The sequence below is a fragment of the Collinsella sp. OM07-12 genome, assembly GCF_003438275.1.
GTDB lineage: Bacteria > Actinomycetota > Coriobacteriia > Coriobacteriales > Coriobacteriaceae > Collinsella.
On sequence record NZ_QSTQ01000009.1, the window covers coordinates 1 to 56,791 of the forward strand.

53 protein-coding genes, 3 pseudogenes and 1 riboswitch (1 of these 57 cut by a window edge) are annotated in these 56,791 nt (G+C 59.6%); of the genes and pseudogenes, 25 read left to right on the top strand and 31 right to left on the bottom strand.

Translation table 11 applies throughout. The annotated features are described in order from the left end of the window. A partial coding sequence (locus DXB98_RS04445; RefSeq protein WP_117743291.1) for a hypothetical protein occupies positions 1–732 on the bottom strand: 732 nt, incomplete at its 3' end. Between the two features lie 214 nt (positions 733–946). On the opposite strand from DXB98_RS04445, the gene DXB98_RS04450 reads away from it, so the two are divergent. Continuing rightward, a complete protein-coding gene (locus tag DXB98_RS04450; RefSeq protein ID WP_117734541.1) occupies positions 947–1,357 on the top strand; it encodes a peptide deformylase in 411 nt (136 codons plus the stop codon). Positions 1,358–1,432: 75 nt separating this feature from the next. Here DXB98_RS04450 and DXB98_RS04455 read toward each other — a convergent pair whose 3' ends face one another. Further along, entirely contained in the window at positions 1,433–2,914 is a 1,482-nt protein-coding gene (locus DXB98_RS04455) for an aminotransferase class I/II-fold pyridoxal phosphate-dependent enzyme (RefSeq protein ID WP_117734733.1), read from the bottom strand. Between the two features lie 202 nt (positions 2,915–3,116). Beyond that, the gene (locus tag DXB98_RS04460) at positions 3,117–3,974 is read right to left on the bottom strand and encodes a LysR family transcriptional regulator (protein ID WP_117734542.1); all 858 of its coding nucleotides are present in this window, start codon (positions 3,972–3,974) and stop codon (positions 3,117–3,119) included. 118 nt (positions 3,975–4,092) lie between these two features. Between DXB98_RS04460 and DXB98_RS04465 the strand changes: the two genes are divergently transcribed. Further along, complete coding sequence (locus tag DXB98_RS04465; RefSeq protein ID WP_117734543.1) at positions 4,093–5,004, top strand: DMT family transporter; 912 nt, start codon at positions 4,093–4,095, stop codon at positions 5,002–5,004. A 140-nt stretch (positions 5,005–5,144) separates the two neighbouring features. Further along, positions 5,145–7,394, top strand: a pseudogene (locus DXB98_RS04470) (KUP/HAK/KT family potassium transporter). Between the two features lie 79 nt (positions 7,395–7,473). Here DXB98_RS04470 and bsh read toward each other — a convergent pair. Together bsh and DXB98_RS04480 are read right to left on the bottom strand one after the other, a co-directional pair. Next, complete coding sequence (gene bsh, locus DXB98_RS04475; protein ID WP_117743292.1) at positions 7,474–8,439, bottom strand: choloylglycine hydrolase; 966 nt, start codon at positions 8,437–8,439, stop codon at positions 7,474–7,476. Between the two features lie 243 nt (positions 8,440–8,682). Continuing rightward, on the bottom strand, positions 8,683–9,102 hold the full coding sequence (locus tag DXB98_RS04480) for a peptide deformylase (RefSeq protein ID WP_117734546.1): 420 nt from the start codon (positions 9,100–9,102) through the stop codon (positions 8,683–8,685). 194 nt (positions 9,103–9,296) lie between these two features. Here DXB98_RS04480 and DXB98_RS04485 point away from each other — a divergent pair, with 194 nt between their 5' ends. Together DXB98_RS04485 and DXB98_RS04490 are read left to right on the top strand one after the other, a co-directional pair. Continuing rightward, positions 9,297–10,610: an NCS2 family permease gene (locus tag DXB98_RS04485; RefSeq protein ID WP_117734547.1), complete on the top strand. Its 1,314-nt coding sequence runs from the start codon at positions 9,297–9,299 to the stop codon at positions 10,608–10,610. Positions 10,611–10,747: 137 nt separating this feature from the next. Next, positions 10,748–11,413: an alpha/beta hydrolase gene (locus DXB98_RS04490; RefSeq protein ID WP_147330297.1), complete on the top strand. Its 666-nt coding sequence runs from the start codon at positions 10,748–10,750 to the stop codon at positions 11,411–11,413. Between the two features lie 61 nt (positions 11,414–11,474). Here DXB98_RS04490 and DXB98_RS04495 read toward each other — a convergent pair whose 3' ends face one another. From DXB98_RS04495 to DXB98_RS04510, 4 genes are all read right to left on the bottom strand, one after another. After that, positions 11,475–12,809: a uracil-xanthine permease family protein gene (locus DXB98_RS04495; protein ID WP_117743294.1), complete on the bottom strand. Its 1,335-nt coding sequence runs from the start codon at positions 12,807–12,809 to the stop codon at positions 11,475–11,477. 122 nt (positions 12,810–12,931) lie between these two features. Then, on the bottom strand, positions 12,932–14,065 hold the full coding sequence (locus DXB98_RS04500) for a 5-methyltetrahydropteroyltriglutamate--homocysteine S-methyltransferase (protein WP_117743295.1): 1,134 nt from the start codon (positions 14,063–14,065) through the stop codon (positions 12,932–12,934). Between the two features lie 156 nt (positions 14,066–14,221). Beyond that, positions 14,222–15,118 (bottom strand): LysR family transcriptional regulator, encoded by an 897-nt coding sequence (locus DXB98_RS04505; protein WP_117743296.1) that lies wholly within the window; start codon positions 15,116–15,118, stop codon positions 14,222–14,224. A 10-nt stretch (positions 15,119–15,128) separates the two neighbouring features. Further along, complete coding sequence (locus tag DXB98_RS04510; protein WP_117734552.1) at positions 15,129–16,037, bottom strand: HAD-IIB family hydrolase; 909 nt, start codon at positions 16,035–16,037, stop codon at positions 15,129–15,131. A 61-nt stretch (positions 16,038–16,098) separates the two neighbouring features. Then, positions 16,099–16,209: riboswitch (TPP riboswitch) on the top strand. Between the two features lie 51 nt (positions 16,210–16,260). On the opposite strand from DXB98_RS04510, the gene thiM reads away from it, so the two are divergent. The 3 genes from thiM to DXB98_RS04525 are packed head-to-tail and all read left to right on the top strand — an operon-like array spanning position 16,261 to position 18,137. After that, positions 16,261–17,100: a hydroxyethylthiazole kinase gene (thiM, locus tag DXB98_RS04515; RefSeq protein WP_117743297.1), complete on the top strand. Its 840-nt coding sequence runs from the start codon at positions 16,261–16,263 to the stop codon at positions 17,098–17,100. A gap of 3 nt (positions 17,101–17,103) precedes the next feature. Beyond that, the gene (locus DXB98_RS04520) at positions 17,104–17,445 is read left to right on the top strand and encodes a thiamine-binding protein (protein ID WP_233505090.1); all 342 of its coding nucleotides are present in this window, start codon (positions 17,104–17,106) and stop codon (positions 17,443–17,445) included. Further along, the gene (locus DXB98_RS04525; RefSeq protein ID WP_117743298.1) at positions 17,442–18,137 is read left to right on the top strand and encodes a thiamine phosphate synthase; all 696 of its coding nucleotides are present in this window, start codon (positions 17,442–17,444) and stop codon (positions 18,135–18,137) included. Before DXB98_RS04520 ends, DXB98_RS04525 begins: the two co-directional genes overlap by 4 nt. Positions 18,138–18,237: 100 nt before the next feature. On the opposite strand, the gene DXB98_RS04530 is transcribed toward DXB98_RS04525, so the two are convergent. After that, on the bottom strand, positions 18,238–19,107 hold the full coding sequence (locus DXB98_RS04530) for a patatin family protein (protein WP_117743299.1): 870 nt from the start codon (positions 19,105–19,107) through the stop codon (positions 18,238–18,240). 257 nt (positions 19,108–19,364) lie between these two features. On the opposite strand from DXB98_RS04530, the gene DXB98_RS04535 reads away from it, so the two are divergent. The 4 genes from DXB98_RS04535 (at position 19,365) to DXB98_RS04550 (ending at position 22,265) form a co-directional block, all read left to right on the top strand. Then, positions 19,365–19,988 carry a flavodoxin family protein gene (locus DXB98_RS04535; protein WP_117743300.1) on the top strand — a complete coding sequence of 208 codons (624 nt, stop codon included), beginning with the start codon at positions 19,365–19,367 and terminating at the stop codon, positions 19,986–19,988. Positions 19,989–20,005: 17 nt separating this feature from the next. Then, positions 20,006–20,347: an arsenate reductase family protein gene (locus tag DXB98_RS04540; RefSeq protein WP_055252194.1), complete on the top strand. Its 342-nt coding sequence runs from the start codon at positions 20,006–20,008 to the stop codon at positions 20,345–20,347. Positions 20,348–20,433: 86 nt separating this feature from the next. Beyond that, positions 20,434–21,564 (top strand): GTP-binding protein, encoded by a 1,131-nt coding sequence (locus DXB98_RS04545; protein WP_117743301.1) that lies wholly within the window; start codon positions 20,434–20,436, stop codon positions 21,562–21,564. A gap of 101 nt (positions 21,565–21,665) precedes the next feature. Further along, complete coding sequence (locus tag DXB98_RS04550; protein WP_117743302.1) at positions 21,666–22,265, top strand: tRNA (cytidine(34)-2'-O)-methyltransferase; 600 nt, start codon at positions 21,666–21,668, stop codon at positions 22,263–22,265. Between the two features lie 29 nt (positions 22,266–22,294). Here DXB98_RS04550 and DXB98_RS04555 read toward each other — a convergent pair whose 3' ends face one another. The 4 genes from DXB98_RS04555 to DXB98_RS04570 all read right to left on the bottom strand — a co-directional run bounded on the left by DXB98_RS04555 (position 22,295) and on the right by DXB98_RS04570 (position 28,187). Next, a complete protein-coding gene (locus tag DXB98_RS04555; protein ID WP_117743303.1) occupies positions 22,295–24,787 on the bottom strand; it encodes an excinuclease ABC subunit UvrA in 2,493 nt (830 codons plus the stop codon). Positions 24,788–24,839: 52 nt separating this feature from the next. Continuing rightward, positions 24,840–25,394 carry a GNAT family N-acetyltransferase gene (locus DXB98_RS04560; RefSeq protein WP_117743304.1) on the bottom strand — a complete coding sequence of 185 codons (555 nt, stop codon included), beginning with the start codon at positions 25,392–25,394 and terminating at the stop codon, positions 24,840–24,842. A 46-nt stretch (positions 25,395–25,440) separates the two neighbouring features. Continuing rightward, the gene (locus DXB98_RS04565) at positions 25,441–27,444 is read right to left on the bottom strand and encodes a translation factor GTPase family protein (protein ID WP_117743305.1); all 2,004 of its coding nucleotides are present in this window, start codon (positions 27,442–27,444) and stop codon (positions 25,441–25,443) included. 254 nt (positions 27,445–27,698) lie between these two features. Next, positions 27,699–28,187 (bottom strand): N-acetyltransferase, encoded by a 489-nt coding sequence (locus DXB98_RS04570; RefSeq protein WP_117734562.1) that lies wholly within the window; start codon positions 28,185–28,187, stop codon positions 27,699–27,701. Positions 28,188–28,263: 76 nt separating this feature from the next. Between DXB98_RS04570 and DXB98_RS04575 the strand changes: the two genes are divergently transcribed. Next, positions 28,264–28,560 (top strand): hypothetical protein, encoded by a 297-nt coding sequence (locus DXB98_RS04575; protein WP_117743306.1) that lies wholly within the window; start codon positions 28,264–28,266, stop codon positions 28,558–28,560. A 48-nt stretch (positions 28,561–28,608) separates the two neighbouring features. On the opposite strand, the gene DXB98_RS04580 is transcribed toward DXB98_RS04575, so the two are convergent. Then, positions 28,609–29,313: a class I SAM-dependent methyltransferase gene (locus DXB98_RS04580; protein ID WP_117743307.1), complete on the bottom strand. Its 705-nt coding sequence runs from the start codon at positions 29,311–29,313 to the stop codon at positions 28,609–28,611. 435 nt (positions 29,314–29,748) lie between these two features. Here DXB98_RS04580 and DXB98_RS04585 point away from each other — a divergent pair, with 435 nt between their 5' ends. Next, entirely contained in the window at positions 29,749–30,150 is a 402-nt protein-coding gene (locus tag DXB98_RS04585; RefSeq protein WP_117734564.1) for a hypothetical protein, read from the top strand. A 125-nt stretch (positions 30,151–30,275) separates the two neighbouring features. On the opposite strand, the gene DXB98_RS04590 is transcribed toward DXB98_RS04585, so the two are convergent. Next, entirely contained in the window at positions 30,276–31,091 is an 816-nt protein-coding gene (locus DXB98_RS04590; RefSeq protein WP_117734565.1) for a putative RNA methyltransferase, read from the bottom strand. A 193-nt stretch (positions 31,092–31,284) separates the two neighbouring features. Here DXB98_RS04590 and DXB98_RS04595 point away from each other — a divergent pair, with 193 nt between their 5' ends. Beyond that, complete coding sequence (locus tag DXB98_RS04595; RefSeq protein WP_117743308.1) at positions 31,285–32,667, top strand: MATE family efflux transporter; 1,383 nt, start codon at positions 31,285–31,287, stop codon at positions 32,665–32,667. 29 nt (positions 32,668–32,696) lie between these two features. On the opposite strand, the gene DXB98_RS04600 is transcribed toward DXB98_RS04595, so the two are convergent. Then, positions 32,697–33,563, bottom strand: a complete 867-nt coding sequence (locus DXB98_RS04600; RefSeq protein WP_117743309.1) for a LysR family transcriptional regulator — start codon at positions 33,561–33,563, stop codon at positions 32,697–32,699. A 158-nt stretch (positions 33,564–33,721) separates the two neighbouring features. Here DXB98_RS04600 and DXB98_RS04605 point away from each other — a divergent pair, with 158 nt between their 5' ends. Both DXB98_RS04605 and DXB98_RS04610 read left to right on the top strand, forming a co-directional pair. Then, on the top strand, positions 33,722–34,624 hold the full coding sequence (locus tag DXB98_RS04605) for a DMT family transporter (RefSeq protein WP_117743310.1): 903 nt from the start codon (positions 33,722–33,724) through the stop codon (positions 34,622–34,624). Between the two features lie 87 nt (positions 34,625–34,711). Continuing rightward, a complete protein-coding gene (locus DXB98_RS04610) occupies positions 34,712–35,437 on the top strand; it encodes a uracil-DNA glycosylase (RefSeq protein WP_117743311.1) in 726 nt (241 codons plus the stop codon). A gap of 50 nt (positions 35,438–35,487) precedes the next feature. Here DXB98_RS04610 and DXB98_RS04615 read toward each other — a convergent pair whose 3' ends face one another. From DXB98_RS04615 to DXB98_RS04625, 3 genes are all read right to left on the bottom strand, one after another. Next, complete coding sequence (locus DXB98_RS04615; protein ID WP_117743312.1) at positions 35,488–36,168, bottom strand: SDR family NAD(P)-dependent oxidoreductase; 681 nt, start codon at positions 36,166–36,168, stop codon at positions 35,488–35,490. A 9-nt stretch (positions 36,169–36,177) separates the two neighbouring features. Next, positions 36,178–36,900, bottom strand: a complete 723-nt coding sequence (locus tag DXB98_RS04620; RefSeq protein ID WP_233505091.1) for a VUT family protein — start codon at positions 36,898–36,900, stop codon at positions 36,178–36,180. A 156-nt stretch (positions 36,901–37,056) separates the two neighbouring features. Further along, positions 37,057–38,670, bottom strand: a complete 1,614-nt coding sequence (locus DXB98_RS04625) for a peptide chain release factor 3 (RefSeq protein WP_117743313.1) — start codon at positions 38,668–38,670, stop codon at positions 37,057–37,059. 569 nt (positions 38,671–39,239) lie between these two features. On the opposite strand from DXB98_RS04625, the gene DXB98_RS04630 reads away from it, so the two are divergent. The 5 genes and pseudogenes from DXB98_RS04630 to DXB98_RS10590 form a co-directional block, all read left to right on the top strand. Continuing rightward, complete coding sequence (locus tag DXB98_RS04630) at positions 39,240–39,620, top strand: GntR family transcriptional regulator (protein ID WP_117743314.1); 381 nt, start codon at positions 39,240–39,242, stop codon at positions 39,618–39,620. Between the two features lie 23 nt (positions 39,621–39,643). Further along, positions 39,644–40,525 (top strand): ABC transporter ATP-binding protein, encoded by an 882-nt coding sequence (locus DXB98_RS04635; protein ID WP_117734573.1) that lies wholly within the window; start codon positions 39,644–39,646, stop codon positions 40,523–40,525. Beyond that, entirely contained in the window at positions 40,522–41,220 is a 699-nt protein-coding gene (locus tag DXB98_RS04640; RefSeq protein ID WP_117734574.1) for an ABC-2 transporter permease, read from the top strand. The genes DXB98_RS04635 and DXB98_RS04640 overlap by 4 nt, the downstream gene beginning before the upstream one ends. A gap of 259 nt (positions 41,221–41,479) precedes the next feature. Continuing rightward, positions 41,480–41,893: pseudogene (locus tag DXB98_RS10585) on the top strand (EamA family transporter); the annotation flags it as partial. Between the two features lie 57 nt (positions 41,894–41,950). Then, positions 41,951–42,355: pseudogene (locus DXB98_RS10590) on the top strand (EamA family transporter); the annotation flags it as partial. Positions 42,356–42,449: 94 nt separating this feature from the next. On the opposite strand, the gene DXB98_RS04650 reads toward DXB98_RS10590, so the two are convergent. The 3 genes from DXB98_RS04650 to DXB98_RS04660 form a co-directional block, all read right to left on the bottom strand. Continuing rightward, positions 42,450–43,754, bottom strand: coding sequence for a chloride channel protein (locus tag DXB98_RS04650; RefSeq protein ID WP_117743316.1), 1,305 nt, complete (start codon positions 43,752–43,754; stop codon positions 42,450–42,452). Between the two features lie 125 nt (positions 43,755–43,879). Then, positions 43,880–44,413, bottom strand: a complete 534-nt coding sequence (locus tag DXB98_RS04655) for a TIGR00730 family Rossman fold protein (protein ID WP_117734577.1) — start codon at positions 44,411–44,413, stop codon at positions 43,880–43,882. Between the two features lie 36 nt (positions 44,414–44,449). After that, the gene (locus DXB98_RS04660) at positions 44,450–44,875 is read right to left on the bottom strand and encodes a potassium channel family protein (protein ID WP_158550201.1); all 426 of its coding nucleotides are present in this window, start codon (positions 44,873–44,875) and stop codon (positions 44,450–44,452) included. Positions 44,876–45,129: 254 nt separating this feature from the next. On the opposite strand from DXB98_RS04660, the gene DXB98_RS04665 reads away from it, so the two are divergent. Continuing rightward, positions 45,130–45,609: a pyridoxamine 5'-phosphate oxidase family protein gene (locus tag DXB98_RS04665; RefSeq protein ID WP_117743317.1), complete on the top strand. Its 480-nt coding sequence runs from the start codon at positions 45,130–45,132 to the stop codon at positions 45,607–45,609. A 105-nt stretch (positions 45,610–45,714) separates the two neighbouring features. On the opposite strand, the gene DXB98_RS04670 is transcribed toward DXB98_RS04665, so the two are convergent. Beyond that, complete coding sequence (locus tag DXB98_RS04670; protein ID WP_117734580.1) at positions 45,715–46,926, bottom strand: MalY/PatB family protein; 1,212 nt, start codon at positions 46,924–46,926, stop codon at positions 45,715–45,717. Positions 46,927–47,038: 112 nt separating this feature from the next. Beyond that, a complete protein-coding gene (gene tsaA / locus DXB98_RS04675) occupies positions 47,039–47,776 on the bottom strand; it encodes a tRNA (N6-threonylcarbamoyladenosine(37)-N6)-methyltransferase TrmO (protein WP_233502110.1) in 738 nt (245 codons plus the stop codon). Between the two features lie 141 nt (positions 47,777–47,917). On the opposite strand from tsaA, the gene DXB98_RS10155 reads away from it, so the two are divergent. Both DXB98_RS10155 and DXB98_RS04685 read left to right on the top strand, forming a co-directional pair. Further along, positions 47,918–48,745: a TipAS antibiotic-recognition domain-containing protein gene (locus tag DXB98_RS10155; RefSeq protein WP_117763677.1), complete on the top strand. Its 828-nt coding sequence runs from the start codon at positions 47,918–47,920 to the stop codon at positions 48,743–48,745. A 51-nt stretch (positions 48,746–48,796) separates the two neighbouring features. Continuing rightward, on the top strand, positions 48,797–49,042 hold the full coding sequence (locus DXB98_RS04685) for a glutaredoxin (protein ID WP_117743318.1): 246 nt from the start codon (positions 48,797–48,799) through the stop codon (positions 49,040–49,042). A gap of 159 nt (positions 49,043–49,201) precedes the next feature. Here the strand turns inward: DXB98_RS04685 and DXB98_RS04690 are convergent, their stop codons facing one another. From DXB98_RS04690 to DXB98_RS04715, 6 genes are all read right to left on the bottom strand, one after another. Further along, positions 49,202–50,155 carry a tRNA-dihydrouridine synthase gene (locus tag DXB98_RS04690; protein ID WP_117743319.1) on the bottom strand — a complete coding sequence of 318 codons (954 nt, stop codon included), beginning with the start codon at positions 50,153–50,155 and terminating at the stop codon, positions 49,202–49,204. A 50-nt stretch (positions 50,156–50,205) separates the two neighbouring features. Next, positions 50,206–53,460, bottom strand: a complete 3,255-nt coding sequence (locus DXB98_RS04695) for an ABC transporter ATP-binding protein/permease (protein WP_117743320.1) — start codon at positions 53,458–53,460, stop codon at positions 50,206–50,208. 187 nt (positions 53,461–53,647) lie between these two features. Then, the gene (locus DXB98_RS04700; RefSeq protein ID WP_117743321.1) at positions 53,648–55,339 is read right to left on the bottom strand and encodes an FAD-dependent oxidoreductase; all 1,692 of its coding nucleotides are present in this window, start codon (positions 55,337–55,339) and stop codon (positions 53,648–53,650) included. Continuing rightward, positions 55,336–55,662 carry a rhodanese-like domain-containing protein gene (locus DXB98_RS04705; RefSeq protein ID WP_117734587.1) on the bottom strand — a complete coding sequence of 109 codons (327 nt, stop codon included), beginning with the start codon at positions 55,660–55,662 and terminating at the stop codon, positions 55,336–55,338. The genes DXB98_RS04700 and DXB98_RS04705 overlap by 4 nt, the downstream gene beginning before the upstream one ends. Before the next feature lie 119 nt (positions 55,663–55,781). Further along, a complete protein-coding gene (locus tag DXB98_RS04710; protein WP_158553148.1) occupies positions 55,782–56,441 on the bottom strand; it encodes a Crp/Fnr family transcriptional regulator in 660 nt (219 codons plus the stop codon). A 98-nt stretch (positions 56,442–56,539) separates the two neighbouring features. Beyond that, positions 56,540–56,791, bottom strand: the end of a protein-coding gene (locus DXB98_RS04715) for a redoxin domain-containing protein (protein ID WP_117736508.1). 711 nt of this gene lie beyond the right edge of the window; the window shows 252 of its 963 coding nt (coding positions 712–963); its start codon lies off the right edge, out of view; the stop codon is at positions 56,540–56,542.

The following is a 56,791-nucleotide window of genomic DNA, read 5'->3' on the forward strand; positions in this document are numbered from 1 at the left end:
GCCGCCACGGCCGCCACGATCGCCACCGCGACCGCCACGGTCGCCACCGCGGCCACCGCGATCGCCAAAGCCGCCGCGGCCGCCACGGTCACCGCCACGGCCACCACGATCGTCACGGCCGCCGCGAGGACCGCGGTCCTCATCCAGGCCCATGGCGACGAGCGGAGCGATAACCTTATCGAGAGCGGCCATCAGCTCGGTGGCCTCCTTGTAAGAAAGCTCGGGCAGGAGCTTCTCCTTCTTATTGGCAAGCTCGACCAGGCCCTCAGCGGCATCCTCGGCAGCGAAGACAACGATCTTGCGCATATCGCCCTCGGCGTCGTCGATGCGGCCGACCAGATCGGCAGCCTCGGCCTCGGCCATCAGGCCATCGAGCTCGCGAAGGCGCATGCCCAGCAGATCGGACATTTCCTTCTGCTCCATCTTGGGCTTGAGGTCAAGAAGCTTGATGGCGCGCTCGATGTTCGCCATGCGCTCGGCCTTGGCCTCCTCCTCCTTGGAAATAGCAAAGCGACGGCTACGCAGCAGGCGGGCGGCCTTCTGCATCTTGTCCATCAGCTCTTCGTCATCGTAATCAGCGGCGGCCTCGACAACCTCGGCCTCCTCCTCGGCGGAAACCTCGTCAGCAGCCTCAACCTCGGCAGCTTCGGTCTCCACGGTCTCGACTGCCTCAACCTCGGCAGCCATGGTCTCGTTCTCGGTCTCGTTCATGATCTCTTCGTTCTCGGACATGAGACTCCTTCTTGGCCCTCTCGGGCATCATCGCCCCATTCGCGGGGCCCGTCGCGCACTCTTTGCGCTTTAAACATTCATGCCTCTCGGCAAAACGTCCATTAGTTTATGGTGTCGCCATCCAATCTAGCTGCAGAATCTATGTGCACACATTAATGCGACATGTCGCGGTATCATGGCCCGAACCAAACGCATCCACCTTAAGGAGCCCGCCATGATTAAGCCCATCATGAAATCCGAGTTCTTTTTGCGCCTGCCTTCCGAAGACGCGGGGCCCGACGACGCCGCGACCGGGCAGGATCTTCTGGACACGCTGCACGAACACGAGCACGAGTGCGTGGGCCTTGCCGCCAACATGATCGGCGTACGCAAGCGCATCATCTGCGTAAAGGACGACAACAGGGCGCTGCTCATGTACAACCCTCAAATTCTTGAGAAGGTCAACGCCTACCAGACGAGTGAAGGATGTCTTTCGCTCGTCGGCGAGCGTCCCTGCACTCGTTATCGCCGCATTAAGGTGGAATATCTGGACGAGAGCTTTGTCCACCGCATCAAAAACTTCTCAGGCTACACCGCCGAGATCATCCAACACGAAATCGACCACTGCCAAGGAATCGTTATATAGTTCCGCCAATTCAAGAAGGCTCCCTGCAGCCAAGCAACTGCAGGGAGCTTTTCATAGTGCGGAACTTCTATCCCACTAGCTCTGGCGGTAGTGATCGAAGAAGTCGGCGAGGTCCTCGAGCGACTCCTTTAGTACTTCCATGCGCGGCAGGTACACGATGCGGAAGTGGTCGGGCTCGGCCCAGTTAAAGCCGCCGCCGCGCGTGATCAGGATCTTCTTCTCGTGCAGCAGGTCAAGGGCAAACTGCTCGTCATCGGTGATGTTGAACTTCTTAACATCCATCTTGGGGAAGATGTAGAACGCCGCACGCGGCTTGACCACCGAGATGCCATCAATCTTGTTGAGCGCCTCATACACAAAGTTGCGCTGCTCGTAGACACGGCCGCCGGGACGGATGTAGTCGTTGACGGACTGATGTCCACCGAGTGCCGTCTGAACGATCGATTGAGCCGGCACGTTGGAGCACAGGCGCATGTTGGAGAGCATGTTGATGCCCATGATGAAGTCGCTCATGCAGCGCTGGTTGCCCGAAAGCACCATCCAACCGATGCGATAGCCTGCAATCATGTGCGACTTGGACAGGCCGCTAAACGTAACGCAGGGCAGGTCGGGGGCAAGCGATGCAATGGAGACGTGCTCGTAGCCGTCCATGCACAGACGGTCGTAGATCTCATCAGCAAAGATCATCAGCTGATGCCTGCGTGCAATCTCGACGATGCCCTCGAGCACCTCGCGCGGATAGACGGAACCCGTGGGGTTGTTGGGGTTGATGATCACGAGGGCTTTGGTCGCGCTCGTGATCTTGGACTCCATATCCTCCAGATCGGGATACCAATCCGCCTGCTCGTCGCACAGATAGTGCACGGGATGTCCGCCGGCAAGAGTTGCGCACGCCGTCCACAGCGGGTAATCGGGGCTGGGAATCAGGATCTCGTCGCCGTTATCGAGCAGTGCGTTCATCGAAAGCTGAATGAGCTCGGACACGCCGTTGCCCGTGTAGATGTGCTCCATCTGAACATTGGGCAGGCCCTTGATCTGCGAGTACTGCATGATCGCCTTGCGCGCGGAGAACAGGCCGCGCGAGTTGGAATAGCCTTCGCAGTCGGGCAGCTGCTGGCGCATGTCCTTAATGACCTCGTCGGGCGTGCGAAAACCAAAGGGCGCGGGGTTGCCGATATTGAGCTTGAGAATGCGCTCGCCCTCGTCCTCCATGCGGGCGGCCTCGTCAACGACGGGACCGCGCACGTCATAGAGGACGTTGTCGAGCTTGCTGGATTTAGAAAAAGTACGCATGGTGGCGCTCCTTGCAATTTGAGCCGAGGGGTTGGGTTCGGGTTTGGAAACGTTGCGGGGCGATGATGTCTCGCCTTGATCGGCGTCACTGGCGAGCAGCCAGGTAACATCGACCTCCAAAATACGGGCGAGCAGCTCTGCCACATCGCGCCGCGGAATCGTCTTGCCGCTCACATATTGGCTCATCTGACTCTTGCCGAGTTTTTTGCCGAGCATCTCCGATGCGCGGATCACGTCCGACTGGCGAACGTCGCGATCGGACATAGCCTGTCGCAGGCGATCGCTAAACGTCTCTTGGGCCACTAGAACCTCCTTGCTGGCAAAGTTCAATTTGTAGAACACGAATTGAACCTGAGTTCAATTTAGGCAGCAGTATAACGCCGTGCTATTTCGAAAAGTTCAATTTCAAAAATAAAATGAGCCAAACCTCGAGATTTATCCCAAGGCGATAACGACGTGCGCTCGTTTAGAGGTATTCGAGGAAACGAGCGGCGGCAAGCGAAACATCGGCCGTGCGATATATCGCATTGATCAGCCGATGAGGATGTCCCTCGAGCGGACGCACGGCAACATCGAACTGGCAGCGGCGCAAGATGAGCGCCGGAAGAATGCTCACACCCAGACCGTCCTCGACCATGGCCATAATCGCATAGTCATCCCAGGTTGACAGCTTCGAGCGCACCGCCAGGCCCGCACGACGGAACAGTGGCGTAATCTCATCGTCACTGCCACGTTCCAGCAGAATAAACTGCTCGTTGGCCAAATCAGCAAGAGAAACGGCCTTTGCAGTGGCAAGTGAAGAGTTTGCCGGCACCACCGCCATCAGCTCATCTTGCACCAACGCCCGCGATGTCATGCCGTTTCCTCGGGGCTCACGCGGAATAAAGCCCAGGTCGCAGCGCCCTTCCGCCACCCATTGCTCAATCTCCGAGTAATCGCCCATCAGCAACTCATAATCGACGTCCGGGTGATCGGCACGAAAGCGCGCAATCACCGGCGGCAGCACATGGGTCGCCACACTCGAAAACGTACCGATGCAGATTTTGCCGCGCATGAGCCCACGCATCTCATCCACCCGTCGCTGCAAACGAACAAATTCCTCGCATAACGCCTCGACCGCCGGCATAACTTGCCGCCCATCGGCAGAAAGCACTACGCCCTCGCGGCTTCTATCGAGCACTTTAAAGCCCCAGTCTGCCTCAAGATCGGCCACCATACGGCTCACGCCCGACTGCGAATAGCTCAGCCGCTCGGCGGCGCGCGTAAAACTGCCGGCGCGCACGGTCTCGAGCAGCACCTGCATCTTTTGAATATTCGTTTCCACGGCACCCCTCCACCTTTACATGAGTTTTTGTCATGTTATCCATGCATTATATTCGATTTTCTTCTATAGCCACCTCACCCATAGTGAACATGTTCGGATATAAAGGGGACGGAAGCGCATGAACAACGGACTGTTTACGTACTTAGCAGCATTGCTATTGTTTGGCTCCAACGGCATCATCGCCGCTGCCATCGCGCTGCCGAGCTCCGATATCGTGCTGCTGCGCACCTTTCTGGGAGCCCTCTCGCTTGTCACCATCCTCGTTATCACCCAACGCCATAAGCTGCAGGCGCCATCTCGTCCCCGCGAAGCCGCAGCACTCCTTCTCTCGGGAGCCGCGCTGGGCGCCAGCTGGATTTTTCTGTTCCGCGCCTACCAGACGATCGGCGTCGGCGTATCCTCGCTGCTGTACTACTGCGGCCCCATCATCGTCATGGCCCTCTCGCCGTTTATCTTTGGCGAAAAACTGACCGGCAGCAAAATCGCCGGCTTTATCGCCGTCGCCTGCGGCGCTTTTCTCATTGCAGCGCAAGGTCTCGGCGGCAACATGCCCATTGCGGGCATCGTCTGCGGCATCGCCTCGGCATTTTGCTATGCGCTGATGGTCATCGCTAGCAAGGGTGCGCCACACATCGAGGGTCTCGAGAACTCCGCGCTCCAGTTGAGCGCCGCCTTTGTGACCGCGCTGGTCCTTACGCTCGTCACCCAAGGCGCTCCCTCGTTTTTCTCCCCCGGCATCGCCGCAGGCATCGATTGGCGCGCCGTCGCTATGCTCGGCGTCGTCAACACCGGCATCGGTTGCCTGCTCTACTTTAGCGCCGTCGCCAAGCTGCCCGTGCAGACCGTCGCGGTTGTCGGCTACCTCGAGCCGCTCTCGGCCGTCGTGTTCTCCGCCGTCCTTTTGGGTGAAGTTATAACGCCAGTCCGCCTGATGGGCGCCGCACTTATCATCGGCGGCGCGATTTTTTGCGAACTCGCTGGCAAGCGCGCAAGCGCCAAGGCCGGTATCGCCCAGACAGTACGCGCTTAAAAGCCCCTGTTTTGAAATGCTACCTGCGTACATAAATAATCCCCAGCTGGGGATTATTGTCTAAAAATACCCGATGTGCCAAACTGCTCTTGTATGTATAAAGACGGCATAAAAGTTATCTGCTCAGGACAGATAACCGGATGTCTAAGGGAGTCCACGTGGCACACAACAAGTTGGAGGCAAGCCTCCAAGACCAGCATAGTCAGGGCGGGCATGGCGCCATCCCCCTCTCCGCTGGCATGTTGCTCGTAACGCTCGGCGTCGTCTATGGCGACATCGGCACGAGCCCCATGTACACCATGAAGTCAATCGTCGCCAACAACGGCGGCATCGGAACCGTCAGCGAGGACATGATTCTGGGCGCGCTTTCACTCGTTATCTGGACCATGACACTCGTGACCACGGTCAAGTACGTGCTGATCGCCATGAAGGCCGACAACCATAACGAGGGCGGCATCTTCGCCCTATTCAGCCTAGTACGCAAGGTGGCACCATGGCTGATTCTACCCGCCATGATCGGCGGCGCGGCGCTGCTCGCCGACGGCATCCTCACCCCCGCCGTCACGGTTACCACGGCCATCGAGGGCTTGCGCACCATCGAGTGGGGCCATGCGCTTTTGGGTGACGGCCAGACCAACGTCATCATTATTACCATCATCATTATCTGCGGCCTATTTGCCATGCAGCGCGCTGGCACCTCGTCAATCGGCAAGCTGTTCGGCCCGCTCATGACGCTGTGGTTCCTGTTCTTGGCTGGCGCCGGCCTGTTCAACATGCTCGGAAACCTGTCCATCCTGCGCGCGCTCAACCCCATTCGCGGCATCATGTTCCTGTTCTCGCCCATCAACCATTCGGTCATCATGGTGCTCGGCTTTGTCTTCCTGTCGACAACCGGTGCCGAGGCGCTCTACTCGGACATGGGCCACGTGGGCAAAGCAAACATCTATGCATCCTAGCCGTTTGTTAAGGCGGCCCTTATCCTCAACTATCTGGGTCAAGGCGCTTGGCTACTCGCCAATAACTCCAACCCCCAGATGCTCGCGATGGATATCGTCAACCCGTTCTATATGATGCTTCCCGAGCCCCTGCGTCCCTTTGCCATCGTGCTTTCGGCCGTGGCGGCCATTATCGCCTCGCAGGCGCTCATCACCGGCTCGTTCTCGCTGGTATCCGAGGCAACGCGCCTCAACCTTATGCCGCATCTGCGCATCCACTACCCCAGCGACACCAAGGGCCAGCTCTATATTCCGCTCGTCAACAACATCATGTGGGTCGGCTGCATCTTTATCGTGCTGCTGTTCCAGAACTCCGAGCGCATGGAAAGCGCCTATGGCCTCGCCATCACCGTGACCATGCTCATGACCACGACGCTTTTGACGAGCTATATCGCCGGCATTCTCAAGCACAAGCTGGGTGCCTGCGTCTTCGCCCTGCTCTTCGGTGCCATTGAGCTGTGCTTCTTCGCCTCGTGCCTTACCATGTTCTTTGACGGCGGCTATGTGATGATCTTCCTGGCCTCGCTGCTGTTTGGCCTTATGTATGTGTGGCGCCGCGGCACCGCCATCGAGCGCACGCAGACGATCCTGCTGCCGGTCTCCAAGTACATCGATCAGCTCAACCGCCTGCGCAACGACGAGACCTATCCCGTGCTCGCCGACAACCTGGTGTTCCTCACCAACAGCCCCGATCCGCTCACACTCGACCGCGACGTGCTCTATTCCATCCTGGACAAACATCCCAAGCGCGCCAAGGCATACTGGTTCATTAACGTGCATGTCACCGATGAGCCCTATACGCACGAGTATTCCGTCGAGACCTTTGGCACGGACTTTTTGTTCCGCGTGCGCCTGGACCTGGGCTTTAAGGTCAACCAGCGCGTTAATGCCTACCTGCGCCAGATCGTTGGCGACCTGATGGCATCGGGCGAGCTGCCGCCGCAGCACCACACCTACTCCATCTATGAGACGCGCGGCAACGTGGGCGACTTCCGTTTTTGCATGCTGCGCAAGATGCTCGCCCCCGAAACGGACATCAACCGCAACGACCACCGCGTGATGGCCATCAAGTACGCCGTCCGCCGCGCCTGCGGAAGCCCGGCACGCTGGTACGGTCTTGAGAACTCGGCCATCATCATCGAGTACGTGCCGCTGTTTGCCCGCATGCGCCCGGCCGTTAAGCTCGTGCGCACCCAGGTGCCGCTCGAGGTTCAGATCGAAGAGGCCGAGGAAATGGAAGTCGACATCTTCTCGGACGACTTGGTCAACGGCAACGAGGCCGGTAGGGACATGAACGTCGATCCCACCGAGCTGCTCGAGAGCGTCGCCGATACGCCCGAACAGCAACAGCTCGACGGTCTTGAGAACGAACAACTCAACGACGCCAACTTCTAGCGACGTCACAAATCAACGACAGCGGCCCTGCACCTCACGAGAGACGCAGGGCCGCTTTGCATTGCAGTAAAGCTAACGGCTACGAACGACGCGGCTCGGGAACCACGAGCCTATCGGGGCTCGCGCCCTCGGCATCCATCAGGCTCACGTAGCGAATCGACGGATCCTCATACATCGCATAGTAATAATTGCCCGTGCGCGCGCTAAAGCATCCGGTGTAGATAGTCTTCTCGAACTTGCCATCGCCCATCCTGGACGCCCCCTCAATCATCACCACGCCCTCGAGTGAGCGGAACATGCGGACGACGTTTTCGGCCTCGCTCTCCTTTTGCGGGTAATTGGCATTGAGGTACGCCGCCTTTACAAAACGGCTCGGCGAATAGCAGTCACCGGGAATGCCGCGCATGCCGGCACCCGCGCCATAGGGTTTGAGCTCGGCGCCACGCCATGTCGCCGTCTGCGGAAAATCGCTTGTGGCTGTGATATAGGTGCGCAGGTTTTCCATGTGCCACGGGAAGGTCGGCTGGTTGGCAAGGGTGTCGACCGGATCGTCGTATACATGCAGGCCGTCAGCCATCATCTCGACCACGATGCTGCGCTGGCTGTCGCCGATAATCCAATGGAGCAGCGACACGCCCAGCCCCTCTCCGGCAGATTTGGCGACAATCACCGTGTCGCGCAGCGCGGCCTCGACCTCATCGACCGTCGAGAACGTCGCTGCCACCCACAGGGGAAACTCATAGGCCGCGATATTGGTCTTTCCATCAACCGGGCCCTCGGCATACTCGGCATAGCCGGGAAAGTTAAGCCCCGCCACAGCCAGACCCGCATCGTTACCACAGTCGAAAAACATGGGATAGTTCTTGTAATCGATGCACATGCCGATTACCGCGTGTGCCGCCGACGCATCGTCGATAAACGAATACGGAATGTGAAACCCGCGCGGCATCACACGAACCTGTTGGCCGTAGTCAAAGCTCCAGTCGAGGTTGCGGCCTAGATACATGTGGCCAGAATTATCGGTAAATCGAATGCTCGTGCACATAGCGCCTCCTAGCTCAATGTTCTTACTAAGGTCATTGTCACCAAACAAAGGAGCGCTAAACAAAAAGTCCGGACATGACAACAATGTCATACCCGGACTTTACAAGCAAGATAGACCCAACCAAGTCAACCCCGCAGGTCGTCTAAGGGGTCAAAGTGCCGCAGATTGCCACGAAAGAGGAGCGAAGCGTACTTAAGGTACGCGAGCGACGATTGAGCGGCAAGGTGCGGTGCTTTGGTCCCCTTAGACCAACTTGCCAAGACAGTGATCAATCATGTGTTGGATCATCTGTGCCTCAAAACCTGCGTAGTCGCGGCGGCACTCCTTCATCTTGCCGTCGACGATCTGGTCAAAGGCAACCTTGCACTTGATGTAGCGCGTGGACTTGGTGATCTCGTCGTGCGTCAGGCAGCTCTCCTCCATCTTGCTGGCGCCCAGGCCAAACACCAGACGGGGGTTGTAGAGCACGTGGGGCTCGCCGGCATCGTCCAGATAGACGCAGACCTTCTTGGTGACGCCAATCTGGTTGGCGGCAAGGCAGCCGGCATCCTCGAGCGACTTAATGGTATCGATCAGGTCCTGTGCGACCGACTCGTCCTCGACAGTCGCAACCTCGCAGCGCTGGGACAGGATGACCTCGTCGCGGCAGAGCTCTTTAATCATACGTTCCTCCAAAGAGTTCGTTGTAACCGCTTAAGTATACGGTACCTACACATTTTCATACGAAAAATACCGCACGTCTGCCCCCAAAGCGCCGAACATCAACATGCGAGGAACACTAACTATAAAAAGGCGATATAGTAAGGAAGTTCGTGTCAATCGGCCTAAACTCGGGGCCGAACAAGGAAAGGGTATGCATGGACGAACTTTTTCACGTCAGTGAGCGCAAGTCCACAATCGGGACCGAACTTCGCGCTGGACTGACAACATTCCTGGCGATGGCCTACATCATCGCCGTCAACCCCGCGGTGCTCTCGGGCGCCGGCATCGATGCGGGAGCGCTCGCCTGCGCCACTTGTCTGGGCGCCGGCATCATGACCATCTGCATGGGCATCTTCGCCAACCGCCCGCTCGCCTGCGCGTCGGGTCTGGGCATCAACGCCATGATTGCGGGCATCACCACCACCATGTGCGGCGGTGACTGGCACGTGGCCATGAGCGTTATCTTCCTCGAGGGTGTCGTCATCTTGCTGCTCGTCCTTTGCGGCCTGCGCGAGGCCATTATGGACGCCATCCCCGTGGTCCTGCGCCACGCCATCTCGGTTGGTCTGGGCATGTTCATCGCCATGATCGGCCTGTGCGATGCCGGCATCATCACCGCTGGCGCCGGTACGCTTGTCGGCCTGGGCGACATCACCTCCCCCACCTTTATCGTCGGCATCATCTCCATCGTCGTGACGGTTGCCCTGGCTTCCCGCAACGTGCCGGGCTCGCTGCTCATCGGCATCATCGTCGCCGTTATCGCCGGTATCCCGCTGGGCGTCACCCATGCGCCCGAGGGCCTTATCGCCCCGCTCGACTTCTCGACCTTTGGCGCCCCGTTTGCCAGCACCGCCGACGGCAACATGGCCATCGTGAAGGTTCTGACCGACCCGATGCTGCTCGTCGTTGCCTTCTCGCTGCTCATGAGTGACTTCTTCGACACCATGGGCACCGCGATGGCCGTCGCCAAGCAGGGCGAGTTCCTAACCGAGGACGGCAATGTCGAGGACATCCGCCCCATCCTGGTCGTTGACTCCGTGGCCGCCGCTGCCGGTGGCTTTATGGGCGTCTCCTCCATCACCACCTTCGTCGAGTCCACCTCCGGCGCTGCCGACGGTGGCCGCACGGGCCTCACCTCCGTCACCACCGGCGTGTTGTTCATCCTCGCCGCGTTCTTCTCCCCCGTCGTCTCCATCGTTTCCAGTGCCGCCACCTGCGGCGCCCTGGTCTACGTCGGCTACCTCATGATGAGCGAGGTCTCCGAGATCGACTGGTCCGACGTGTCGCAGGGCTTCCCGGCGTTCATGATTGTCGCCGGCGTGCCCTTCACCTACTCCATCTCTGCCGGTATTGGCCTGGGCTTTATCGCCTACGTGGTCGTCGCGCTCTTTAAGGGCGAGGCCTCCAAGATCAAGCCGCTCATGTGGATCGCAGCCCTTGCCTTCCTCGTCTACTTCTTCGTGGCGTAACGGCATAGTCTGCTAACGCAAAACAACAAGGCGCGGAGTCGCATCGAACGGCTCCGCGCCTTTCTTTTAGCGTCTGTCCCCGTGCCGGCGTGCGACAATTGAGGCTGTCAATATCACAACACCGAGAGAAGCCTGCCTTGGAAGCACATCATAAGCAGATAACCGTTTATTCAGAGTGTGCGGAAGGCGCGCCCGTCATCTACCTCCCCGTTGCCATGGGCGACGGTAGTGAAGTCTACAAGCGCTGCCGAGAGCTCGACTGCCCGCCGTTCGCCCTTGTCGCCATTGGAGGGCTCGATTGGAATCGCGAGCTGAGCCCCTGGGCATGCGACGGAACTATACGAGATGCCGAGCCCTTTGGCGGACAGGCTGCTGGTTTTCTTGACGAGTTGTTGAAGCAGATAATCCCCCAGGCCGAATCATCGCTCCCGCAACCGCCCTCCTGGCGCGGCGTTGCCGGCTACTCGTTGGCGGGTCTTTTTGCACTGTGGGCACTTTGGCAAACAGATGTCTTTGAGCGCGCGGCGAGTGCATCGGGGTCGCTGTGGTTCCCCGGCTTTATCGACTACGCGCGCGAGCGCACGATGACAGCTACGCCCGACGCCGCCTATCTGTCGCTCGGTAAAAAGGAAACCAAGACGCCCAACCGCATGATGCGGCACGTACTCGACGATACGCGCGCGATGGAAGAGCTGTTTATCGAACGCGACATTCCAACAACGCTGGAGCTCAACCCCGGCAATCACTTTGCCCAAACTGACCTGCGCATGGCGCGCGGCATCCACTGGATACTGACGCATTAAAAATGGTGCCCACGCGCATATACGCATGGGCACCATATCTTGTTTTAGCTGAACGCAGCTGCTACTTAGCAGCCTCCTCAAGCTCAGAAGTATCGAACTCAAAATCATTGCCGGGCAGAATCGCATTGAGCACGATACCCACCAGCGAGCCCACGGCAAGACCGGAAAGCGAAATCGTCACGCCGCCCAGCTCCAGCACGATGGCGCCAGCGGTGCTGTACGCAATACCGAGCGAAAGCACAAGCACCAGAGCGGCCACCAGCACGTTGCGGTTGTTCTGGAAATCGACCTGGTTCTCGATGAGGTTACGGACGCCCACAGCGCTGATCATGCCGTAGAGCACGAGCGACACGCCGCCGATAACGCATGCCGGCATGGCTGCGATGACCGCAGCGAACTTGGGGCAGAACGAAAGCACGATGGCACAACACGCGGCAATGCGGATCACGCGCGGGTCGAACACGCGCGTCAGGGCGAGCACGCCGGTGTTCTCGCCATAGGTGGTGTTGGCCGGAGCGCCAAAGAGCGAAGCCAGAATCGTGGCAAAGCCGTCACCGAGCAGCGTGCGATGCAGACCAGGATCGGCGATGTAGTTACGCTCGCAAGTGGAGCCGATAGCCGAGATGTCACCGATATGCTCGATCATGGTCGCAAAGGCCAACGGCATAATGGTGATGATGGCCGTCGTGGCAAGGCCGCTATCGAACTGCGGGCCAAAGAGCGCAAACACGGTGTTGTCCCACACGATGGGCAGACCGACCCACGGAGCGGCGGCAACGCCCGAAAAATCGACCTCACCCAACGCAGCCGCGACGGCATAGCTCACCACGACGCCCAGCAGGATCGGCACGATCTTGACCATGCCGCGGCCCCAAATATTGCATACGACAATGACGGCCACAGCGACAACGGCAACAAGCCAATTGGTCTGGCAGTTGGCGATAGCAGAGCTTGCCAAGATCAGGCCGATGGAAATGACGATGGGGCCGGTCACCACCGGCGGAAAGAAGCGCATAACGCGCTTGGCGCCAAAGGCGCGGAACAGCGCTGCCAGCACCGGATAGAGCAGACCGGCGCAGGCAACGCCCAGGCAGGCGTAGGGCAAAAGCTCGGCCTCGCCGTTGGGCGCAATTGCGGCATAACCGGCAATAAAGGCAAACGATGAGCCCAAAAATGCCGGCACCTTACCGCGCGATAGGAAGTGGAACAGCAGCGTGCCCAAGCCGGCAAACAAAAGCGTTGCCGACACCGAGAGACCGGTGAGCACGGGCACCAGCACCGTGGCGCCAAACATGGCAAACAGGTGCTGCAGACCGAGCAGGAACATGCGCGGGCGGCCGAGCGACGATGCGTCGTAGATGGCATCGCTAACGGCGGGCGTCGAGAACTGGGACATTGATGTCCTTTCGAATGGAAGGGCGATCGGGCATATCGGATAACCTGCCCGAACGATACGATCCGAACCATTGTACGCGATACGCAGCGCCTCGCACGCGCCGCCGCCTGCGAACGGCATCGTTATTTCCAGACACGCTCCACAATACGCTTGACCAGCGCAATCTTTGCCCACTGCTCGTCCTCGGTCAGCTTGTTGCCAATCTCGCAGCTGGCAAAGCCACACTGCGGAGACAGATACAAGTTCTCGAGCGGCACGTACTTTGTCGCCTCGCGGATGCGCTCGACGATGGCGTCTTCGTTCTCGAGCTCTGCCGCCTTGGTGGTCACCAGGCCCAACACGACCTTCTTGCCGGGGGCAACGTACTTGAGCGGCTCAAAGCCACCGGCACGCGGCGTATCGAACTCAAGATAGAACGCATCGACGTTCTCGTGTACGAACAGGTACGGTGCGATGGGGTCGTAGCCGCCCTCAAAAGCATAGGTGGAGTGATAGTTGCCGCGGCACACGTGCGTGTTAATGACAAGGTTATCGGGCTTGCCCTCGATGGCGGCGTTGTTGAGCGCCACGCCCAGCTCGCTCACCTTTTGCAGGTCAACCGGGCTCATACCGGTCTTGGACACAAAGTCGGCATCGCAATAGATGCCCCAGGTGCAGTCATCAAATTGAATGTTGCGGCAGCCTACGGCATACAGGTCGGCAATAACGGTGCGGTATGCTGCGGCGATGGCATCGGCGAGATCTTCGTCGGTCTTGTAGACGGCGCGCAGGCTCTCCTGCTGGCCATCGCAGCGGTCGAGCGTGACTTCGGAGAACGTCTGAATCGGCGCCGGAATGGTCTGTCGCGCGACCTGACCCTCCCCCTCGAGCGCCTTGACAAATTTGAAGTGCTCGACGAACGGATGATTCTCGCCGCTAATGGGACCGGTTACCACGGCGGTGTCGGCGGTAGTCTCCTCATCGTGGAACATATAGCCTGTACGCGAGGTGCGACGCTCGACGCCGTTCAGCCCCCACATAAAATCGAGGTGCCAGTAGCTGCGGCGAAACTCGCCATCGGTGATGACCTGCAGGCCGGCGGCCTTTTGCTTTGCCACCAAATCGCGGATGGCATCGTCCTCGACGGCCTTAAGTCCCTCGGCATCAAGCGTGCCTGCCGTATAGGCAGCACGAGCGTCCTTTACGGCCTGCGGACGAAGAAAGCTGCCGACGATATCGGCGCGAAACGGTGCGTTCGGTTGAATCGAAGTGCTCATAGATATCTCCCTTTTGCATTGGTTGCTTTACCGGGACAGAGTATGAGCGTTCATATGGCCATCGTAAAATATACGTTTATAACAGTTTGATATAGATGCTTCCTATGTCACTCTGGACTGCCATAAAGGGACTTGAACCGTGGGGAACACAGCAGCCTAGATATGCTGACGAATCGCGTCGATATAGGCCCGACCGTAGCGCGTGAGCGTCGTGTTCTTGCGCGTGATGATGCCAATCTCCATGTACTCGTCCACGTCGAGCGGAATCGAGATAATGCCGGGGCCGTTGAGCTCGTGGCTAATCACGCCCGAACACACCGTGTAGCCGTTGAGGCCCATGACCAGGTTGAACAACGTCGCGCGGTCGCGCACGCGGATATTCTTGCGACGCTCAAACGTCGAGGTCAGCTCCTCGGAATAGTAAAACGAATTGTAGCTGCCCTGCTCGTAGGACAGGAACGGATAATCTTCCAAGTCCTCGAGCGTCACGCTGGAGCGGTCCGCCAGCGGATGGTCGGCACAGACGAAGATATGAGGCGTGGCACAGAAGAGCCCTTCGAACACGAGCTCGTTGGCCGCCAGCATGCGCTCGATGACCTCGCGGTTGTGCTCGGACAGATATAGGATGCCCAGTTCGCTTTTCATATGCGCGACGTCCTCGATAATCTCGTGAGTCTGCTCCTCGCGCAGGGTAAAGTCGTAGCGCGCGGCATCGAACTCACGGATCACATCGACAAACGCGTTGACGGCAAAGGAGTAATGCTGGCAGCTCACGCTAAAATGCGGCACCTGCTCGGATGCTCCTTTGTACTTACCCTCGAGCAGATCAGCCTGATCGAGCACCTGGCGCGCATAGCCCAAGAAGGTCTCGCCCTCCTCGGACACAATGACGCCCTTGTTGGTGCGCTCAAAGATATGCACGCCCATCTCGTTTTCGAGATCGCGAATCGACGCGGTAATCGAAGGCTGCGACACATAGAGGCGACGCGAGGCCTCGGTGATGCTGCCACATTCGGCAACCTTTACAACGTACCTGAGCTGCTGAAGCTTCATGGCTTTCTCCCTAGACGTTCGCGATGCCGAAGTCTGCCGCGTTCATCTGACGCATAAATGACGGCATCTCACCCGTCGCGGCGCAGGCGGCAATCTGATGCAGCGCTGCGGCAACCGCATCATCTGCCGCAGCGCCGATATGCCAGCGTGCGGCAGCCGTGACGGCCTCGTTGGCATTGGCGACCGCAACGGAGTTGGGAACGGCATCGATCATGGGCAGGTCGTTATCGGAATCGCCAAATACGGCCACCTCGTCGGGCGTTAGGCCCAAAGCGCGCGCCAGCTCCAGCGCAGCGCAGCCCTTGTCCCAACCAGCCGGAAGGATGTCGAACAGGCGCACACGGTTGTTGGGAAACACAAGCGAGAGCTCCGGCACCTCGGCGGCAACGCGCTCGCGTAGCTCCGCGAGTTCCTCACGCGAACGGGCGCTCCAGATATTCGCCTTGAACACCGGCGCATCATCGACGACAGGGCGGCACGGGGCCTCTTCGCCCTTGAGCCACGCATTGCCGCCCGATTCCATAGCGCGGCGCACACGCTCGGCATCACGTGTCACGCAATAGGCATCGTTATCCCAAAAGCCATCACCCAAGCTGTATACCTTCAGATAGGTATCGTCGGTTTCTTCTTCCAGATAGGCGGCCAAGCGCATAAGCGCATCGTTATCGGTCGCACGCGAGGCGACCACTTCGCCATCGACAAACATGACCTGGCCGTTGCAGAATGCGCCGGTCGAAAAACACTCGGAATGATTTTTAAACATCCAGCCCATCGCAGACGGTTGGCGACCCGAAACCGGACCAAAGTGCAGACCCGCCGCCTGCATGGCATGAATGCCCTCGATGGCATAGTCGCTGGCGCCGTCATGCCCGGCCGGAATCAGCGTATCGTCCATATCGGTCAGCACGAGTTTGATCATAAGGTCCCCCAGTCGTTTTCATCCTAACCATTGTACCGATGCGCTAGTATAGGGAACAACAGATTCGATGCGGGAGTGCCGGCGGTGCAAACCACAAGGCTGAGAGGGCATGGGGCCCAATCCTTTGAACCTGTCAGTTAATGCTGGCGTAGGGAGCATGCCGCCTTTTTAGGGGCGCTGTCTATGCACAGCGCCCCTTTTCTATGCCAAGGAGGCATGTGCAGTGATCGATTCGGAACAGCTTAAGCAAAACGTGGTCAAGGCCGTGGAGGAGATTCGTGCCACCAATCCCATGGCCGGCTCCATCACCAACACGGTAACGATTGACTTTGTCGCCAACGCGCAGCTCGCCGTGGGCGGTTCGGCCGCCATGGTCTATCTGCCCGACGAGGGCGAGGCACTCGTTGCCGGCGGCGGCGCCATCTATCTGAACATGGGCACGCTCTTCCCCATCTACGAGCAGACGATTCCCCGCGCGGCCAAGGCGGCACATGACGCCGGCAAGCCCTGGGTGCTCGATCCGGTGGGCCTGGGCATCGGCAGCCTGCGCACCCAACTGGTAAACGAACTCAAGCAGTACAAGCCCGCCATCGTGCGCGGCAATGCCTCCGAGATTATCGCGCTCGCCGGTCTGTGGGGCCTTGAGGGCGAAGCGGCCGATCTGAGCCGCGTGCGTGGCGTCGATACCACCGACACGGTAGACGCCGCCCGTGATGCCGCCGTGGCGCTCGCCCGCTACACCGGCGGCGCCGTAGTGGTCTCGGGCGAAGTCGACCTGATTACCGACGGCACGACCGTTGCCAAGTCCCACGGCGGCAGCCCACTCATGTCCAAGATCACCGGCTGCGGCTGTTCGCAGGGCGGCGTGCTGGCCGTGTACGCCTGCGCCACCGACCCGTTTACGGCGGCCATCTGCGGCACCGCCGTCTACAACGTTGCCGGCACGCGTGCCGCCGCCGTTGCCGATGCCCCGGCAAGCTTTAAGGTCGCCTTTATCGACGAGCTCTACCGCGCAACCGCCCAGGACATTGCCGATAACCAACTCGAGCTCGAAGAGGCATAAGCCATGTCCAAGCCCGCAACCAATGCCGGCATGAACACACTCGTCGCTGTGGCCATCGCCCCGTGCGGCACCGGCGACGAGCTATCTGCCGAAGTCGCCGAGGTCGTACACGTCATTCGCGAGAGCGGCCTTCCCAACCGCACCACCTCGATGTTCACCGAGATCGAGGGCGACTGGGACGAGGTCATGCAGGTCGTGCGCGACGCGACCTTCGTGTTGGCGAGCAAGGGCATCCGCACCGAAGTCGTGCTCAAAGCCGATATTCGACCCGGATTTACCGACACCATGACCGGCAAACTCGAGCGCATGGAAGCGCAGATCAAAAAGCAGGAGGAAGCACGATGAGCATCCGCGACAACCTTGATATCTCGGCCTACCTGGTACTCGGCCCCGAAAACACCCTCGGACGCCCCGTGAGCGATGTGGTGACCCAGGCGCTCGATGCCGGCTTTACCTGCATCCAGGTGCGCTCCAAGGTGGCAAGTGCCCGCGAGATCATCGCACTGACGGGCGATGCCGCACAGGCCATCGCTCAGGCCGGCAAAACCGGACAGGTCGCTCTGCTGATCGATGACCGTCTTGACTGCGTACTCGCCGCACGCGAGCAGGGCATCGCTGTCGACGGCGTGCATGTTGGCCAGAGCGACATCCCCGTCGAGGTCTGCCGCAAACTTTTGGGCCCAGATGCCATCGTGGGCCTTTCGGCCCGCTGCGAGGAGATGCTCGAGTACGTCAAGACCGCCGACATGAGCCTGGTCGATTACCTGGGCGTAGGCCCGCTCCACGAGACCGAGACCAAGCGCGACTGCGGACGTGCTGCCGACGGCTCCATCATCACCAAGAGCTTTGAGGACCTGGCTGCCCTCCATGCGGCAAGCCCCGTGCCCATCGTGGTGGGCGGCGGCGTCAAAACGGCCGATCTTCCGCAGCTCAAGACCACCGGCGTCGACGGCTTCTTTGTGGTGAGCGCCGTCTGCAGTGCCGACGACCCCTACGCCGCAGCCAAGGAGCTCGTCGATACCTGGCAGCAGGCATAGGCCCATGCCAAGCAGCTGCTCCGCAGCCCCATATCTTCAATAGCGGAAAGCGCATCCCAGTTTGGACGTCCATTTTGGGATGCGCTTTCCGCCGTGGCCCCTACCCCGCCAGATACGCTTCCAGCGCCGGCAGCGTCGCCTCCGCATCGCGACGGCCGATCTGATAGATGCGCTCGAGCTCATCGGGCTCGCGGCACAGCGACGGCACCTTCACCGATTCGCTCGGCCGCACCACAAAGATCTCGCCAGCGGCTTCGCGGCGCGCCAGGTCATCGAGCGTGGCATTGTAGACCTCGTGCCGATGCTCAAGAGCCGCGACAAACTCCGGATAGTGACGATACACGCGACGCAGCATGGGCATCACGCTATTGGGTTGCTTTACAAAGCCCGCCGGCTGCGTCAGCACCACCACGTTGCGGTCATAACCCTGCTCAAACAGCCAAGTGCTGGGAATGGAATCGGCAACACCGCCATCCAAGTACTTACGACCCTCGATGGCAACAGGACGCGTCGCCACGGGAATCGCCGACGACGCCCGGATCCACTCAATATCGCGCTCGTCGCCATAGGGCAGGTCATGGTAGACGGCCTGCCCCGTCTTAAGATCGGTACATACGCACGTAAACCGCATGGGGCAGGCGCGATATGCCTCCAGATCGATGGGATCGCGCTCGATGGGTACCTCATGATAGGCAAACTCGGCATTGAACATATCGCCGGTTCGCAACCAGCTCGTCACGCTCGCATAGCGCTTGTCGGCGCAATAGGCCTTGTTGTAGCGAATGGCGCGGCCGATCTGGCGCGATTTAAAGTTGTAGCCAAACGCCGCGCCCGCCGAGACTCCCACCATATGGTCGCAGGTCAAGCCGTGCTCCATCCATACGTCGAGCACGCCCGCCGTATACATACCACGGTAGCCGCCTCCCTCGAGCGCAAGCCCCACCGTGCGCGTCGTATCTGGCTGTGCCATGCAACCATCTCCGTTCTCATGCTTTTGAACTAAACAAGTATATCTGTCAACGTATGCCGTCAAAAACGTGTTTATAAGCATTTATCGAACGTTTCCCGATGTATCCCCATGCCGCACCGCAATGCCCCTAGATGGCCTTGGGCATGAACGCCCTTAAGAACGTTGCGAAATGAACATCGCCTGCACCGTGCCAACGCCGTCGCACACAACGTGAGATAATTCTCAGCAGAATTCACCGATAGCAGATGGAGTTTGTGATGAAGGTTCTTTTGGTCAATGGCAGCCCCAAGGCAAACGGCAACACGGCCCGCGCACTCGCCGAGGTCGCCGAGCAGCTCAACGCCGAGGGCATCGAGGCCGAGATGTTTCAGCTGGGCGCCAAGCCTATTCGCGATTGCATCGGTTGCGGCCAGTGCGGCAAGCTCGATTGCCATTGCACCTTTGACGACGATGTGGTCAACGAGCTGATTGCCGCTGCCGAGCAGGCAGACGGCTTTGTCTTTGGCTCGCCCGTCTACTACGCACATCCCAGCGGACGCATCCTCTCGGCACTCGACCGCGCATTCTATGCAGGCAGCAAGGCCTTTGCGCACAAGCCGGGCGCCGCTGTCGCCGTTGCCCGCCGCGGCGGCACGTCGACCACGTTTGACGTACTCAACAAGTACTTCACCATCAACCAGATGCCCGTGGTAGCATCCACCTACTGGAACAACGTCTTTGGTGCCATGCCGGGTGAGGCCACCCAAGACGCCGAGGGCCTTGCCACCATGCGAAACATCGGCAAAAACATGGCCTGGCTGCTACGCTGCATCGAGGCGGGAAAGGCCGCCGGCATCGAAGCCCCCCAGGCCGATCGCGCTAGGACCAACTTCATCAGGTAGAACGGCGGAACCAAACAATGAACGTGCAGATCTTCGGTACCAAAAAGTCCTTCGATACCAAGAAGGCCCAGCGCTATTTTAAGGAGCGCCGCATTAAGGTGCAGTTTATTGACCTTAAGGAAAAGGAGATGAGCAAGGGCGAGCTCACGAGCGTGATGCAGGCGGTTGGCGGCATCGACAAGCTGCTCAACCCCAAAGCCAAGGACGAGGAGACGCTCGCGCTCATCCAGCATCTCACCCCCAGTCAGCGCTTTGATAAGCTGCTCGAGAACCAGCAGGTTCTGGCCGAACCCATCGTGCGCAACGGCAAAAAGGCCACCGTCGGCTATTGTCCCGACGTATGGGGAGCCTGGGAGTAGCCTGTGTTATTTGCCCGTGCGTGGGTATAAGAGCAGGCGTTTGGCATAAGATTCATCTGTAAGCCATGTCTAACAAAGGAGGGCACATGCCCAACAAACCCGTGAAGATCATCATGCTTACCGGATACCTCGGTGCCGGCAAGACCACGCTGCTCAACCACATCCTCGCCAACGACGGTGGCATCCGCGCTGCCGTGATCGTCAACGATATCGGCGAGATCAACGTCGACGCCAGCCTCATCGCCGACGGCGGCCTTTCCGAGACCGACGACCTTATCCCGCTCACCAACGGCTGCATCTGCTGCACGCTTTCGGACGACCTGGCCAACCAGCTGCAGGGCATCGCCGATTCGGGCAAGTTCGACTACATCATCATCGAGGCTTCGGGGATTTGCGAGCCTATCCCCATCGCCTACACCATCTCGAGCTTCTGCGACGAGGCCAAGGTGGGCGGCGAGCCCAAGCTTGCGCTCGACAACATCGTGGCTGTGGTCGACTGCGCCCGCATGTACGACGAGTTCAACGGCGGTCGCGACCTGCTGGCCGAGGATATCGACGAGGACGACATCGAAAGCCTGCTCATCCAGCAGATCGAGTTTTGCTCCACGCTGATCCTCAACAAGACCGATACCGTCACGCCTGAGCAGATCGCCGAGCTCAAGGCCATCGTGCGTAGCCTGCAGAAGGACGCCGTGATTGTCGAGGCCCAAAACGGCGAGGTCCCCATGGAGGAGCTGCTCGACACCGACCGCTTCGACTTTATGCGCGCCTACAACTCCGCCGCCTGGATCGAGGCCATGGAGCATCCCGAGGAGCACGAAGACCCCGAGGTACTCGAGTATGACATCGAGACCTTTGTATACTCGCGCCGCAAGCCGTTTGACCTGCAGAAGTTCACCGATTTTGTTGAGCAGGAGTGGCCCGACGAGGTCATTCGCGTTAAGGGTCCGCTGTGGCAGACCGGTGATCCGGACATGTGCTACATGTTTGAGCAGGCCGGCCACCAGATCCGCCTGATGGAGAACGGGCTGTTTGTCGATTCTGCGCCCGAGAGCGAGAAGCAGAAGATTATCGACGAGAACCCCGAGATCATGCAGATTTGGGACGACGAGACGGGCGACCGCATGACGAGCCTGTGCATCATCGGCCGTCATATGGACAAGGACGCGCTCATCGCCGCCCTCGATGCCTGCCTGACCGACTGGCACCGCGCCTAGGTTTAACGAAGCTAGCATTTTTCCGCCCACGTAACCGCCAAACCACCACGAAGGTGCCTGTCCCCTTCGTGGTGGTTTTTCATTCTGAGCCAAGGAGATTCATGTTCAATATCGTGCTGTATGCACCCGAGATTCCGGCCAATACGGGTAATATCGGCCGCACCTGCGTGGTCACCGGTACCCGCCTGCATCTGGTGGAGCCGCTGGGCTTTTCGCTCGACGACAAGACGGTGCGTCGCGCCGGTCTGGGCTACTGGCAAAACTTGGACGTGACGACATATGCCGGCTGGAAGGATTTCCTTACGCGCAACGGTCTCTCCCCCGCCGACGAGCGCCTGCATCTGCTGACCAAAAAGGCGCGCCGCACCTATGCGCAAAGCACCTACCGCGACGGTGACTATCTGGTCTTTGGCAGCGAGAGCTCGGGGATTCCCGAGCCACTGCTTGCCGCGGCGTCCGAGCGCTGCGAGCGCATCCCGATGCTGCGCGATTGTGACTCACTCGATAATGCCGAGGTTTGGGAAGCCCACGAGGAGGCGCTCGGGCATACCGAGGACAGCCACGAGGCCATCCTTCAGCAGGATATCTGCGGCAACTTCGTCAACCCGGCCGACTACCGTATCAGCGCACTCAACCTCTCCAACAGCGCCGCCATCGTCCTCTACGAGGCCCTGCGTCAGACAGGCTTTCCCGGAATGTGACAAAGGGACCGTCCCTTTGTCACATTCGGTTAGAGGTAGCGGCCGGTAATGCTCTTGGGGCAGGCCGCGATGTCGTCCGGCGTGCCGGCGCAGACGACCTGCCCGCCGGCATCGCCGCCGCCCGGGCCCATGTCGATCACGTAATCGGCATTACGGATAAGGTCGAGGTCGTGTTCGATCACGATAACCGTAGCGCCCTTGGCAACGAGGCCATCAAACACACTCAGCAATACCTGAACATCGAGCGGATGCAGGCCGATCGTGGGCTCATCGAACACGAATACGGCATCGTCCTGCACGCGGCCCATCTCGCTTGCAAGCTTAAGGCGCTGTGCCTCGCCGCCCGAGAGCGCCGGCGTGGGCTCACCGAGCGTGAGATAGCCCAGGCCTAGGTCGTGCAGGGTCTGCAGGCGAGTCTGAACTTTCTTGAGTCCCAGCGTGGCGTCGAGGGCCTCGCCCACACTCATATCCATGAGCTGCGGCAACGTAAGCAGACTGCCGTCCTTGCCCTCGCGATGGATATGTGAGGCCGCGTCTGCATAACGCGAGCCACGACATGTAGGACAGACAATCTCGACATCGGGCAAAAACTGCACATCGAGTGATATCGAGCCCGTGCCATCGCACGTGGGGCATCGCAAGGCACCGGTGTTGTAGCTAAAGGCACCCGCCTTATACCCCGCCGCCTTGGCCTCGGGCGTACGGGCGAAGGCACGGCGCAGCTCATCGTGGATGTCGGCATAGGTCGCCACCGTCGAGCGCACGTTGGCGCCGATGGGCGTGGCGTCAATCAGGTTGGCGCGCGCGATGCCCTCGGCATCGACCCAACGCACGTGCCTGGGCAGGCGCTCGCCGGCCGCCTGCGCCTTGAGTGCCGGGATGAGCGCCTCGAGCACCAGCGTCGTCTTGCCCGAACCCGAAACACCCGTCACAGCGACAAGGCGGCCGCGCGGGATATCGACTTCGAGCGGTTTGACGGTATGGATGGCACCGGTCGCTATGCGGATATGGCCTTGGTCGAACAGTTCGTCGTCAGTCACCTGCGGGCGCAGACGCTTGGGGTCCGAGCGCAAGAACGGCGCGATGCGGCTGTCCTGCGATTGTTCGACCTCACCCACCGTACCGGCGGCGATTACATGACCGCCGCCTGCTCCAGCAACGGGGCCCATCTCGACCAGATAGTCGGCTTCCGCCAGTACGCGCGTGTCGTGGTCGACAACAACCACGGTGTTGCCGTCATCCACCAGATCGCGCATTACGCCCACCAGGCCGTCGACATTGGCAGGATGCAAGCCGATCGAAGGCTCGTCCAGCACATACAGCACGCCCGTCGATCGGTTGCGCACCACACGGGCTAGCTGTACACGCTGGCGCTCACCCGTGGAGAGCGTGGCACCGGCGCGGTCGAGCGAAAGGTAATCGAGGCCCAGGTCAACCAGGCGGCGAGCCGTACTCAAAAACGAATCGCAGATGTCCGTCGCCATGGGCCGCATCTCGGTCGGCAAGGATGCGGGCACCCCACGCACCCACTCAATCGCCTCGCCCAGCGTCATGGCCGCCGCCTGCGCCAGATTGACACCGCGCACCTGAGGCTGGCGCGCGGCCTCGGAAAGACGCGTGCCGCCGCAATCGCGGCACGGCCCCTCGTGCAAAAAGCGTGCAACGCGCTTGAGCCCCTTGTCGTCCTTAACCTTGGCGAGCGCATTCTCAACGGTATAGACGGCGTTGTAATAGGTAAAGTCGAGCGGCGTGGCACCCTCGCCGTTTTTAGGAACGTAGAGAATGTGCTTTTTAACCGCCGGACCATGGAACACGATGTCGCGTTCGGCGGGCGTGAGCTGGTTAAACGGCACGTCGGTACGCACGCCCATCTCGCCGGCCACCTGCTTCATCAGATCCCACATGAGTGTGCCCCAAGGAAGCACCGCGCCCTCGTTGATAGTCTTTGACTCGTCGGGCACCAGGCTCGCCTCGTCCACCTCGCGCATGACGCCGGTACCGCCGCAGGTAGGACACGCGCCGCCGCTGTTAAAGGCAAGGTCCTCGGCACTCGGCGCGTAGAATTCACGGCCGCATGCGGGGCACGTGAACGACAGGCCCGCGGCCACGTTAAGGCTCGGCTCCACGCGCGCCCCGCAGTGCGGGCAAACGTGATGGGCGCAGCGACTAAAGAGCAGACGCAGGCTATTGTTAAGCTCGGTCATGGTGCCAAAGGTGGAACGCACGCCCGGCACGCTGGGGCGCTGATGCAATGCGAGCGCCGCCGGCACGTGCAGCACCTCGTCCACCTGGGCGTGCTCGGCTTGCGTCAGGCGACGTCGAGTATAGGTGCTGAGCGCCTCCAAGTAGCGACGCGAGCCCTCGGCATAAAGAACCCCCAGCGCCAGCGAGCTCTTGCCCGAACCCGATACGCCGGCAATACCCACCAGCTTTCCCAGCGGAATATCGATATCGATGTCCTTAAGGTTATGGACACGTGCGCCACGTACCTCGATAACACTTGGTTGTTGCGACCCCGTCATCGCTCCCCTTCCTGTTAGCCGAACGTGGCAAAGGGACTGTCCCTTTGTCACGTTACTCGCACTGTGCTCGCCCGCGCCAGTCTTCGCAGGTCAAATAGGTAAAGTACTCGGTACGCACATCGCCCATAAGCTCGCAGGGCACGTCGCGCTCAACGTGATGCGGCACGAACCCACATTTTTGTTGGACGCGTAACGACTTGTTATTGCCCTCATAGTATCCGCACCAAAGCGCCTTGCAGCCAAGCGTTTCAAACGCATAGCGTTGCATAGCTCGTACTGCTTCCGGAGCAAAGCCTCGACCCCAAAACGGCTTGGCGATCCAATACCCCACCTCGAGCTCAAGTCCAACGCTTTGGCCGTTCGATTCGCAGCGCGGCGGCATGAGTCCAATGCTGCCCACGGGCTCGTCTGTCTCGGGCAGGCAAATGGCAAAGGTATGGGGCGCCGTAAAGACCGTCTGAATGATCTCTCTGCTTTCCTCAATGCTTCGATGGGGTGGCCAGCCCGCAGCCGGCCCCACGTCCGGGTCGCTCGCGTATGCAAACAGGCTCGCCGCATCCGTCTCGCGCCACGGACGAAGCACCAAGCGCTCAGTATGAATCACCACGTTTCAACCTCTCAATTATCGATGTGACAAAGGGACTGTCCCTTTGTCACATGTAGCCGAAAAATTCCGCGTCGGCGGGGCGATAGGGACGGAAGGTGGCAGGATCGATCTTTACGTGCGCCGCGGCGGGCACGTCGTACCATTTGACCGTGTAACCGGCGCCGTGGGCGCAAAAGACCGAGTCGGGCGTATTGGGCAGATCGGCCTCGGGCTCGTAGGCGGCCGCCTCGATGACGCGCTCGGCATCATGGCATGCCGCATAACCGGCGAACTCCAGGTACAGATGTCCGCGGCCGCTCGTGTAGGCAGCCACCTCCAGCGCATAATCCTGTACCTCGGATGCTGGCACGCGACCCACAAGCTTCGCCCGGTCGCCCGCCATCGCCGGCGGCTCGTACTCGGCGCCCATGCGCGTGGCGTCCGACAACGCCCTGCCCACGCACTCCCCCGGCACCTCGAGCTCAAAGCGATACCACGGCTCCAACAGTACCGCCGCGCCGGCCTCACGCGCCTGCATGAGCCCCTGACGAATCGCGCGGTACGTGGCCTGACGAAAATCACCGCCCTCGGTGTGTTTGGCATGTGCACGGCCACCCGTAAGCGTAATGCGCACATCGGTGATGGGCGAGCCGGTCAACACGCCCAGGTGATCGCGCTCCATGGCGTTGGTGAGTGCCAGACGCTGCCAGTTAAGATCGAGCTCGTCGGTCGAGGTCACGGTGCCAAACTGCACGCCCGAACCCGCCGGCAGCGGCTCCAGGCGCAGGTGCACCTCGGCGAAATGACGGAGCGGCTCAAAGTGGCCCACGCCCTCGACCGGCTGCGAGATAGTCTCCTTATAGAGAATGCCGCCGGGCTCAAACTCAATCGAAAGGCCAAAGCGATCGGCCAACACCCGCTGCACGACTTCAAGCTGCACGGCGCCCATCAACTGCAAATGAATCTGCTCGAGATGCGTATTCCAGCTTACGCCGAGCATGGGGTCTTCGTCCGCCAACTCGGTCAGCGCTTTAAACACCGCATGGACATCGTTATCGCCCGGTAGCACCGTATAGGTGAGGACCGGCGCAATGACGGGTGCATCGCACCCGGGCTCCGCACCCAAGGCATCCCCCGGGCGAACGTGCGCAAGACCCGTCACGGCACAAATACCGCCAGCAGCAACTTCCTGGGCGAGCTCGTACTTCTCTCCGTTATAGATGCGCACCTGATCGACTTTCTGCCCCCATACCTCGGCACCGGAGCGCCCCTCGATCATCTGTTTTGCACGTAGCGCGCCGCCGGTCACTTTAACCCAAGCCAAGCGCTCGCCGCGAACGCCTCGGCTGACGCGATAGACACGCGCGGCGAACTCCGGGGCCCACGCCTGTTCACGCATCAGCGTGCACATGCCATCCAGCAGCTCGCCCACGCCCTGGTCCCTGAGCGCCGAGCCGGTAAAGCAGGGAAAGAGCCTGCGCTCGGCAACCATGCGCGACAGCGTTGCAACGGAAAGCTCGCCCGTCTCAAGAAACTCCTCAAGCGCCGCCTCGTCCAACGCGGCAGCGTCCTCCCAAGCGGCACCGCCCGCCAGCAGTTCGCTGGCATCCAGGCAGCCCTCGGAAAGACGCTGCCCAAGTTGTGCCAGTAAAACATCGCGGCCGGGATTCTCCAAATCAATTTTGTTGATAAAGACGAACGTCGGGATGTCATAGCGCGCAAGCAGGCGCCACAGGGTTTCGGTGTGTCCCTGCACGCCGTCGTTGGCGCCCACAACCAAAATCGCGTAGTCGAGCGCGCGCAATGTGCGCTCTGCCTCGGCAGAAAAATCGACATGCCCCGGTGCATCCACGAGCATGACGTGGGCATCTCCGTGGTCGAGCACGGCCTGCGACGAGAAAATCGTGATGCCGCGCTCGCGTTCGATAGCGTTGGTATCCAGGTGCGAGTCGCCGTCGTCCACACGGCCGCGCTTGCGAATGCGACCTGCGTTGAACAGCATGGCCTCGGCCAGCGTAGTCTTGCCGGCATCGACATGCGCCAAGATTCCAACGACCGCTTGCTTCGACATGGCTCTCCTCTTATTGCAAGCCCATCGCACGTGGCAACGGGCACCCTCGTTCCACACTGGATGATACAATTTACGGGCCGGCGGGCGAAGCGGGCCCTATCCCCCGACCGAGCTCATCGCCCCGCGTTGCCGCGCGGCGATTTTCGCAGGTTCGCGCCTTGCGAAAGCCGGCTTGCAAAACAGCGCATCGAACGAAAATGGCCCCACCCGGGGCCATTTTCACGTACATGGATTGTTGATACGCGTCCTCGCTCTTATGCCTCGCGCAGCCAGTCGAACGCAACACGCGGCGTGCCGTCCGACACATACACGACTCCGGCGCGCTCGAACCCCGCCTTCATGCTCGCACCCTGCATGGGCAGGTTGTCCGCGTGCGTATCGATACGCAGATGGTCGGCACGCTCCTTGGCAAAGGCAAACATCGCGGCCGCGATACCGTGCACGGTGCCGTCGGACGCCACGCGGTGCAGCACGGCGTACGGAGTGTCGCTACGCCACTGACCGTCCTCGATGACGTCATAGCACTCGTCCGGGCCCGGCAAAAAGGCAAACGTCGCCACCACGCGACCGTCGACTTCGCACACATAGCTGCCGCCGGCGGCGATATCGGCAGTCAGCTGCTCGGCCGAAGGCGTGCCCTCGGGCCACTGCGTGGCGTTGCCATGCGCGCGCATAAAGGCGCGGGCGACGTCATAGATGGCCATGACGGCAGGAATGTCGGTATCGAGGGTTTTTCTGATCATCACGCGGCGACCTCACGTTTATTGGTATCACTTTGATTGAGCAATGATACCAGCGTTTGGAAAGGACACGAAGCAGATGGGAAGCAAAAAGCGAGCCGCCTGGTCAAAGGCCAAAAGCGAGTTTTTGGGCGCTGCCACCGGCGGCGATATGAGCGACCTGTTTGCGCGCGAGGACGAGCGCCGCGACGCCCTGGACGCCGAGCGCGATGAGGCTTGGCGCTACAAGTCGTGCGAGCGAAAAAACCGCTACGACACACGCGCCGAGGCCGAGGCCGTTATGGCCGACTGCGAAAACCATGGGCGGCGTGGCTTGACCTGCTACAAATGCGAATACTGCGGCGGGTGGCATTTGACGTCGCACCCTTGGAAATAGGCGCTGCATCGGCGCGACGCTCACGCAGCACCGGCCATCGTGCGCAGGCTACGGGCGCGGCGGCACCAAAACATCGTAGCGGACAGCCTTGCCCGCAAGCTGATAGCTCGGCTTAACGCCGGCAAGCAGCGGCCCCTTCACTGGCCGCTTGATAACAACCTTGCGCGGGCACGGCGCAAGAGCAGCCTCGACCAGCGTCTCCTCATCGGCACACGGCTGCTCCAAATGGTGCAAGAGCTGGAACTTCTTTTTAACCGCCGCGCTCTTGGTGCGCTCGGGAAACATGGGGTCCAAATACACCACATCGGGAGCCGCGAGCTCACCGCGCTCGACCAGCTCAGCCGTATGGCGAAGGCCGGCAATGCTGTCCTCGCCCGCATGCAAGCGCATGCGTGCCACGGCAGCCGCAAGCGCCGGATCATCCGCCGCGCGGTCCAAGGCATCCTTGAGCAATGCCGCAATCACGCAATCCTGTTCATACAGATCGACGGTAAAGCCCGTGGCGGCCAGCAGCAGCGAATCCTCGCCAAAGCCTGCCGTGGCGTCAATCGCCCATGGCTGCTCGATGCCTTTTGTGCGCGCAGCCTTCACCAGCAGCTCTTGCTGCAGACGGCCCTGCTTGAGCCGTGGAAGCATGCGGGCAAAATCGGCACGCAGCTCCATCGCGCCGTCGGTGAGCGTGAGGCCCTCGGGCTTCCCGGTCAGCTCAAGCCCCGCGGCCCGAGCAACAGAAAAGGGATCGACGACGCCCATGGGCACTCCTTTACAAGCAAAATGAATACGTGAGCGCCGCCCCTGTCGGCACTCAACCGTCCGCTATTGTCCCACATGCGACATGGCCCACAGCATCCCAATGCAAAGCACCGCCATCAATCCCGTGCATACGGCAGCGATCACAGAATCACTCATGCGCCTTCCCAACGACCGCGGCTCGCGCACTTGCTCTGTTCCGTACATCATGGCTCCTCCTTAGACCAACTCCTTGTCACGACCTCATCATCGCAGCGCCGCACATGTGCTGCCATCGATTTGGCTTACGTCCAGCTTTCCTTTTTGAAAGATTGCTCTGCACAGGCGAGAAGCGCTTTCTAGCACACACGCCGTCACGTTGAACTACAATGTGCTTCACGATATGTGCAGCTTATGGGACGCGCCAGACTGGCAGCGCCCGAATCGAAAGGACTACCTATGAGCGCCGCGCGCAAGACACTCAAAATCCTTGCCCTCATCTATTTTGTTTTGGGCATCGCCAGCCTCGTCATCGGAATCGCCGGCATCGCGACCGGCAAATTTGAATCCATCTACGGATCGAACGCCATACTCGCTGCTGTCGTTGTGATTATCAAGGGCGTTGTCGATCTTGCCGCAGGTGTTGCGGGCATCAAGGGTGCCAACAAGCCTTCGCAGGTGGATGGCGCGTTTAAGCTCGGTATCGTTGCCGCGGTCGCTACGCTCGTCCAGGCTGTGCTTACCCTTCCCGCGCTCGGCGGCAGCGCCGTCAATATCGGCGCCTTTGTCATCGTGGTCTACGACCTGTTCTTTATTCAGCAGGCGCACGCCGTTAAGGCCGAAAACAAGGACCGTCTGTAAGCGCTCGCTTCTCATAACCTCTGCAGCCAAGCAACTAAAAAGGGCCGATCGCGCAGCAACGCGGTCGGCCCTTTACGTTAGCCCAGATAAAACCCGCCAAAATAAACCTGTCCCTTTTTTGTAGGTTAGCTGTGGCGGTACTCGGCGATGATGAAGTCGATGTCGGTCTGAAGGGTATCGAGGTTTGCCAGGCGTGCTTTGTCGGCGGGGCGCGTGCGGTAGTAGTACGGCGTCATCTGGAACACCGCCTCGATGTCGGCCTGGGTCTGAAGGGTGATAGAAGCTGTCACGCGCCGCGTTCCGACCAACTCGAGCTCGGTAGTCTTCGGCAGCTTCTCGTCATTGAGGTATGGCCTGTCGTAGAGCACCTCCTTGAGCCCAAACAGGTGATGGGCACCCGGCACCACGGTGTAGAGCGAGCCCTCGGGCACCAGCACGCGAGCAAACTCGCGCTCGTTAAAGGGAGCAAAGAGCTCGGTCACCATATCGAAGGCGCCATCGGCCACGGGGATATCCTTCATGTTGGCCACAAAATAGGTCGCATCGCCGCGCTTGGCGGCCAGGCGCACCATCTCTTTGCCCAGGTCGAAACCGTAAGCATCCACGCCCGGCACCGCACCCATGGCACTGGTGTAGTAGCCCTCGCCGCAGCAAATATCGAGCAGCGTCATGGGGCCATTCGCAGACGTTGCACGTCCAGACACCTGCTTGCGCACCAGCTCGACCATCGCATCGCGCAACGGCGCGTAGTAACCGCGGTTAAGAAAGTCGCGACGACTGCGCGCCTGCGACTTGGGATCGCCCATGGAGTCGCCGCTCTTGGACGAGCGCAGCAAATATAGATAGCCCTCGCGCGCACGGTCAAACCGGTGTCCGCCCGCGCATGTAGCACCGCGCTCGTCGTCCACCAACGGCTCATGGCAAACGGGACACAACAACATGGCAACTCCTTAGCGCGAACAACACAACGCCCACCATTGTCGCACGCCTTCCCCACCTAGTCATCGGGGACGTTATTGAATGACCAGTCGTTTAAGAACGTCCCAACGACTATCTAAGTACCGACTGGTTGCATTAGGAGTATCATCGTCTGCGCAAATAAGCACGAAATAGCATATTAGAGATTGAGAGTGTATGGCCGATACCGCATCTAAGCACATTGACATGACCACCGGCTCGCTGTGGCGCAATATTCCCCTGTTCGCCTTCCCCGTGGCCGCCACGAGCATCTTGGAACAGCTATCGAACCTCATCGCCACGGTCATCATCGGCAACTTCTCGGGCGACCAGGGAACCCTTGCCATGGCAGCGGTCGGCTCCAATGTTCCGCTTACCAGTCTTATGCTCAACCTGTTTATCGGCATGTCGCTTGGCTCAAATGTGGTCATCGCCAACGCTATCGGCCGCAACGATCAGAACATGGTCAAACGTGCCGTCCATACCTCGGTTTTAATGGCGCTCGTGGGCTTTGTCGTCATCGCGCTGGGCGAGATCTTTGCCGAGCCCATGCTCGCCGCGCTCAACGTTCCTGCCGAAACCATGCCGCTCGCTTCGCTCTACCTGCGCGTCTTTTTGCTCAGCATGCCCTCGATCTTGCTCTACAACTTTGAGGCCGCGATCTTCCGCTCCGTCGGCATCACCCGTATGCCGCTGCAGGCGCTTGCCGTGTCCACCGTCCTCAACATTGGCCTGGACCTCATCTTTGTCCCCGTACTCCACTGGGGCGTCGCGGGCGTCGCCATCGCCACCGCCATCGCCTACACCGTCAGCGCCGCTACGCTCTTTATCCGCCTGCTCAAGACCGACTCCGTCGTCCGCGTCACCCCGCGCGACTTAGGCTTAGACCCCGTCGCCCTCAAGCGCATCGTTAAGATCGGCTTGCCCGCCGGTATTCAGAGCGCCGTCTTTGCCGTTGCCAACATCATCATCCAGTCCGCCATCAACAGCCTGGGCACCGAAGTCATGGCCGCATCGAGCGCCGCCATGAGCTTGGAGTACGTGTGCTACAACCTGCTCAACAGCTTTAGCCAGGCTTGCACCACCTTTGTGGGACAAAACCACGGCGCACGCCAGATTGACCGCTGCACCAAGACGCTCAAGGTCTGCCTGGTCGAAGGCGGCATCGTTGCGCTCACCACAATTATCGTTATTGTCGGTCTGGGGCGCGAGATCCTGGCACTGTTCAACAGTGACCCCAACATCGTCTCGATCGGTTATATCCGCGTGTGCTCGATCTTCCCGGCGTACGCCTTTAGCATGTTCTACGAGAACATGTCCGGTTATCTGCGCGGCTTTGGCATCTCGCTCATGCCCGCCCTCATCACCATGATTTGCGTCTGCGGCATCCGCTTCTACTGGGTATTCTGCGTGTTCCCGCACTTCCGTACCTTTGCGAACATCATGATGGTCTACCCCATCAGCCTGGGCACCACGGCATTCTTTATGGTCGTGGCGGTATTGCTCTGCCACCCGGCACGCACCTACCGTCTAGCACAAGCCAAGACCGGGGCGTGCTAGACATGCACAACTTGGTGGCATATCGGCAGCTAATTGACGATATGCGAGCTCATATAGTCGATAAAGCGCCTCGTAGCGATAGGCATGGTATCCCAACTGCGCCAGGCTGCCACGACATCGCGTGAGGAAGCGTGCACGATGGGACGCACGCGAATATCGGCCTGCATGCCTTCGACCGTACGACGGTAGAGCATGCTCACACCCAGGCCCTCCTCCACCATCGCCATGATGGTGTAGTCGTCGGTCACCTCACTCATCACATGCGGCGACAGCCCATGCGCCGCAAACGCATCGAGTACCAGGCTCTGTTCACCCTCATCTAGCAGCACAAACGGCTCGGATGCCAGGTCGGCGAGTGTCACCTTTTCCTTTGCCGTCAGCGGATGCGCGGCCGGCAGCAGTGCCACCAACTCGTCGTGATAGACCACGCGCTTCTCGAGCCCAGCGGTAAATCCGCGCGCCGTAAAGCAAAAGTCAACTACGCCATCGTGCACCCACTGGGCGTTGCGCGTGTAATCGCCCTGCTTGAGGGTAAAGTGCACGCCCGGGTGCAGGGCCCCAAAGTCGCGGATCACACGCGGCAGCACGGTACGACTCACGTTGGTAAACGTCGCAATGCGAATGTCGGTCGACGAAAGCCCCAACAACTCCTGACGCTTGCCCTCAAGCTCGGCCTCGGCCGTTACGATCTGGCGCAGATACGGCAGATACTGTTTGCCGTCGCGCGTAAGCGAGACGCCCTGCTTGCCGCGCTCGATAATCGTGGTGCCCAGCTCGCGCTCGAGCGCCTTGACGGCCTGGCTCACCGCGCTTTGCGTATAGCCCAGCTCGTCGGCCGCACCCTTAAGACTGCCGCAATCGACCACCATACATACAATCTGATACCGCGATGCCATCGTGCCTCCACATCGATGTAGCCGTAAAACGTTTTGCTAGCGTTTTTCCTATCAACATTAGCATTTCTTAATCATACTGAAGATACATTCGCTTTACTACATCCTCATCTGGGAGCAGAATCCTTTTTACGAAACCGTTTTGTAACAAAAGGAGTCCCATGGATCGCAAAAAAGCAATCGCGCTCTCATTTTCCGTTCCCGTCGCATGGGGCTTTTCGTACCCCCTCATGAAGATCGGCATGGATAGCATGAACGCCACGAGCATCGTTGCGCTGCGCTGCATCATCGCCTTTGCAGCTTGTCTGCTGCTCTTCCACAAGCACGCGCTGCGCATCAATCGCAACGTGATGATTCGTTCCGCCATCATCGGCGCCATCATGGCAACCGAGCTTACCTGCATGTGCTTGGGCTCCAGTCTCACCTCCGCCTCCACCGCCGGCTTTTTGCAGAGCCTGACGGTCGTGATCGTGCCGTTTGCCAACGCGGCTCTGCTGCGTCGCGCCCCCGAGCGCAAGGTGCTCATCGGCACCGCCATCGTCACCTGCGGCATGCTTTTGCTCTCGGGCGCCGACTTTACCAGCCTGAACCCCGGCGCGATGGTCATGCTGCTCTCGGCCTTTATCTATGCCGGCCACATTATCGTAGCCAAGCGCTTTGTCGAAGAAGTCGATCCGCTGGCTCTGGGCGTTTGGCAGCTGGGCTTCGGTGGCTTGTTCTCGGGCGTCGCCGCATGCACCTTTGGCGGCTTTACGCTTCCCAGCACGCCGAACGAGATCGTCGTTGTCGTTGCGCTCGCACTCATCTGCTCTGCCTACGGCTTTATCACCCAGACGCTCGTGCAGCCCCACGTACCCGCCGAGACCACCGGCTTCGCCTTCTCGCTCGAGCCGGTCTGCTCCGCCGTCTTCTCGTTCTTCCTGGTCGGCGAGGTCCTGAGCCCCATCGCCTTCTTTGGCGCAGCGCTCATCCTCACCGGCGTCATGATGGCAACCGTCGAGCTTCCGCACCTTCACGCACATGGGCATACTCGTATGGCAGGAGCGCCCGAGCACGTCTCGTAGACCCCACTCCTCATGCAGCCGCGGCATAAAGGTCTCTGGACGCCTTTACAATAGGTGCCAACATAGCATCTGCCATAAAGGAGTTCCATGGACGCTGTAACTCGCGATCGCAACATAGCAACTTGGTTGGGCGATGCGCCGCAGCCGGTCCGTGACACTACGAACCAGCTGCTCGAGCGCATCGCCCTTTTGCGTGCCGAGCAGACCATCTACCCGGCGCAAGACGACATCCTCAATGCCCTCGCCTACACGCCGGCCGACCAGGTCAAGGTTGTCATATTGGGTCAAGACCCTTATCACGGACCTAACCAGGCAATGGGGTTGTCGTTCTCGGTCCCCGCGACGCAAACCAAGTTGCCGCCGAGCCTGCGCAACATCTATAAGGAACTCAAAGCCGATCTGGGTTGCCCCATTCCCTCCACGGGAGACCTAACCCCATGGGCACAGCAGGGCGTCCTGCTCCTCAACACCACGCTCACCGTGCGCGAGCATGCCGCGAACTCGCACGCCAAGCTGGGCTGGAGTACCCTGACCGACTACATTATCGAACGCTGCTACCAGCTGCCCCAGCCGGTAGTCTTTTTGGCATGGGGCCGCTTTGCCCAGCAGATGGTCGAAGGCAAGCTCGCCACGACCGGCGCGGGCAAGGCAACCGACAAGTTCTGCCTGGCCTCTACGCACCCCTCGCCGCTTTCGGCCAACCGTGCCACGGCAGAACTCCCCGCTTTTATGGGGTCGCGTCCCTTCTCCGCTGCCAATCGGTTACTCGAACAGCACGGCTCGACCCCCGTTAACTGGACTAGCCTCGGCTAAAAATCGATACATCAAAAACGCGCCCGACAGCTTTCCATCGGGCGCGTTTCCTATTCGGACCAAATAAATTGCGTGCGGCCGGCCTCGCCGCCATCGATCAGCAGGCTCTGCCCGGTCATAAACCGGTTGGTTACGCCCACAAAGTAGATCCATTCGGCAATCTCTTGGGCGGTGGCCCAGCGCTTAAGCGGCGTGAGTTCCATGATCTGGCTCCACAGGTGTTCGTCTTCCATCACGCAACGGTTGAGCGGCGTGATCACGCCACCCGGGTCCGCACTGTTGGCGATGGCCTGCGGCGCCAGGCGGTTTGCAAGGTTCTTGGTGTAGGCGATAACGCCGCCCTTGCTGGCGGCATAGTCGGGAAACTCCGATCCCGTATGCCCGCTCGCCGACCCCACATTGACCACGGATTTGATAGCCGGTGTCGGCTTGGCGGCAAGCCCCTCCCCCACAAAGGCATAGCGCTCGGTCACGTTGATGGTGCCACGCAAGTTGGCGGCAATATCGTCGGCCGAATCCTGCACACCGGCAACGTTCACGATTACCTGTGGCTCAAGGTCGCCTGGAAACGAGTCAGGCTCGCGGACATCAACGATCAGATGGCGGTAGCGCTCGTGTTCGATCGCCGCCGGCAGCAGATCAAAGCCCACGACCTCGTGGCCCTCGTCCAAAAAGCGCTGCACGCACGCGGCTCCGATACCACCCGAAGCACCCGTGATCAAAACCCGCATACTTGCTCCTTAGACGGTTGCGTGGCGCTCGAGGTACTCGGCGCCCACATTCTCACGCTCCCAGCCACGCACGACCTTGTAGCCCACGGGGCTCAGGAAGACCTCGCACAACAGCTCGGCAACAGCGCCGGTCAGCGAGCACATAAGGACCTGCACCCAGGTCCAACCAAAGAACGTGTGGCTCACCACAATGGCAAAGACCAGGTTGTCGATAAACTGGCCAACACCCGTGGACACATAGGAACGGAGGGCGAAGCTCGCAAAATTATTCTTTTTGAGCATACGGCCGAGCGACTGGTTGAGCGTGGAGTTAACCACGGCAGAAACGAGCATTGCCAGCGAAGAGCCCAGCACCACGTACCAGGTGCCGCCGATGGTGGCGTTAAGGGCGTTGTTGACCTCGATCATACCCGTGTCGTAGTAGGCGCCCCACATGCCGGGCGTGAGCGAGCATGCCCAAAAGCACAGGCTCACGGCCAGGTTGACCGCCAGCGCGAGGATAGAGATTTTGATGGATGCCTTGGCGCCAAAGCGCTTGCAAATCATGTCCTGGCACAAAAACGAAACCCAGCTCACCACAAAGCCGCAGTCGAGCGCCAGATACGGCAGGCTGATAAGCTCTTTGTTGGCCAGCAGGTTCATCATGATGACACTCACGAAAAACAGCGAAACCGTTGCCGCGGGAATGCTCCGCAACAGGACCTTGTAGTCCTCCATGACCTTCTTGATCATTATGTACTCCTTTGGTTTTAGGTTTAACGAGCAGGATATCGGACCCGAACTGCTCGGCCGCCACGGTCTTGAGGCGACGGTGGGTATGATAGCCGCTCACACGGCGGCAGGCAAGCAAGCGGCGCGGCAGCCCCACAGGACCACCGCGCCGGCGCACTAAAACGTTACATTGCCAAACTCCGACAGGACAAGGTCGGGGTTGTGGTCGGTCGCCCAGTCAACATTCCACGGGCTCGTGAACAGCAGCAGCTTGCCGCCGCGCATGTCCTCGACGCGCAGGGTGTCACGCGTGAGCGAAAGGCCCGGGATGTCGATGGTGTCGGGGTCGTTCTGGATCCAGCGGATGTCCGTATAGGACAGCGGCTGACGACGGACTTCAACACGGTACTCGGCCTTAAGGCGGCGCTCGAGCACCTCAAACTGCAGTACGCCGACCACGCCCACGATGACGCTCTCCATGCCGGCACCCAGCTCGCGGAAGATCTGGATGGCGCCCTCCTGGGCAAGCTCCTCCATGCCCTTCACGAACTGCTTGCGCTTGAGCGTGTCGACCTGCGTGATGCGGGCGAACATCTCGGGGGCAAACGTCGGGATCTGCGGATACTGTACGTGGCGCTTGCCAGAGCACACGGTGTCGCCGATGCTAAAGATACCCGGATCGAACAGGCCTACGATATCGCCCGCGTACGCCTCGTCCACGATGGCGCGGTCATCGGCCATCATCGACGTGCCCGTGGCAAGCTTGAGCTTACGGTTGCCCTGCACGTGGAAGGCATCCATGCCGCGCTCGAACTTGCCCGAGCAAATGCGCACAAAGGCGATACGGTCGCGGTGGTTCTTGTCCATGTTGGCCTGGATCTTAAACACAAAGCCGCTAAAGTCGTCGCGGCACGGATCGACCGGCTCGCTGGTGAGCGTATCGGTATAGGCGCGCGGCGTCGGGGCCAGGCGCAAGAACTCCTTGAGGAAGGGCTCCACGCCAAAGTTGGTGAGCGCCGAGCCAAAGAACGCCGGGCTCAGCTTGCCGCAGGCCACGGCATCCAGGTCGAGCTCGTCGCCGGCGCCATCGAGCAGCTCGATGTCGTCCATCAGGTTCTTGTGGTTCTCCTCGCCAATAAGCTCATCCATGGCGGGGTCGCCCAGCTCGGCCTCGACCTCGGCGACCTTCTTGGTGGCGTTGGCGTGACCGTCGCCCTCAAAGGCGATGACGCGACGGGTCTGACGGTCGAACACGCCACGGAAGTTACGGCCGCTGCCGATTGGCCAGTTCATGGGGTACGTATTGATGCCCAGGACGTTCTCGATCTCTTCCATGAGCTCAAACGGATCGCGGGCCTCGTGGTCGAGCTTGTTCACAAAGGTAAAGATGGGAATGTGGCGCAGCGTACAGACCTTAAAGAGCTTTTTGGTCTGGGCCTCGACGCCCTTGGCGCCGTCGATGACCATGACCGCGGCGTCGGCGGCCATAAGGGTACGGTAGGTATCCTCCGAGAAGTCCTGGTGGCCGGGAGTATCGAGGATGTTGACGCAGGCGCCGTTGTAGGTGAACTGCAGTACCGAGGAGGTAACGGAAATACCGCGCTCCTTCTCGATGTCCATCCAGTCCGAGACGGCATGCTTGGCCGAACTCTTGCCCTTGACCGAGCCGGCGGTCTGGATGCTGCCGGTATAGAGCAGCAGCTTCTCGGTAAGCGTGGTCTTACCGGCGTCCGGGTGGCTGATGATCGCGAATGTACGGCGCGACGAGATTTCATCCGACAGGCTTGCCATGCGGATCCTTTCTTGCATTGAGTGCATTTCGTCGTTGAAACCGTACTATTGTAGCCGCGAAATCCCGCCACAGGGCACCTATCAGGACAAATTCATCAGCCAAGCTCGCTGTGCATCGAACAGCTGCCTCAAGGACTGTCTCGATCTGTAACAGATAGACGGGTTTTAGCGTTCCTGGTGTTACAGATTGAGATAAACGGCTGGGAAGATCGACACCGTCTCAATCTCGTCTCAATCTGTAACAGAAAGACGGGTTTTGAGCCTCCACCTGTTACAGATTGAGATAAACCGGCAGGAAGGCAACCAATGTCTCAATCTGTAACATCTAGCCGCCCAAATCGACTCTTACTGTTACAGATTGAGACAAATAGACAGGCGGGCAAATAACATCTCAATCTGTAACAGCAAGCGACCCAAAACGGACCTAGGTGTTACAGATTGAGATTGTTTTGAAGTAAGCGCGACACTGGCAGGCTATTCCACATTTCCTCTTGCATAACTGTGCATAGTGTATATATACTGTGCTTACCGGTTATATACACGTGTAGCCCAACAGCTAAGGAGCCGCTGTGGACATCATCCTATCCAATTCGAGCGACAAGCCCATCTATGAGCAGATCTCCTCGCAGGTCAAAGCTCAGATCCTTTCGGGCGCACTCGCTGCAGGAGCCAAACTCCCCAGCATCCGCGCGCTCGCGAGCGACCTCGGTGTGAGTGTCATCACCACCAAGCGCGCCTATGCCGACCTGGAACAACTTGGCTTTATCTGTACCGTGCAGGGCAAGGGCTGCTTTGTCGCCGAGGGCAACCAGGAACTCTTGCGCGAAAACCAGCTTTGCCATATCGAAGAGTTGCTTGCGCAGGCCGCTACGCAGGCCGAAACCCTGGGCGTCACGCGCGACAAATTGCACGAGATGCTCGACCTTGTAGCCCCCGAAACCATGCAGTAGCCATCTGCAAGAAAGGCTATACCATGCAAAACTTGCTAGAACTCAAAGGCGTCTCACGCCGCGTAAGCGACCGCTTTTCCCTACGCGATGTCACACTCACCGTGGAGCCCGGCCAGATTGTTGGCTTTGTGGGCGCAAACGGCGCCGGTAAGACAACGACGATTCGCGCCGCGCTCGGACTCATAAAGCTCGATGCCGGCGAGGTGCACCTGTTTGGGCAGCACTGCGGCACCGACGCGCCCGGCGAGACACAGCGCCATCTGCGCTCCCGCATCGGTCTTGTCCTGGACACGTGTCCTTTCCCTTCCACGCTCAAGGTGGGCCAGATCGAGACGCTCGTAGGCCCGGCGCACCCCACATGGAGTCGCGAAACATTCGCCAGATTTATCGAACGATTTGGCCTTGATCCCAAAGCCAAGGTCAAAGACCTCTCCCGCGGCATGGGTATGAAGCTGCAGCTCGCCTGTGCGCTCAGCCACAATGCCAGGCTGCTCGTTTTGGACGAAGCCACCGCGGGCCTCGATCCCATGGCGCGCGAGGAGCTGCTCGATGAGCTGCTCGCCTTTGTTTCCGACGGCCAGCGCAGCGTACTGCTCTCGAGCCACATTACGTCCGACCTCGATAGCGCCGCCGATCGCGTCATCTGCATCGATAACGGTTCGATTGCATTTGACCTGCCACGCGAGGACATTACCGACCGCGCCGGAATCGCCCACTGCACGCAAGCACAGGCCGCAGAGCTCATGGCTTGCGTCGAAGGCGCCCGTGCTGCCCGCCACGCCTATAGCGTGGACGTGCTCGTGCCCAACCGCCGTGATACGCTCGAGGCTTTCCCCGAGATTCCCTGCGATCGGGCAACCATTGATGACTACCTTCGCCTCATGCTGAAAGGGGCTTCGAAATGAAACGCGCCTTTATGTCCGAGCTCGCCATCGTTCGCACGCTTATCCCGAGCATCGCGGGTGTCGGCTTATTTATATTCATCGTGATGACCCTCGCCAACGCATCGGATGGTGATTCCGGCATGAGTGCTGGCGCCTGCGCAGTCAGCGCCATGTCGCCCATCATGATCATGAACTCGCTAGCCGGCTTCGACAATCAAAACGGATGGGAGCGCTATCGGGCAACGCTGCCCTTCTCGCGCAAAGACATCGTCTGCGCACGTTACCTGTGTATCGTTGCTTTCTCGGCCATCATGGCATGTGCGGCCGCGCTGTTGAACATCGTCACCATCCCACTCTTCAATAATGCAGGCATTTTCCCGACGGGACAGGTCGTATTTGAGATCGCAATTGCCTCGGCAGCCTCGATGCTCATCTCCCTCATGATGGTGTTTTTGGCGCAGCCGCTGTTCTTTCGTTTTGGACACATGGAGGCGCTGCGCCTGTCCGTTGGTCTGTTTGCCTTGCTCGGTTGCCTTGCTATGGCCACGCTGAGCTCCTCCAACCCCATCAGCAACTGGCTCATGTCGATTGCCGGGGCAAATCCCGATTCCGCCGTCCTCGGCTGCCTGTGCGCAGGAATTGCCGTCCTGGCCCTCGCGCTATGCGCAATCAGCTGCACCGTCAGCACCAAGGTTTATCGAGTACGCGACCTGTAATCGACAGCTAAAGGACTTGGGCGGCACCCCACCTCATTTACTAGATAAGACGAAGCAGTAACAACGTCGTTACCACCCTTCACGGCATGCCGTTCACTTCTCGGAAAAACATTCACCTTCAATTCGAGCCCTAACCAAATGGCTCCCCGGAACATGGCCCCGTCTCGCCGCGGCCATATCAAACCTTCATGGTGGGGCGGTATCCTTATGTCCATAAAACTCGCAGGATAAACCCATTATCCAAGGAGGCATCGCACCCGTGTCGTGGGTCGTCGCAGCATTTGCGTCAGCATTCTTTGCCGGCATCACATCCATCTTGGCCAAATGCGGTATCAAGCAGACCGACTCCGATATCGCGACGGCCATTCGCACCTGCGTGGTGCTCGTTTTCGCCTGGGCAATGGCGGGCATTTCTAGATCCATTGGGACCATTGGCAGTATCGAACCCAGATCCTGGCTCTTTCTCGTCCTCTCGGGACTCGCTACAGGTGCTTCGTGGATCTGTTACTTTAAGGCGTTGAGCATCGGAGACGTCAATAAGGTCGTACCGGTCGACAAGATGAGCACCGTGCTCGCCGCGCTGGTCGCCATCGCGCTTTTTGGTGAGACGAGCAACCTTGCGGTTAAGCTCGTGGGAACCGCTGTCATCACCCTCGGCACGTTTTTAATGATCGAGAAGAAGCAGTCCGCCGGACCCGAGCAGCAGCAAGACCGGACCTGGCTCGCTTACGCCCTCGGCGCCGCCGTGTTCGCGGCACTCACCTCCATCCTCGCCAAGATCGGCATCGAAGGCGTCGAGTCAAACCTGGCCACGGCAATCCGCACCTGCGTGGTACTGGTTATGGCATGGGCAATCGTGGCAGCCAAGGGAAAACTGGAGCAGGTCGCGCACGTTGACCGGCGCGAACTCACATTTCTCGTAACATCGGGCATCGCAACCGGAGCATCGTGGCTGCTCTATTACTACGCCATCGCTGCAGGCCAGGTGAGCGTCGCGGTGCAGATCGACAAACTATCGATTGTCGTATCGGTACTATTTGCGCGTCTGGCATTCAACGAAAAACTCTCACGACGCAGCGCCATCGGTCTCGCCCTCATCGTACTGGGCACCGCCGCGCTTGCAATTTGGAAGTAGCGCCGATACCGAACGAAATCCAGTCCACCCGCAAATCCGTGACACAGCGCCCGCACCGGACTTGAGATGTTTGTACTGACTGCGCGCTATCGTGCTACTTGCGCAGCGGCTTGGGCAGCGGAATGCCGGCGGCGATAACGGCGGCGATGATCATGCAGACGATACCCTTGAGTGGGAAGCACATGAGCAGCAGGCCCACGACCATGACCGGCTGACGCATGACCGCACCCATCGTCGATGCCGTGCAGACGGCGACGCAAAAGACCGGATCGGCGCCGGTGAGGACAGCAAGGCCGTAGCCCAGGCTTACGCCCGAGAAGATAACCGGGAAGAAGTGGCCGCCGCGCCAGCCCATGTTGATAAGGGCGGGCGTCAGCATGGCCTTGACAAGACCGGTTGCAATGAGTACGCCAGCGGGAATGGTCATATAGGTCTCCATGAGCACGTCGGCCTGCGTCTCGCCGGCAAACATGGTGTAGGGCAGGACCGTGCCGCAAATGGCGAGCGCCAAACCGGCCAGCATGGCCTTGATGACAGGGCGCTCCCCTATGGCGTGGGCCAATGCCTCGCTCGCGTGCTCCGAAACAAAGTACAGCCAGCCACAGGCCGTGCCGATGAGCGCCAGGGGAATAAGCCAGGCAAGCTCGAGGTTGCCCACCTGAGCAGCCTCGAACCTCGGCATACCCATACCGCCGCCCATAAGCTGGCCGAGCAACAGATAGGTGCCCAAGCCGCCGGCAATCGCGATGCCGTAGACCACGGTCTTTTGCGCCTTGGGCAGCTTGATGGTGATCTCGTCGGACGCTGAGTCCTCATCGTCGTCGGCGCCCTGGCCGTCGGCGCTGCCGGCGAGCGGCGCCACAAAGCCAAAGACAGGCGCGGTAAAGAGCGCCGTCAGAGCAGCCTGGGTACCCAGCAGCGTGAGCTCCCTAAACTCGGCGCCAAAGCAACGCATGCGGTCGCCGACCCAGCTGCATAGACCTGCAATGACACCGGTCAGGCCAGCCTCCGGTCCAATGCTTCCGCCAAACAGCAACGGCAGCAATGCCGCAAGAGATAGCTTGCCGAGGTTGTCGTACGGGTAGCGGCAGTCGCGCTTTACCTTGGCCATCACCTGGTTGAGGTCATCGGTCTTGGTGCCCGTCATCTTTTCGTACAGACCGATCAGCAGGCCGCCCAGCAGGCAGACGAAAAACGGGTACGGTAAAAAACCGAACGGACCGCTCGCGAGCTCGGGCGAAGCGACGCCCAGCATTTGCGGAATCTCGGTCCATAGATAGTCGATACCGTGCTCCATCGCAAAAAAGAACAGCCAGACCGCAGCGCCTGCGAAAGCGCCAGTCACAGCAACGCTAGCTAAAAACAGCGCACGGTTTTTGGGTTTTGCCAGGTTACCCATCGGGTCCTCCCGTGGTCAAAGTCAACATAGATACGCCTTATTGTAGGGCGAGCATTGTCCAGACGAGCCAACCATCTGCGCCCCAAACGACACCATTGAGTGCCAGGGCACTACGGATGCGAACCTCAACTCCCAATAATCGAGGCAATCTCGCGCAAATCGTCGGCAAAGTAGATGCCTTGCTGGCGCTGCGGACTCGATAAGCCCTTATCGATCATATGCCCGAGCAGCGCCTTGAGGTCGTTGTAGTAACCGTCCAGGTTATACAGGATGCACGGAGCACTCAGGTGTCCCAACGATACCGCAGACATGACCTCGGCAATCTCCTCGAGCGTGCCCGTCCCGCCGGGAAAGGCAATGAAGGCATCGCCAAGCTCAATCATCTTGGCTTTGCGCTCAGCCATATCGCTCGTCACGATAAGGTCGTCAATACCTTCGTGTTGAAACTCTGCCTCGATAAAAAAGCTCGGCTCAACGCCCGTCACATGCCCGCCAGCATCGAGCACGCTATCGGCAAGCGCGCCCATCAGGCCCGATTTAGACCCGCCGTATACCAGCGCGTGCCCGTTGGAGCCAATCCAGTTGCCCAGCTCTTGCACCGCAGGCAGAAACGCCGGGTCATTGCCGACGCTGGCGCCCAGATACACGGTGATATTCATATTCAGTCCCCCTCGTCGTGACGCACGGCGCCCGTTCTAGCGTTGGCGTCGGCGATATTCGCGTACGCGGCGCGACAGGTCAGCGAGCTCGTCACGATCGAGCTCTTCCAAATGCTCAAGATCATCCATAAAGCGCGCCATGGTGTCCTTTTGGCGCAGTTTAATGAGCGTATTGCAGTAGTTCACCGCCACACCCGTGAGCATGGCGATGTAGAAGATGCTGATGACGCTCAGGACGACGGTAATAGCGCGGGCGACCGGCGTTTCGGCCGGGATATCGCCAAAGCCGATGGTCGAGACCGTCTCAAAGCTAAACCAGAGACCATCGCCAAACGTGAGGGTCGTGGGCTCGGACAGCCAGACAGCCGTCGAGCACAGCAGGTAAAAGATAAGAAACAGGCCCGTGATGCGTGCAAAGCCAGCCTGTCGCAACACGTCGGCAAGCGTCCTCAACTTGTTCATCGCGACCCCTTTTCCCAGACGCCCAATCACATTCGCTCGGTATTGTCCCACGCCTTCCCCGCAAACGGAACCAGTCGTCGGGGACGCTTCTAAACGGCGGGTTATGAAGGACCGTCCCCGTGGCAAAACGGCATACGTTTCAATCTGCGACAAATAGGACATCCCCACAGGTCTCACGGCCCGAACGAGTATCTTGATATAGACATACCGCCCACCGCCGTGCCCGCAGCACGCAAAAAGAAAGGGAGTCCACAATGTTTAGGCCTCTTCGCAGAAAAAAGCGCGCCATCACCGATAAACAGGCGCGAGAGCTGCTCGCCGATTGCAAGCGCGGCGTTTTTGCCGTCAACGGCGACGATGGCTATCCCTATGCCATTCCCGTCAATTACTTCTTTGACACCGAGCACGACAAAATTTATTTTCATGGTGCCAAGGCAGGACACAAGGTCGACGCACTCAAACGAAACGACAAAGTCTGCTTTACCGTCTATGGCAACGATTGGCATAAGGATGACGACTGGGCACCCTATGTTCAGAGCACCGTGGTTTTTGGCCGCTGTCGCCTCGTGAACGATGACCCGGCATTTGTCGAAGATACAATCCGCCAGCTCGCCCTCAAATACTACCCTTCCGCCGAGGAGGCCGAAGAGGAGATCAAACAAAGCATAGGGGGCGTCCAGCTGTATGAAATTACGGTTGAGCACCTTTGCGGCAAGCAGATTCAGGAAAAATAGCAAACGCGGAAAACGTGCTCGCAGCCCTCTGTGCCCTCTGTGCCCTATGCGCCCACGCACGCTAACGGCGTGGGCGCAGACCGCGGCGGCCGAATCGCTTGCCCCCTATACCCCAAAAACGTAGCGGTCCAAGCGGTCGCACGCCTCCCTTACACGCGAAAGCGGCAGTGCTAGATTCACGCGAATGTGGCAAGATCCGTGGAACGGACGGCCGTCCTGATAGCCCACGCCCACACGCGCGCCCTCATCGAGCAGCCACTGAATATCGCGGCCATGCTCGCGGCACCACTCCGTGCAGTCTAGGAACACCATATAGGTGCCCTGCGGGCGCGAATAGGACACGCCCTCAAAATGCTCGTCCACGTAATCGCAGAAGTAGTCAATGTTGCCCTCGATGACCTCGTTGAGTTCATCGACCCACTCGTAGCCCTGCGGCTGGTAGGCGCCGATAAGCGCATGCATCGAAAGGACATTCATCTCGTTATAGTGGGTCATATTGGACACGGCGCACACGCGATCGCGCAGCGTCTCGTTATAGATGATGTGGTAGCTGCCGACCAGGCCCGCCAGGTTAAACGTCTTGCTCGGCGCATAGAGGGCGACCGTGCGCATGCGGGCATCCTCGCTCACCGACTGCGTCGGGATATGCTTGTGGCCGGGCATGATGATGTCGGACCAGATCTCGTCCGAGATCACCACGCAATCGAGCCGGCGATAGATGTCCATGGCGCGCTCAATCTCATCGCGCTCCCATACGCGGCCGCAGGGGTTATGCGGCGAGCAGAACACCGCGGCATGGATATGGTTTTGGACGAGCTTGCGCTCCATGTCCTCAAAGTCCATGCGCCACACACCCTGGTCGTCGAGCTTAAGCGGGCTGTGGACAATGCGATAGCCCGCGGCTTCGATAGACTTGGTAAAGCCGATGTAGGTAGGGCTGTGGACCAGCACCGCATCGCCTGGCTGAACATACGCACGCAGCGTCGACACGACACCGCCCAGCACGCCGTTTTCGTAGCCGATATGTTCAGGGCGCAGACCCTCGACGCCATTGCGGCGGCTCTGCCATTCGATGATGCGGTCGAAATACTCGGAGCGCGGGTTAAAGTAGCCAAACATGGGATGCTGAGCGCGCTGAATGATGTGCTCCTGGACCGTAGGCACCGTGGCAAAGTTCATGTCGGCCACCCACATGGGAATGCGGTCGAAGCCCTCGTCAGGCGCGTTCGGAGCCATGCCGGGGATCTCGCCCCAAGAGTCAGCGGCGATGGAGTCCATGCCGTGGCGGTCGATGATTGAAGTGAAGTCGTATTTCATGCTGGACTCCCGTGCAAAGTAGACTGTTTCGATAGGCGCTATTGTCCACCAGCGTGGGCGGTTTTGGCGCGGGGTTTGGCGCTTAATTTGACGGGTGCAGACGAATGGCAGGTTAGTCTTGCGCGTCGTTGACGGCAACTACGGTTAGCTGGGTTTCGTCGACCGTAAAAGATATGTCGAGCCCGGCGAAGGCCAGATGATAGACGCGGTTCGGCTCGTGCTTGCTGCCTGCGCGGCGCGGGTCTTGGCGCAGGACCTCGACCAGGCCGGGGAGCTTTGTGGGCGGGACCATATCCTGCAGCGTCTGCGGGAACTCGATGTCGAGCTCTTGCCACGGAGCATCCTCAATCCAGCCGCCGGTCGCATCCGGGTGACAGTCCGCAAACGGAATGTAGGGCTTAATGTCGTAGATGGGCGTGCCGTCGCGCAGATCGGCCCCCAGCACATGGATGATGGGGCCATCGTCGGTGAGCTCAACGTGATCGAGCCTTACGCAGGTAAGTCCGATAGGATTGGGGCGAAACGGGCTGCGCGTGGCAAAGACGCCCACGCGCTCGGCTCCGCCCAGACGCGGCGGGCGCACAGTTTTCGACCACTTGGCATTGGTGCCGGACCTGTCCTGCGTCTTGGCATCGACGGCGATGTCTTCGGCCGTGCCGCCGGGCGTTCCGTTTTCAAAGCGCCAGAGCAGCCACAGGTGAGAGAAGGAGTCCAGACCCTCAACTGACGCGCTGGAAGCATATTCCGGCTCAAAGACAATGCGCCCCTCAAGATGGGGCGCCAAAAAGCTGTTGCGCGGAATGCCGAACTTCTGCGGCAGGTCGGTATGTATGTGTGCGATAGGTTCCATGCCGGTCATTGTACGGCATGGAGGCGTGGGGCGTTGCGCGCAATTCTTCGCCGCGGTCCTCCGTCGTGCAACCAACGGTTGCTTGGAAGGGCACCTGCTGCCGCGTATGCTTAAGCCATCAACCAGCAGAAAGGAGCCGCTATGGCCTTTGCAGAAAAGCTCATCGCCGTCCGTCGCGCCCATCACCTTACCCAGGAGCAGCTCGCCGCCAAGCTCTTCGTCACACGCCAAGCCGTCAGCCGTTGGGAGCGTGGCGAGGTCATACCGGGCATCGACATGATGAAGCTCATCGCCGCCGTGACCGGCGAGCCACTGTCTCATCTGCTTGAAATGCCCGAGCACTATTGCCAGAGCTGCGGCATGATACTCACGCCCGACGACTGCGGCACCGATGCTGCGGGTACCGCGACCGACCATTACTGCAAGTGGTGCTACGACCATGGCCAGTACACCTACGACACCACCATGGAGGCAATGATCGAGGATTGTGCCCCGCGGCTGGCGCAAAACACCGGCATGTCGCTCGACGAAGCCGTCTCGCTCATGGGCGCCGTCCTGCCGCAACTGGAGCGCTGGCACACCGTGCAGGAAAACGAGGAGCGCTACGGCGCCGAAGCGCGGGCGCGCTATGGCGATGAGGCTATCGATGCAGCAAACGAGGCGCTGCTGGACATGGACCCCGAGACATGGAACGACATGAAGGAACTTGAACGCGCTATTCTGGGCCAGCTCTCGATTGCCATGGGCATTGGCGACCCAGAGAGCAACGAGGCTCGTAAGCTTGTCGCGATGCATCGTCGCTGGATTGCTCTCAACTGGGGATGCGAGCCCCAAGACGAGGCGTACCTGGGCCTCGCCCACGGTTATCTTGCCGACCAGCGCTTTGTTGACTACTACGACAAGCCCTGCGCCACCGGAGCCACGGCGTTTCTGGTCCAGGCCATCGAGTCTTCGTTGACGCGCGCATAGACCGCGGCGGCTTTGGGTATTTCAATCAAAACCTCAACCGATTGGAGACCTATGGCTACTAATCACGAGCTCGCGCTGTACGTTATGACCGGCTGCCCGTATTGCTTAAAGGTCAAGCACTTTTTGGCCGATAACAGCGTGACCATTCCCGAGCGCAATATCTCGACCGATTCCGATGCCGAACAGACACTCATCGCCGTCGGCGGAAAACGCCAGGTTCCCTGCCTGTTCATCGACGGCAAACCACTCTACGAATCGAGCGACATCATCGCGTGGGTGCAGGAAAACCTGCTCTAGTACGCACGCTCTGTCCGTCCAGGGCCCCAACCCATACGACCCAAACATGTACACCAGCATCCAAAGTCGACATTTTTCGACATCTTTGGATGCTGGCGTACAGCTTTTTGCATGGGCCCAGCACAGGCGATCCGTTCTTCTCCGTCCCCAAGGGATCATTTAGCCACAAAAGCGGGCGATGGGCGCAAGTGGCTGCTCGCGAAAGACACGCTCGACGGCGGCACGGTATTCATCGACCTTTTTGGTCTTGCGTACGAGCTTGTGAACGGTCGCGGGATCGGCGAAGGCGCATTTGGCGTAGAACCACCACTCCTTCATGCGAAAGACCGCGTTGCCCCCAATCTCGTCCGCATAGGCCGCAAACAGCATGTCATGGAAGCGTTGCAGCTCAGCGGCGGTAGCGGCAGGGTCGCCCTTAACCATGCGAGCCAGCGCGGGATTCGCAAGCAAGCCGCGCCCCAACATTACGTGGCGTGTTCCGGGATAGGCCTTCACCAGCGCATCCATGTCCTCAAGATCAAAGATGTCGCCGTTATAGGCCACGGGGAACGGCGCCCGTTCCAGCGTCTCGCCGTAAAACTCTTTGCGCGGTGAGCCCGTATAACGGTCCTTTTGCACGCGCGGATGCACGATCAACTCCGCCAGCGGCATTCGGCAATAGAGGTCGAGCACGCGCTCGTACTCGTCATCGCATTCGAGCCCCAGTCTGGTCTTGACCGACACCGGCAAGGGCGAGCGTTCGCACACGTCGCTCAAGAACACCTCGAACTCATCCAGGTTGCGCAGAAAGCCCGAACCCTTTCCTTTGGCGACAACCGTACCCGAGGGGCAGCCAAGGTTGAGGTTGACCTCGCGGTAGCCCATATCGGCAAGCACCTGTGCCGCCCACACAAACTCGTCCGCATTCTTGGACATCAGCTGGGGCACCACGTTAAGTCCCTGGTTATTAGCAGGGTCGATCTCTTTAAACGCCTTGCCGCCAAAGCGATTGCCCACCCGCGGCGGCGGCAAAAACGGCGTGTAATAACAATCGAGCGCGCCGAAGCACTCCGCATGCACGCGACGGAACACATGCCCGGTAATGCCCTCCATAGGGGCCAGCGATAAATACATCAACATCCATTCTCAAATCAATGTGACAAAGGAACAGTCCCTTTGTCACATTATTCGGAGCGTAGGGCTTCCACGGGGTCTTTCTTGGATGCACTGCGGGCAGGTAGCAGGCCAGCAACGACCGTCAGTAGCACCGAAATTGCGATGAGCATCAGCGCGTCTTGAACGGGCAGGCTCATCAGATTGGGAACCTGCTTGGCCGCAAGCGCCCAGGCATTAACCGGAAGGCTCACAGCCACCACGACGACAATGGCAAAGACGCCGGCAATGAGGCCTTCGATAAAGGTCTCGGCATTGAATACGTTGGCCACGTTACGCTTCGATGCGCCAATCGCGCGCAGGATGCCAATCTCCTTTTTGCGCTCCAGCACGCTGATGTAGGTGATGATGCCGATCATGATGGAGCTCACCATCAAACTGATACTCACGAATGCGATGAGCACCAAGCTGATGGTGTTCACGATGTCGGTCACCGAACCCATGATGATGCCCATGTAGTCGGTGTACGAGATCGCCTGTTCATCGTGGCCAGTGGCTTTAACCTGCTTGTTGTACGCATCGATGTGATCGAGTACGCGCTCCTTGGCCTCAAAGTCACGCGGGAAAATCTTGACCGAGATGGGGTCTGCCTCGTCCGCATAGCCCAACGTGGTCAGATTGTTATCGTAGGTGAGCTTTGACGCCTTGGCATAGCTCATCATGAGCGAGCTCAGGTCCTCGGCGTCCATGTTGAAGTGAATGGCACGAGCGAAGGCACCCGCATCCACGCGCATGGCGCTCGCCAAGTTGGCAAAACTCGAAGACATCTGCGTCGCCATTTGGTCCATAAGTCCCGCCGCACCCATCTTGAGCTGGGCCGATACCGTCATCGCGATCTGCTCGCTGATTGTCTTGGTCACCTGATCCATAGACTGCTGCAGATACGGAGCCAGCTGCTTTTGCACATAGTCGGTCATCGCGTGCTCAAGACGCTCGGCCAGGGCATCGCCGCCGAGCGCCTTGAGCTGAGCCAGGTATTGCTGGGCGTCGGCATCATGCTCAAGATACGTCGAGAAAGCGGCAGCAAGCTTTGACGCGTCTTTAAGATCTTCGGGCGACAGCGCCTTAAACTGATCCGACTGTATAAAGCCCTCAAACAGCTGGTTGGCAAGCGTTCCCACCTGCTGCATTTGCTCGGGTGTGAGCTCCAGACCGTCAAAGATGCCCGAGAAATCTGGAGCCGGCGCTTTGGCCATGATGTCGCTGAAGTCGATGTCCTTCCCAACGCCCGAAAGGTCAATGTCCAGACCGGACAAGTCGATACCAGAAAGGTCCATACCGCTGGCCGCACCCGAGAGCGCAGACGTATCGAGCGAGAACGCGCTCTTTAGCGCCGCCTCGTCCACGCTGAACATGCTGCCCAGATCAACGCCTTGCTTGGCCTCGCCTTGCAGCTCATCAAAGGTTTTACCCGTAAAGACATCCGTCTCGGGGCGGGCAAGCTGCTCCTGCACGATCTGCGAATCGGCAGCGCGCTCCATAAGCTGGCGAGTCAGCGCATGCGTGTAGGCAATGCCCGGGGACAATGCACTCGCGTTAGCCGTCTCGTTGGGTCGCACCACGCCCACAATGCGCACGTCGATACCGTCAGCAACCTTGGACGCCATAAAGTCGGCATCGCCAGACATGTCAGTCCACATGCCGGTCTCTTCGTTTTTGCGATAGGCATCGGCCGGCGACAACACCTTAAATGTCGTGGACAGCGCATCGTCGTAGGTAAAGTCGGTGCCGGTCTCGGGCGTCTCGACCTTGCCGTCGGCCGTCATGGCGCTGTTGACCAGGTCATTGAGCTCATCGATATCCAGCGCACCGATGCTATAGAGCGTATAGTCGCCCACCGTGCCGCGGCTCGAAAGCACCATCACGGCCTCGTTGGCGGACGTGGGCCAATGGCCGGCAACGACATCGTACTGGCTGTCGAGCAGGCTCTGGTCGTCAATCATCTCGTTAAAGACCGAGGTTCCCATGGAATCCATGCTCACCGTTGCCGCCGAGCTCGCGCCTCCGCTCATGGCCTCGGTCATGGCGTTGGGCACCAGCCGGACAGGCTTCTCATCGCCCTTGCCGGCACGATAGACAACCGGCGATACACCGTAGCCGTACTGAATGGCGTTGACCTCTTTATCGATGCCGTCGCCACCGGCATCGAGCCATGCCTTAAAGCTCGTCATGTCATTGGACTTAACGCTCGCAAACATATCCTTTACGGCCGTGACCACAGGAATCTTATCGGTTCCCTTAGCCTCGCCGCCGGCACTGTCGTCGGACGAATCCACGCTTTCAGACGAACCGTCATCCGTGGCCCCCTCTCCGCCCATCATGGACGACAGGTCGTAATCCTGCTTGGAAATGCTGAGTGGGTAGCTCGAGAGCGTGTCCTCCTCAACCTTTTTGATGTAGCCGTTTACGCCATTGGAGAGTGCCAGGATCGCCGCAATGCCGATAATGCCAATCGAGCCCGCAAAGGCCGTCATGGCCGTACGGCCCTTCTTGGTCATGAGGTTTCGGGCAGAAAGCCCCAGCGCCGTCACAAAGCTCATCGAGGTTTTGCGCGTAGGCTTGGCCTCGCGGCGCGCGGCCTTGGCAACATCAAAGGGGTCGGAATCGTCGGTGATCTTGCCGTCCGCCAGGTTGACGATGCGCGTAGCGTACTTGTACGCCAGCTCGGGATTGTGCGTGACCATAATGACCAGACGGTCGCGCGCCACGTCCTTGAGCAAATCCATGACCTGCACGGATGTCGTTGAGTCTAGGGCGCCGGTCGGCTCGTCTGCCAGCACGATCTCGGGGTCGTTGATCAGGGCGCGGGCGATGGCCACGCGCTGCATCTGTCCGCCCGATAGCTGGCTCGGGCGTTTGTTAACGTGCTCGCCCAGGCCAACTTTCTCCAACGCCTCGCGCGCACGCTGGCGGCGCTCGGCATGCCCCACACCCGTGAGCGTGAGCGCCAACTCAACGTTTTCCAAAATGGTCTGATGCGGAATGAGGTTATAGCTCTGGAACACAAAGCCAATGCGATTGTTTCTGTAGGCATCCCAATCGCGGTCGCTGAAGTCCTTGGTCGAGATGCCGTCGATCAGCAAGTCGCCGGAATCAAAATGATCGAGTCCACCAATGACGTTGAGCATCGTAGTTTTTCCCGAGCCCGAGGGACCCAGGATGGCCACGAACTCGTTATCGCGAAAAGACAGGCTTACGCTGTCGAGCGCCACCTGCGTAAACGACTGCGCAACATACCTTTTGCAAATATCTCTGAGATCCAGCATGGACGGCAACCTCTCCCCCGCCGTTCGCGTTCGACACGTTTGACCTACTCTATCAGCTTTTCTGCCGGTACCAGTAAGGAATGTAGCGAACAAAAAAACGGGACAGCACGCCGCATGGCGCACCATCCCGCGTATAACATCCCCGATGCGACAAAGAGGCTGTCACTTTGTCACATTCCAATGCGCGCTACTTTTCGAGCCCGCACGGCATAACGTTAGCGCTGCCGCGGCGAGCCTCAGTCACGGCTGCAAAGAAGCGATAGCCGCCCGAGAAGTTAAAGCACTCAAAGCCATGCTGCGCCAAAATGCGGCAAGCAATGTAGCTGCGAATGCCGCTCTGGCAAATCACGTAAACCGGCTTGGCCCGGTCGAGCTCGCCCAGGCGATTGCGCAGATCATCGACGGGAATGTTTACGAAACCATCGATATGCCCGCGCTCATACTCCCCTTCCGTACGAACATCGAGCAGCTGCACGCTGCCATCGCGTGGCAAGTTGGGCTCATCCTCCCAATGCCACTGCGCCAGTATGCCGCGATTGAGGTTCTCGATCATAAAGCCCGCCATATTGACGGGATCCTTCGCCGATGAATACGGCGGCGCGTATGCTAGGTCCAAATCCTTAAGCCTATCGCCGCGCATGCCTGCCTGGATGGCAGTCGCCAGGACGTCGATACGCTTGTCCACACCATCGATGCCCACGATTTGCGCACCCAGCAGGCGCAATCCCTGCTTCTCGAAGACAACCTTCATGGTCATGGGCGTTGCACCCGGATAATAACCCGCATGCGAACCGGGCGACAGGACCACGCTGTCGCAGTCAATTCCCGCCGCGTGTGCTGCCTTTTCGGATAGTCCCGTGCTTGCCGCCGTCAAGTCGAATACCTTGATAACCGATGAGCCCAACGATCCGAGGTAGCAGCTGTCCATGCCAGCTATGACATCGGCGACGACACGCCCCTGCTTGTTGGCGGGGCCGGCGAGCGAAATGACCGCGTCCTCGCCGGTCACCTGATGCGTGACCTGCACGGCATCGCCCACGGCATACACGTCGGCAGCAGAGGTCTCCATGCGGTCGTTGACCACAATAGCCCCCTTGATGCCCAGTTCGAGCCCCGCCTCTTGCGCCAGATGGCTCTCAGGTGCCACGCCAATGGCAAGCAGCACCATATCGGCTCCGATAGGGTCATCGCCCGCAACATGGGTGACAACGCGGCCATCAACTTCCTCAAAACCTGTCACATCGGCCTTGAGGCGCAGATCGATACCGTGCTCACGCACCTCGGTATGCAAAAGGGTCGCCATGTCGTAATCCAGGTTGTTCATAAGCTGGACGGGACGCTGCAGAAGGGTCACCTGGAGCCCCAGCTCACACAGATTCTCCGCCGTCTCGACGCCAATGAAGCCGCCGCCGATCACGACGGCACTGCTCGGTCGCCGCTCTCGAACATAGCTGTGAATACGCAGCGTGTCCTCAACGGTGCGTAGGCTAAAGATTTTATCCGAGTCGATGCCCGGCAACGCAGGGCGGATCGGCTTTGCACCCGGCGACAGGATGAGCTTGTCATACGTCTCGACAAATTCCTCGCCCGTCAGCATATTGCGAACCTCGACCGTATGCGAATCGGGATGGATGGCAAACACCTCGTGACTCGTCTTGACCGCAATGCGAAAGCGATCCCAAAAGCCCTTGGGAGACTGCAGCGTCAATGCGCTCTCTTCTTCTATCACGCCGCCAATGTAGTACGGAAGCCCACAGTTGGCATACGATACAAAACCCGTGCGCTCAAAGATGACAATTTGGGCCTGCTCGTCGAGTCTGCGCAAACGTGCCGCCGCCGATGCGCCGCCCGCGACGCCTCCAACGATAACCACCTTCATAGCCAACGCACCACCTTTCCCGTGTAGCCGCTTATGCCGCCGATATTCTTGACACTGCCATACCCAGAACGCTTAAGAAAACTCACAGCTTGGTTGCTTCGCGCACCGCTCAGGCAATGCACGAAAAGCTGCGTGCCCTTGTCTGGATACAGCTCAAGCACCTGGTTGATACGATTGAGCGGAACGTTGACGCTGCCCGGAATGTGGCCCTGTCCATGCTCGTCAGCACTCCTCACGTCGAGCAGCACCGCCCCCTTAGAAGCCTTCCATTCCTGGACGCCCACATTAATGTCCGGTCCTGCAAACAAATCAAACAATCCCATAGCGCACTCCTTTGCTGGTTGCTTTGGGCAAGTATGCCAAGGCACTGCGGTCGCGTTCTGTGACCAAGTCACCAAACGGAAAATATGTTGCCGACGGCAGATGCAGCTGCGCGGTAGGTCTAGACCAACCGTGCTAACCCATCTACATCACGCACGATAATCCGTCCGCGCCTAATCTCGATGAGCCCGTCCTGCGCAAGACGTCGCAGAGCGCGCGTCACCGCTTCGCGCGCAGAGTTGATGTCGCGTGCAAGCTCGTCTTGCGTTACGGCAACTTCTGCTGTGCCCGCAGCTCGGCAATGCTCGAGCACGTAGCTGGCGACGCGCTGATCGAGGCGCTTAAAGAGCATCTGCTGCAGCACGCATACCACCTGGGAGTAGCGCTTCACCTCAACCTGGAGCATAAAGGCCTTAACGTAGACATTATCGCGGGCGAGCTGGGCACACACGCTCGCAGGCACCACCAAAAGCGATGACCTGCGTGCTGTAACCACCATGGTGTCAAATGAAATCTGCTCGATAACGCACGAGGCCGTGGTGACACAGCACTCTCCGCAGCCAACCCTAAACAGCGTGACCTCCTTGCCTTCCTCGGAAAGCAGGCTCACGCGAATGTCACCTTCGATAATAAAAACAATGCCAGTGCAAGAATTTCCGCTGCTACCGATTATCTGCCCGGCATCAAAGGATCGCAGCGACGAGCGCTCTGCCACGAGCGTCTGCTCATCGGATGTAAGTTGTCCCCAAAACGGCAACCGCTCGACCATGCTGCCGACCATAGCCGCCCCCTTTCGACGTATACCCATGATGCTACCCCGAAGCAGAAAAAAGAGTCGCTGTTTCTAGCGACTCCCCTTCAGTTGTCTGTCCCACGGACTTACTGTTCGCTCTTCGCGAGTGCCTGATCGATCAGTTTGTTGAGCGCCTCGCGCTGCTCAGCGGAGTTGATGCCGCCCATGATCGGCTCTCCCACAATGTTACCGTTCTGGTCGATCACATAGGTGGTCGGGAACGAGTACAGGTTGGAGGTGAACTTTCCGGCCTCGCTGTCCGACTTAAACCAGATGTTCTTATACGTCACGCCCTTCTTGGAAAGCACGTCCTTGGCATCGGCCACCTCGTCTTTGTT

Coding starts and splice junctions, on each gene's coding strand:
- DXB98_RS04695 (WP_117743320.1), bottom strand. CDS start 53,460: ATGCTGGATCTCAGAGATATTTGCAAAAGGTATGTTGCGCAGTCGTTT.
- DXB98_RS04590 (WP_117734565.1), bottom strand. CDS start 31,091: ATGTTGTTGTGTCCCGTTTGCCATGAGCCGTTGGTGGACGACGAGCGC.
- DXB98_RS04655 (WP_117734577.1), bottom strand. CDS start 44,413: ATGAATATCACCGTGTATCTGGGCGCCAGCGTCGGCAATGACCCGGCG.
- DXB98_RS04465 (WP_117734543.1), top strand. CDS start 4,093: ATGAACAACGGACTGTTTACGTACTTAGCAGCATTGCTATTGTTTGGC.
- DXB98_RS04485 (WP_117734547.1), top strand. CDS start 9,297: ATGGACGAACTTTTTCACGTCAGTGAGCGCAAGTCCACAATCGGGACC.
- DXB98_RS04545 (WP_117743301.1), top strand. CDS start 20,434: ATGCCCAACAAACCCGTGAAGATCATCATGCTTACCGGATACCTCGGT.
- DXB98_RS04665 (WP_117743317.1), top strand. CDS start 45,130: ATGTTTAGGCCTCTTCGCAGAAAAAAGCGCGCCATCACCGATAAACAG.
- DXB98_RS04690 (WP_117743319.1), bottom strand. CDS start 50,155: ATGTATTTATCGCTGGCCCCTATGGAGGGCATTACCGGGCATGTGTTC.
- DXB98_RS04450 (WP_117734541.1), top strand. CDS start 947: ATGATTAAGCCCATCATGAAATCCGAGTTCTTTTTGCGCCTGCCTTCC.
- DXB98_RS04640 (WP_117734574.1), top strand. CDS start 40,522: ATGAAACGCGCCTTTATGTCCGAGCTCGCCATCGTTCGCACGCTTATC.
- DXB98_RS04580 (WP_117743307.1), bottom strand. CDS start 29,313: ATGGGCGTCGTCGATCCCTTTTCTGTTGCTCGGGCCGCGGGGCTTGAG.
- DXB98_RS04595 (WP_117743308.1), top strand. CDS start 31,285: ATGGCCGATACCGCATCTAAGCACATTGACATGACCACCGGCTCGCTG.
- DXB98_RS04570 (WP_117734562.1), bottom strand. CDS start 28,187: ATGATCAGAAAAACCCTCGATACCGACATTCCTGCCGTCATGGCCATC.
- DXB98_RS04705 (WP_117734587.1), bottom strand. CDS start 55,662: ATGGGATTGTTTGATTTGTTTGCAGGACCGGACATTAATGTGGGCGTC.
- DXB98_RS04540 (WP_055252194.1), top strand. CDS start 20,006: ATGAACGTGCAGATCTTCGGTACCAAAAAGTCCTTCGATACCAAGAAG.
- DXB98_RS04455 (WP_117734733.1), bottom strand. CDS start 2,914: ATGTCCGATCGCGACGTTCGCCAGTCGGACGTGATCCGCGCATCGGAG.
- DXB98_RS04600 (WP_117743309.1), bottom strand. CDS start 33,563: ATGGCATCGCGGTATCAGATTGTATGTATGGTGGTCGATTGCGGCAGT.
- DXB98_RS04700 (WP_117743321.1), bottom strand. CDS start 55,339: ATGAAGGTGGTTATCGTTGGAGGCGTCGCGGGCGGCGCATCGGCGGCG.
- DXB98_RS04610 (WP_117743311.1), top strand. CDS start 34,712: ATGGACGCTGTAACTCGCGATCGCAACATAGCAACTTGGTTGGGCGAT.
- DXB98_RS04480 (WP_117734546.1), bottom strand. CDS start 9,102: ATGATTAAAGAGCTCTGCCGCGACGAGGTCATCCTGTCCCAGCGCTGC.
- DXB98_RS04535 (WP_117743300.1), top strand. CDS start 19,365: ATGAAGGTTCTTTTGGTCAATGGCAGCCCCAAGGCAAACGGCAACACG.
- DXB98_RS04555 (WP_117743303.1), bottom strand. CDS start 24,787: ATGACGGGGTCGCAACAACCAAGTGTTATCGAGGTACGTGGCGCACGT.
- DXB98_RS04710 (WP_158553148.1), bottom strand. CDS start 56,441: ATGGTCGGCAGCATGGTCGAGCGGTTGCCGTTTTGGGGACAACTTACA.
- DXB98_RS04650 (WP_117743316.1), bottom strand. CDS start 43,754: ATGGGTAACCTGGCAAAACCCAAAAACCGTGCGCTGTTTTTAGCTAGC.
- DXB98_RS04670 (WP_117734580.1), bottom strand. CDS start 46,926: ATGAAATACGACTTCACTTCAATCATCGACCGCCACGGCATGGACTCC.
- DXB98_RS04525 (WP_117743298.1), top strand. CDS start 17,442: ATGAGCATCCGCGACAACCTTGATATCTCGGCCTACCTGGTACTCGGC.
- bsh (WP_117743292.1), bottom strand. CDS start 8,439: ATGTGCACGAGCATTCGATTTACCGATAATTCTGGCCACATGTATCTA.
- DXB98_RS04575 (WP_117743306.1), top strand. CDS start 28,264: ATGGGAAGCAAAAAGCGAGCCGCCTGGTCAAAGGCCAAAAGCGAGTTT.
- DXB98_RS04550 (WP_117743302.1), top strand. CDS start 21,666: ATGTTCAATATCGTGCTGTATGCACCCGAGATTCCGGCCAATACGGGT.
- DXB98_RS04635 (WP_117734573.1), top strand. CDS start 39,644: ATGCAAAACTTGCTAGAACTCAAAGGCGTCTCACGCCGCGTAAGCGAC.
- DXB98_RS04620 (WP_233505091.1), bottom strand. CDS start 36,900: ATGATCAAGAAGGTCATGGAGGACTACAAGGTCCTGTTGCGGAGCATT.
- DXB98_RS04495 (WP_117743294.1), bottom strand. CDS start 12,809: ATGTCCCAGTTCTCGACGCCCGCCGTTAGCGATGCCATCTACGACGCA.
- DXB98_RS04585 (WP_117734564.1), top strand. CDS start 29,749: ATGAGCGCCGCGCGCAAGACACTCAAAATCCTTGCCCTCATCTATTTT.
- DXB98_RS10155 (WP_117763677.1), top strand. CDS start 47,918: ATGGCCTTTGCAGAAAAGCTCATCGCCGTCCGTCGCGCCCATCACCTT.
- DXB98_RS04520 (WP_233505090.1), top strand. CDS start 17,104: ATGTCCAAGCCCGCAACCAATGCCGGCATGAACACACTCGTCGCTGTG.
- DXB98_RS04510 (WP_117734552.1), bottom strand. CDS start 16,037: ATGATCAAACTCGTGCTGACCGATATGGACGATACGCTGATTCCGGCC.
- DXB98_RS04615 (WP_117743312.1), bottom strand. CDS start 36,168: ATGCGGGTTTTGATCACGGGTGCTTCGGGTGGTATCGGAGCCGCGTGC.
- DXB98_RS04625 (WP_117743313.1), bottom strand. CDS start 38,670: ATGGCAAGCCTGTCGGATGAAATCTCGTCGCGCCGTACATTCGCGATC.
- DXB98_RS04530 (WP_117743299.1), bottom strand. CDS start 19,107: ATGGCACAGCCAGATACGACGCGCACGGTGGGGCTTGCGCTCGAGGGA.
- DXB98_RS04500 (WP_117743295.1), bottom strand. CDS start 14,065: ATGAGCACTTCGATTCAACCGAACGCACCGTTTCGCGCCGATATCGTC.
- DXB98_RS04605 (WP_117743310.1), top strand. CDS start 33,722: ATGGATCGCAAAAAAGCAATCGCGCTCTCATTTTCCGTTCCCGTCGCA.
- DXB98_RS04660 (WP_158550201.1), bottom strand. CDS start 44,875: ATGAACAAGTTGAGGACGCTTGCCGACGTGTTGCGACAGGCTGGCTTT.
- DXB98_RS04565 (WP_117743305.1), bottom strand. CDS start 27,444: ATGTCGAAGCAAGCGGTCGTTGGAATCTTGGCGCATGTCGATGCCGGC.
- DXB98_RS04505 (WP_117743296.1), bottom strand. CDS start 15,118: ATGAAGCTTCAGCAGCTCAGGTACGTTGTAAAGGTTGCCGAATGTGGC.
- tsaA (WP_233502110.1), bottom strand. CDS start 47,776: ATGGAACCTATCGCACACATACATACCGACCTGCCGCAGAAGTTCGGC.
- DXB98_RS04685 (WP_117743318.1), top strand. CDS start 48,797: ATGGCTACTAATCACGAGCTCGCGCTGTACGTTATGACCGGCTGCCCG.